This window comes from Cryobacterium adonitolivorans (assembly GCF_004402695.1).
Taxonomy (GTDB): Bacteria; Actinomycetota; Actinomycetes; order Actinomycetales; family Microbacteriaceae; genus Cryobacterium; species Cryobacterium adonitolivorans.
Window position 1 is genome coordinate 1 of record NZ_SOFL01000024.1, and the last position, 57,671, is coordinate 57,671.

A 57,671-nucleotide genomic window follows, 5' to 3' on the forward strand; every position below is an offset into this window, starting at 1 on the left:
ACCGTGGGACCGAAAACCCGGAAGCGGTTAGCCGCCGACACCCACCTGATGCCTCGGCATCGGCCGACCCGGCATCCGACACCACCGGTACCCGACAACCCGCCGTTCTGACGCCGGTCCCGCTATCGCAGGCCGGCCCACCGGTCTACTTCGACAGGCTCAGCAGATGTCGACCAGCTCGACCAATGAGAGTCTGGCTAGGTGAGGCAGTAGGGGCCCAGGAGGCTCTTCAGTTCGCCGAAAAGGTCGGCGGTGACGGTAACCCGGCTGGGCAGTTCGAAGACTCGGGCAGTGTCCCCCTTGATGAGCTTCAGGCGCACCTCCGAGGTGCCGCCGTGTCGCTTGAGGACCTCGCCAAGCTGCGTGACGGTGTCCGTGGTGGCCCGCGCCTCGAAAAGCGTGATCGACAGGGTGCCGTGGTCGGACGCCTGACCGAGCTCGGGCGCGAAGATGCTGTACGCGTGCAGGTTCATGCCGTCGTCGCGCATACTCACCCGGCCACGCACCACCACGACGGAGTCGCTGACGAGGTCCAGGGAGAACTCCTGGTACGCCTTGCCCATGAACATTACGTCGATCTCGCCGCCGAAGTCCTCGACCGAGATGATGCCGTACTGGTTACCGGACTTCTTGGCGATGCGGTGCTGCACGTTCGTGATGAGACCGGCCACGGTGACGGTGTCGGCATCCAGGGTGTGCTCAGAACTGATCAGATCGGTGATCGTGGTGCTGGCGTGCTTGGCCAGCGGAATCTCGAGTCCGGCGAGCGGGTGGTCCGAAACGTAGAGCCCGAGCATGTCGCGCTCCAGCGCCAGCTTCTCCTTCTTGCTCCACTCCGGCCGGTCCGGCACCTGATCGGTCTCCTGCGGGTTATCGAAGAGGCCGTCGAAGTCGAAACCGACCATGCCGTGCGACTCGTCGCGCTTGATCTTGACGGCGGAGTCGACCGCGCCTTCATGGATCTCGAACATCGCCCGGCGGGTGGCACCGAGCGAGTCGAACGCCCCGGACTTGATCAGCGATTCGACAGTGCGCTTGTTCGTGACCTGCAGCGGCACCTTGCGCAGGAAGTCGTGGAACGACTCGAAGTCGCCCTTCTCGGTGCGGGCGGATCGGATGGCTTCGACCACGTTGAAGCCGACGTTCCGCACCGCGCCCAGGCCGAAGCGGATGTCGGTACCGACGGCGGCGAAGAAGCCGATCGACTCGTTCACGTCCGGCGGCAGCACCTGGATGCCCATGCGCCGGCACTCGTTGAGGTAGAGCGCGAGCTTGTCGCGTGCGTCGCCGACGCTGGTCAGCAGGGCCGCCATATACTCGGCGGGGTAGTGCGCCTTGAGGTAGGCCGTCCAGTAGGACAGCACACCATAGGCGGCGGAGTGGGCCTTGTTGAAGGCGTAGTCGGAGAACGGTAGAAGGATGTTCCACACGGTGGTAACGGCTTCCATCGAGTAGCCGTTGGCCATCATTCCGCCGGAGAAGCCCTCGAACTGCTTGTCCAGCTCAGACTTCTTCTTCTTACCCATCGCGCGACGCAGCAGGTCGGCCTGGCCGAGGGAGAAGCCGGCCAGCTTCTGCGCGATCGACATCACCTGCTCCTGGTACACGATGAGCCCGTAGGTACCGCCGATGATGTCCTTGAGGGGCTCCTCGAGCTCCTTGTGGATCGGGATGATCTCCTGCTGGCCGGTTTTGCGCAGGGCGTAATTGGTGTGCGAGTTCGCGCCCATGGGGCCGGGCCGGTAGAGCGCGATGACGGCGGAGATGTCTTCGAAGTTGTCGGGCTTCATGCTGCGCAGCAGCGAGCGCATCGGCCCGCCGTCGAGCTGGAACACCCCGAGGGTGTCGCCGCGGGCGAGCAGTTCGTACGCGAGGACGTCATCGAGGTCGAGGTCTTCGAGCACCGGACGGTGGCCGCGGTTGGCGTGGATGTTGTCAAGGGTGTCGTCGATGATGGTGAGGTTGCGCAGCCCCAGGAAGTCCATCTTGATCAGGCCCAGGCTCTCGCAGGCCGGGTAGTCGAACTGGGTGACGATCTGGCCGTCGGCCTCACGGCGCATGATCGGGATGATGTCGATCAGCGGGTCCGACGACATGATCACGCCGGCCGCGTGCACACCCCACTGGCGCTTGAGGTTCTCGATGCCCAGCGCGGTGTCGAAGACCGTGCGCGCTTCGGCATCCGTTTCGATGACGGCGCGGAAGTCACCTGCCTCGCGGTAGCGGGGGTGGTCCTTGTCGAACATGCCCGTGAGCGGCATGTCCTTGCCCATGATGGGCTGTGGCATGGCCTTGGTGAGCTTGTCACCCATGCCGAACGGGAAGCCGAGCACCCGGCTGGAGTCCTTCAGCGCCTGCTTGGCCTTGATGGTGCCGTAGGTGACGATCTGCGCGACGCGCTCGGAGCCGTACTTCTCGGTGACGTAGTGAATGACCTCGCCGCGGCGACGATCGTCGAAGTCGACGTCGAAGTCGGGCATGGAAACGCGGTCGGGGTTGAGGAACCGCTCGAAGATCAGCCCGTGCACGAGCGGGTCGAGGTCGGTGATGCCCATGGCATACGCGACCATCGAGCCGGCGCCGGAGCCACGGCCGGGTCCGACCCGGATGCCGTTTTCCTTGGACCAGTTGATGAAGTCGGCGACCACCAGGAAGTAGCCGGGGAAACCCATCTGGGTGATGACGCCGACCTCGTAGTCGGCTTGCTTGCGCACCGCCGCTGAGATGCCGTTCGGGTAGCGCCGGAGGAGACCGAGCTCGGTCTCCTTGATGAACCAGCTTTCCTCGTTCTCACCGTCCGGCGTGGGGAACCGGGGCATGTAGTTGGCCTGGGTGTTGAACTTGACCTCGCACCGCTCGGCGATGAGCAGGGTGTTGTCGCACGCCTCGGGGTTGTCCCTGAACAGGTGCCGCATCTCGGCGGCGGTCTTGAGGTAGAACTCGTTGGAGTCGAACTTGAACCGGTTGGGGTCGTCCAGGGTGGATGCCGACTGCACGCAGAGCAGCGCGGCGTGCGCGGTGGCGTCGTGGGCGTGTGTGTAGTGCAGGTCGTTGGTGGCCACCAGCGGCAGGTCGAGTTCCTTGGCCAGCTTGAGCAGGTCGGTCATGGTGCGGCGCTCGATGTCGATGCCGTGGTCCATGATCTCGCAGAAGAAGTTGTCCTTGCCGAAGATGTCGCGAAGCTCCCCCGCGGCCTGGCGGGCCTCGTCATACTGGCCCAGCCGCAACCGGGTCTGCACCTCGCCACCGACGCATCCCGTCGTGCCGATCAGCCCCGTGGAATAGGTGCTGAGCAGTTCGCGGTCCATTCTTGGCTTGAAGTAGTACCCCTCCAGCGACGCCAGCGACGAGAGCCTGAACAGGTTGTGCATTCCCTCGGTGTTCTCCGAGAGCAGGGTCATGTGCGTGTACGCGCCGCTACCACCGACGTCGTCGCGGTTCTGGGCGTTGGTGCCCCAGCGCACGCGGGTCTTGTCACGGCGGTCGGTGCCCGGTGTGATGTAGGCCTCGGTGCCGATGATCGGCTTGATGCCCGCATCGGTGGCGGTCTTCCAGAAGTCGAAGGCGCCGAAGACGTTGCCGTGGTCGGTGACCGCGATTGCGGGCATGCCCTGCTCGGCCGCGGCGGCGATCAGCGGTTTGACCCGCGCGGCGCCGTCGAGCATGGAGTACTCGCTGTGCACATGGAGGTGGACGAACGAATCATTCTGCGGCGACACGACTGCTCCAGCTGCTCTGGGGTTTATCTGATGAAGAAGAAGGGGTGCTGGTCTTCCAGCCTAAGCGCCAGGCGGCGACCCGCACTGATCAACGCGGCCTAATCGCCGCGCAGAATGCGCAGGGCGTTGGCCAGGTCGTCCGGGTACTCGGCGTTGAATGTGACCCACTCGCCGCTGGACGGGTGATCGAACGAGAGCTGCTTGGCCACCAGCCACTGCCGGGTGAGACCGAGCCTGGCCGTGATCTTCGCGTCGGCGCCGTACATGGCATCACCCACACAGGGATGCCGCTGGGCAGCCATGTGCACGCGGATCTGGTGGGTACGACCGGTCTCGAGATGGACCTCGAGCAGCGACGCGGACGGAAAGGCCTCGAGGGTCTCGTAGTGCGTGACGGAGTCCTTGCCCCCGGCAATCACGGCGAACTTCCAGTCCGAGCGCGGGTGGCGCCCGATCGGTGCGTCGATGGTGCCGCTCGATGGGTCGGGGTGGCCCTGCACGACGGCGTGGTAGATCTTGTCGACCTCGCGGTCATGGAAGGCCCGCTTGAGGTGCGTGTACGCGTTCTCGGACTTGGCCACGACCATGAGGCCGCTGGTACCGACGTCGAGGCGGTGCACGATGCCGGCCCGTTCGGACGCACCGGATGTGGCGATGCGGTAGCCCGCGGCGGCGAGGGCGCCGAGCACCGTCGGACCGGTCCAGCCCACGCTGGGGTGCGCGGCGACACCGGACGGCTTGTTGACGACGACGATGTCGTCGTCGTCGTGCACGATCGTCAGATCGGGCACCGCGATGGGAACGATGACGAGGTCCAGCTTGGGCGCCCAGCTCACGTCGAGCCAGGCCCCGGCACGCAACTTGTCCGACTTGCCGACCACGACACCGTCCTGGGTGACCCCGTCGGACTCGGCGATTTCGGCCGCGAAGCTGCGGGAGAAGCCGAACAGCTTGGCGATGCCCGCGTCGACGCGTACACCGTCCAGGCCATCGGGTAGGGGCAGTGCTCGGTTTTCCATGATGCCGTTCAGTTGGAGGTGGTGAGATGAGCCGGGCCGTCGACGGGCGCGCTTCTTGCGGGCGCGCTGCTTGCGGGCGCGGTGCTGAGGGCCGGCTGGACATCCTGGTCGGATGCCGGGGTGCGACGGCCGTCGAGGCCGATGCCGCGCAGGGTGAGCAGCATGAAGAGCACCATGCTCACCACGATGCAGGAGTCCGCGATGTTGTAGATCGCCGGCATCATCCAGGGAGTGTAGATGAAATCGACGACGTGACCGAGGCCGAAACTCGGCTCACGGAACAGTCGGTCGGTCAGGTTGCCGAGCACACCGCCGAGCAGGAGACCGAAGACGATCGCCCACAGGCTCGAGCGGATGCGCGGGGCGAACCACACGACAAACACAACGACACCGGCCGCAATGAGTGAGAACACCCAGGTGAGGCCGGTGGCGAAGGAGAATGCCGCGCCGGGGTTCCGGATGAAGTGCAGTTGAAGCACATCACCCAGAACCCGGGCGGTCTCACCCTCGGTCATCGCGCGGACGACGAGGGCCTTGCTGATCTGGTCAAGCGCGTACCCGCCCACGGCCACGAGGGCCAGGACGAGCAGTGCGCGGTAACTGACCTTCGTCGGGTTGTTACGCGCCAAAGCCCTGGAAGCTCGCCTTCGGCGAGTTGCCCGAGTCCTTGCCCGCACCCGCGCCGACGGGCGACGTGGAGTCGAGGTCGCGCAGCTGGCCCTCGATGTAGCTCTTCAGCTTCTGGCGGTATTCGCGCTCGAAGGTACGCAGTTCCTCGATCTTGTTCTCGAGGACAGCACGCTCCTTGTCGAGGACGTTGATCTGCGCGCGCTGCTTGGCTTCGGACTCCGCGATCACGCGGGCTGCCGTGGCGTGGCCCTCAGCGATCAGGGCGTCGCGCTTCTCGGCGCCTTCCTTGACGTGCTCCTCGTGCAGGCGGCGGGCCAGCTGCAACAGGTTCGTCGTGCCGGCTGTCTCGTCGACCGGCTCGGCAACCGGCGCCGCGGCGACGGGTGCTGCTGCGACGGGCTCGGGCACGACGGCAGCGACGGGCTCTGCGACGGGCTCAGGAGTGTTGACGGGCTCAGCGACCTTGGCCGGAGCTGCACTGACCGGAGCCGCACTGGCAGGTGCGCCCTCGCCACCGGAGAGACGGGCCTTGAGGTCCTCGTTCTCCTGGGTCAGGCGTCGCAGCTCGACAACGACCTCGTCGAGGAAGTCGTCAACCTCGTCCTGGTCATATCCCTCGCGGAACTTGGTCGACTGGAACCTCTTGTTGACTACATCTTCCGGAGTTAGCGCCATGGCTTTCCACCTCAAAACTTAATTGCGAACAGTTGTATTGCGAACGGTTGTGCGAACACGTGCTTACGACCAACTGGCACTCGGTGTTGTACCGGGCCGGTTGGCCGTCATCGATCAAGAATACATGCCGAGGACCTGATGAGGCTGCGGGTCAGAACCGAATCGCCGTAATCCACATTCCGATGATGCAGCAGAGCATGGTCAGGCTCCAGCCGAAGTCGAACGCGATCGGGCCGATGCGGAGCGGCGGGAAGATGCGACGGAAGAAATTGATCGGCGGATCGGTGACCGTGTAGACGAGCTCGATCAGGACCAGGACGAACCCGTGCGGCCGCCACGACCTGTTGATTCCCCGAACGAGGTCGACGATGAATCGGCCCCACATCACGAAGAAGTACAGGAGCAGGAGGTAGTACGCGATCCCCAGGACCAGGTTGACTACGGACACGTCGGGTTATGACTGGGCGAAGAAGGAGGAATCGGCGTCCCCCTCCTCAACGGCGTTGTCGCCGGAGATGACGACGTGCGACGGTGACAGCAGGAAGACCTTGGCCGTGACCCGCTCAATCTTGCCGTAGAGGCCCTGGGACAGGCCGCTGGCGAAGTCGATGAGACGGCGAGCATCGGCGTCGCTCATCTGGGAGAGGTTGATAATGACCGGAATGCCATCACGGAAGGACTCGGCGATCACCTGAGCATCGCGGTACTGGCGCGGGTGGACGGTAAGGATCTCGTTCATTTCAGACACGACAACATTCTTGGGGGTGGAGGTCTTGTGCAACGGCGTGACCGGTGCGCGGCCGGACGAGTGTGATCCGTTCGCCGCGGTGGCGTGGGACGACGCGACATGGGCTGACTGGGTGGGGAGAGTGGAGACGGGTGCCGCTGCGGGCGCCTCATATTCCAGCTCTTCGTCTGCCAGACCCAGGTAGACCATGGTTTTCTTGAGCGGGTTGGACATCTCGACCTCCGTGTTGGTATTACGACGTTTTCAGATTAACCGCTGCCGGGCGATTCCCGGTGATTGCGGTGCCAATTCGCAGGTGTGTCGCGCCTTCGGCGATGGCGGCCGCGTAGTCCTGGGACATTCCCATCGAGAGGTATCTGGCGCCGGGGGCGATGCCGCGCATCTGGGCACCCAGCTCGCTGACCAGGGCGAACGATCGCTTCGGGTCTGCGCCGAGCGGCGCGACGGCCATGAGCCCGAGCAACCTGAGGCCCGGGGCCGACAGGACCCGCTCCACCAGCGGCGCGAGGTCGGGAATCGACACCCCGCCCCTGGCCGGGTCCTCGGTGAGATTGACCTGCACGAAGCAGTCCACCTCGGCGCCGGCCTCGTCGGCGCCGGGCTGGTCCGGCACCGGCGTGGCGAGGCTGGTCACGAGCGACTCCCGGTCCACCGAGTGGATGACCGACGAGTACGCACGCACCTGGCGAGCCTTCTTGCCCTGCACCTGGCCCACGAAGTGCCACCGGATGCCGGTTCCCGCCAGTTCGGCGGCCTTCCCCTGTGCCTCCTGGTGCCGGCTCTCGCCGAAATCGCGCACCCCGAGCTCGAGGAGTTCGCGCACCAGCGACGCCGGCTGGAACTTGGTCACCACCACTGTGGTGATGTCGTCCACCGAGCGGCCGGCGAGACGTGCGGCGTCGGCAATGCCGCCGCGCACGTTCGCCAGCCGTTGGGAGAGGTCCGGGTCGGTCATTACTTCAGGAAGTCGGGGATGTCCAGGTCGTCTGAATCGTCCTCGAACGCCGGGTCGGCGACCGGGGTGCTCGCCGCGGGATCGGTCGACCAGACCGAGCCGGCGGGCTCGGCAATGGGGGCGCTGTCGGCTGCGGCCGAGGCACCGGCAATGGCACCGGCGGCGCCACCGGAGACTCCCGCGGCCACACCGGCCGCCACGAGGTCGGAACGACGAACCTCGGCAACCTTGGCACCGGGCTCACCGCCGTCGAAACCGGCGGCGATGACGGTGACGCGCACCTCGTCGCCGAGGGTGTCGTCGATGACGGCACCGAAGATGATATTGGCTTCGGGGTGCACGGCCTCCTGCACCAGGCGCGCGGCGTCGTTGATCTCGAAGATGCCGAGGTTCGAGCCACCCTGGATGGAGAGCAGGACGCCGTGGGCGCCGTCGATCGACGCCTCGAGCAGAGGAGAGGCCACGGCGAGTTCCGCCGCCTTGATGGCCCGGTCCGCTCCGCGCGAGGAACCGATGCCCATGAGGGCGGAACCGGCACCCTGCATGACCGACTTCACGTCGGCGAAGTCGAGGTTGATCAGGCCTGGCGTGGTGATCAGGTCGGTGATGCCCTGCACACCGGCAAGGAGCACCTGGTCGGCAGTGGCGAACGCCTCGAGCATGCTGATGCCGCGGTCGCTGATCTCCAGCAGGCGGTCGTTCGGCACGACGATGAGGGTGTCGACCTCGTTCTTGAGCGAGGCGACGCCGGTTTCGGCCTGCGCCTGACGGCGCTTGCCCTCGAAGCCGAACGGCTTGGTGACGACACCGATGGTCAAGGCGCCGATGGACTTGGCGATCCGGGCGACGACGGGAGCGCCACCGGTACCGGTGCCACCGCCCTCGCCGGCGGTGACGAAGACCATGTCGGCTCCGGCCAGCGCTTCTTCGATTTCCTCGGCGTGGTCCTCGGCGGCGCGACGGCCGACCTCGGGGTCCGCTCCGGCGCCGAGACCTCTGGTGAGGTCGCGGCCGACGTCGAGCTTGACGTCTGCATCGCTCATCAGGAGTGCCTGGGCATCCGTATTGATGGCGATGAATTCGACCCCTCGGAGGCCGAGCTCGATCATGCGGTTGACGGCGTTCACGCCGCCGCCGCCAATTCCAACAACCTTGATGACTGCTAGGTAGTTCTGATTAGTTGACACGTCCGGCCTCCGGTGGAACCCTAAACCTCTAGTCGAGGCTTAAAGTTATTCTGAGTATGCAATTCTAAATTCGAAGTTAGGTGCCACCGGGGGCGGCTTGGGGAGGCGCGCCCGCGTGTCGGAAATACTCCGTTGGATCTCAGCGGACAACGGCGCTGTCCGGCGACGAGACGTCGTATTCGGTGACGCTGCCGACGGGGTGACTCACGATCAGCGCACCGAGGACGATGGCCTTGTACTCGCTGCGATCCGCGTTACCCCAGACCACGCGCGCTCCCCCGCCCATGGTGAGCGTGACGTCGTCCTTGGTGGCGGCGGTCACGGTGTCGAGCTGGCCGCGGATGCCCTCGGGAAGCGCCCGGACCACGGCGACCGCGGCCTGGAAGCCGGGGCCGCTGGCACCACCGGTGGCGTCGATGAGGGGGTATCCCTGCGGCCGGTCCGGCCCGCTCTGGATGACCACTCCGGCGGCGTCGACGAGGTCGAAGCCGGCGGTGGACGTGATCGCGCCGACGGGGTCCCGTTCGACGATGCGCACCACGAGGGTGTCGGGCGGCCGGCTCTCAGTGACGTAGCTGCGGATCAGGCTGAACTCGCTCAGTTGCCCCTTCACCTCGGCGAGGTCGAGCAACGGCAACGGGGTCCCCAGTTGCCCCTCGAGGGCCTGGGCCACGTCGGCCGCCGGGATGCGGTTTGTTCCGGTGATTTCGATGGTGCGCAGCGCCATCAGCGGGGAGAACACCCCGACGAGGACGAAGGCCACGAGGGCCACCAGGGTGCCGGCGGCAGCGATCCAGAGATTGCGGCGGCGGCGGGAACGGGACGTGAAGCGCCGGACCTCGCTGCGTTCGTACTGCTTGCGGGCGCGCCGTGCGGCCCGCAGCCGGCCGCGGGCGGCACGAGCGGTCAGCGGGGCGTCCGGCGTCTTCGCGGTCTCCGGAGTGTCCCGGGCGGCGGCCTTGGCGCCCCGTTTCGGCAGGCTGAAGCTGCCAGGGCGGCGGCGCGGTGTGTGGGTGTCAGATGAGGGTGTGCCTGACGTCGAGCTGCCCGGGGCGGTGGCGGTCCCGCCGGCGCCGGCCGGCAACACGATCGGCTCGGTCAGCGCCTCAGGCTCGGCAGCACGGGAACCGGTGCCGTTCCGGCCGGCGGCCGGCCGTTTGGACCCGCGGGCTGGTTCCCGTCGCGGCTCAGCCGCACGCGGCGGGGTCGGCCCAGTGGAGTTCGGTGCGGGGGCCTTCGGTGCCGCCGGTCGCGCCGCGGGACCTGCGGGGCGCTTCACGGGCGAGCGCCCGGACGGTGACTCATCCGCGCGCTCCCGCCGCCGACTCCTCGGCGAGAGACTCGAGCAGCTGCGGAACGATGCGGTACACGTCGCCACAGCCGAGGGTCACGACGAAGTCGCCGTCCCTGGCGATGGTGCCGAGGTAGTCCGCGGCGTCCTGCCATTCGGGGATGTAGGCGACGTGATCAGGGTTTTGGAAGCGTTCGGAGACCAGGGCACCGGTCACGCCGGGTTCCGGGTCTTCGCGGGCGCCGTAGACCGCGAGCACAATGGTCTCGTCGGCGTACTTCTCCAGGGTGTCGGCGAACTCCTGGGCGAACAGCCGGGTGCGGCTGTACAGGTGCGGCTGGTGCACGGCGATGATCCGGCCGGAGCCGACCACCGTGCGTGCGGCGGACAGCGCCGCGGCGACCTCGGTGGGGTGGTGTGCGTAGTCGTCGTAGACGCTCACACCGCGCACGGTGCCGTGCAGTTCGAACCGGCGTTCGGTGCCGCCGAACGCCGAGATCGCCTCGAGGGTGGCGGCCGGTTCGAAGCCGAGTCCCACGAGCACGGCGAAGGCGCCCGCCGCGTTGATGGCGTTGTGGCGGCCAGGGATGCGCAGGGTGGCGGAATAGTCGACGCCGTCCCAGCTCACGGTGAAGCTCACGGGGCCGCTGGTGCCGATGGAGTGCACGCGCGCCGTGGCTCCGTCGGCCTCGCCGAAGGTGATGATGCGCTTGTCGGTGAGCTGCCGGGTGACGTGCACGGCACCCGGGTCGTCTGAGGAGACCACGACGAATTCGTCGGCGTTCCTGGCGAATTCGACGAAGGCGGCCTCGAAGGCCTCGAGCGAGCCGTAGTGGTCGAGGTGGTCCGGATCGACGTTGGTGATCAGCGCGACGCCGGTGTTGTAGAGCAGGAACGAGCCGTCGGACTCGTCGGCCTCCACCACGAAGAGGTCGTCGGCTCCGCTGCCGGCACTGACGCCGAGGGATTCGATCACCCCGCCGTTGACGAAGCTGGGGTCTTGGCCGAGGCCGAGGAGGCCGGTGACGATCATGCCGGTGGACGTGGTCTTGCCGTGCGCGCCGGCGACCGAGACGAGCCGGTGCGAGCGGATCAGCCAGGCCAGCGCCTGCGACCTGTGCAGCACAGGGAGGCCGCGTTCGGTGGCGAGGACGTACTCGGGGTTGTCCTGCCAGAGGGCGCCGGTGACGACGAGGCTGTCGGCGTCGCCGACGTTGGCCGCGTCGTGACCGATGGCGATGGTCGCGCCCAGGTCGCGGAGCGCCTGCACATTGTCGGAGTCGCGCGAGTCGGAGCCGGTCACGGTGTGGCCCGCGGCCAGGAACAGACGGGCGATGCCGCTCATTCCCGAGCCGCCGATGCCCACGAAGTGCACAGTGCCGAGGTCTTCGGGAACTATCAGGGTCAGGTCAGGCTTGATCACGTGAACGTCTTTCTGGCTGGCGGTGCGCGGGTGGTGCGGGTGACGCGGGTCTGGGTTAACGTTACGCGGAGTGCGGTGCGGTCGCACCCGCCGCCTCATCGATGAGCTCGATCGTGCGGGCGGTGCCATCGAGCACACCCGCGGACAGGGCGGCGACGCTCATGTCGTGGATACGCTGGGGCTCGGCGAGGACCGGCAGCAACGCGGACCGCACCCAGCCGGGCAGGAAGTCGGCGTCGTCGACGAGGATGCCACCGCCGGCGGCCACGACGTCGGCGGCGTTGAAACGCTGCTCGCCGTTGCCGACCGGGTACGGCACGAACACGGCGGGGATCCCAAGGGCGCTCAGTTCGCAGACGGTGGCGGCTCCGGCACGGGAAACTGCGAAGTCGGCGACGGAGAGGGCCAGGTCCATCCGGTCGCAGTAGGCGATCATCCGGTAGCCGGGCAGGTCAGGATCGTCGACCTCCGCGGCGTTGCCGGTGATGTGGAGTACCTGCCAGCCTGCTTCGGTGAGGGACGCGGCGGAATCGACGACGGTGCGGTTGATGCGGCGGGCGCCGAGCGAGCCGCCGGTGACGAGCAGGGTCGGCAGGCCGGCGTCGAGGCCGAAGAACGCCAGGGCGGCCGTACGGGAGCCGGCCCGGTCGAGGGTCTCGATTTCCCGGCGCAGCGGCATGCCGACGACCCGGGCGTGCCGCAGCCGGGTGCCGGCGAAGGCAACCCCGACCGAACGGGTCAGCGCGGCGCCGACGCGGTTGGCCAGCCCGGGCCTGGCGTTGGCCTCGTGGATGGCGATCGGCACGCCGGCCCGGCGCGCGGCGAGGTAGGCCGGCGTGGCGACGTAACCGCCGAAGCCGACGACGACATCGACGCGGCGGTCGCGCAGGACGGCGGCCACATCGTTGATCGCACGATTGAACTTGGGCGGGAAGCCCAGCGCGGCGCGGTTCGGTCGGCGGGGAAAGGGCAGCCGCGGGACGATCAGCAGTTCGTAGCCGCGTTCGGGGACCAGCCGGGCCTCGAGGCCCTCGGCGGTGCCGAGGACGAGGACCGTGGCGTCGGCCTCGCGCAGGCGGAGCGCGTCGGCGACGGCGAGCAGCGGGTTGACGTGGCCGGCGGTGCCGCCCCCGGCCAGCAGGTACGTGGTCATCGGGTGGTTCCTCGTTTCGGTGCGGCGCCGACGGGAGCCGGGCGTGCGGGTGCGGCCGCGGCAGTGCGGGTCTTGGCGTCCTCGCCCAGGTTGTGGTCGCTTCGAGCGAAGGACAACACCACCCCGATCGCGGCCAGGGTGGTGAGCAGGGCCGTGCCACCGGCGGAGATCAGCGGCAGTGGCACCCCGAGGACCGGGAGGACGCCCAGGACCACGCCGATGTTCACGAGGGCCTGGCCGATGATCCAGACCATGACGGCCGCGGTGGTGACCTTGATCTGCATATTGGCGGTGCCGCGCATGATGCGGATGAATGCGAAGGCCAGCAGGACGAACATCAGCAGAACGACGATGGAGCCGATCAACCCCAGTTCTTCGCCGATGATGGCGAAGATGTAGTCGTTGTCGGCGGCGGGCAGCCAGGACCACTTGGCCTTGGAGTTGCCCAGCCCCACGCCGAACACCCCCCCGTTGGCCAGCGCCCAGGTGCCGTGCAGGGGCTGCCAGCACGCGGCGGAGATGGTGCCCTTCAGTTCGTCGCAGCCCTCGGAGGCAAAGCTGAGGATACGGGTCATCCGGTTCTCACTGCTGATGGCGAGCAGCACGCCGGCCGCCGCACCGAGGACCAGGGGCACGGCGAGCATCCGCAGCCGCAACCCGGCGAAGAACAGCGCGCCGAACAGGATGCCGGCCATGATGATCACGGTTCCGAGGTCACCGCCGATCATCACGAGCATGACCGCCCCGCCGCCGACGCCGAACACGGGGATGTACACGTGTCGCCAGTCGTCGAGCTTGTCCTTCTTCTGCGCGAGGATCACGCCGAGCCAGATCACCAGGGCGACCTTGATACCTTCGGAGGGCTGGAACTGCACCCCGGCGATCGAGAGCCAGTTCGTGTTTCCGGCGACGGTGACACCGAGCGGGGTGAAGATCACGAGGCACTGCAGCGCGCAGGTCACGCCGAGGGCCCACCAGGCGATGCGCTTCCAGAAGGTCACGGGCAGCCGGCTGATCACGAGCATCAACGGAATTCCGAGCAGCGCGAAGATGCCCTGCCTGAAGAGACCACCGTAGAAACCGGCGTCCTCGAGATACGAGTCCACCGACGAGGACGACAGCACCATGACCAGGCCGAAGATGACCAGGAAGAGCGTGGTGCCCAGCAGGAGCAGGTAGTTCGTTGATTCGGCCCGGAACACCCGGCCGAGGTTGATCCGTGTCAGGGCGCTGCCGCGGTCCTGGGAACTGTGGTTCTCGACGCGCTCAGGCACCCGGGTACGAGGACGAGTCTTCATGCGACCCACCTCCCAAATAATCGTGTACGGCCTGGGCGAACTTCGCCCCGCGTTCCGCATAGCTCGCGAACTGGTCCATGGATGCCGCCGCCGGCGCCAGCAGGACCACGTCCCCGGCGGAGGCGAGGGACGCGGCCAGGACGACCGCGGACGGCATGACCTCCCCAGTGTCATCCGAGTCGATCTCGAAGACCCGCAGGGCGGGGGCGTGTCGCCTAAATGCCGCCAGGACTTCCTTCCGCTCGACACCGATCACGACGGCGCCGCGCAGCCGGCCGGCGTGCCGGGCCACGAGGTCACCGATGTCGACGCCCTTCAGCAGTCCGCCCACCAGCCAGACCACGGAGTCGAAGGCGGCCAGCGAGGCATCCGCCGCGTGCGGATTCGTCGCCTTGGAGTCGTCGATCCAGCTGATGCCGTCGCGGATCGCCACGACCTCGATGCGGTGCGCGTCGAGCGTGAACGTTGCCAGGGCTGCCCGGATGGCGTCCGGTGACACGTCGAAGGACCTGGCCAGGGCCGCGGCGGCCAGGATGTTGGCCACCACATGCGGGGCGGCCAGCCCGACGGCGGCGAGGTCGCTGATCGTGGTGAGCTCGATGGCGCTGTCGAACCGGTCCTCGAGGAATGCCCGGTCGCAGAGGATGCCGTCGACGATACCCAGGTCGCTGGGCCCCGGCACTCCCAGGCCGAAGCCGATGGCTCTGGCGCCGTCGCCGACGTCGGCGTCTTCGACCATCCGCATCGTGGCGAGATCGGCCTTGTTGTACACGCAGGCGACGGTGGTGTTCGAGTAGACCTTGGCCTTCGCGTCGCGGTATGCGCTCGCGGAACCGTGCCAGTCGATGTGGTCGTCGGCGATGTTGAGGCAGACGCTGGAGACGGGGATGAGCGCGCCGGGACCGGTCAGCGGCAGGTGGTGCAGTTGGTAGCTGGAGAGCTCGACCACGAGCACGTCCCAGCCCTGGGGGTCGCGGATGGCGTCGAGCACGGGCACGCCGATGTTGCCGCAGGGGGCGACCCGGTGGCCGCCGGCCGCGAGCATCGTCGCGGCGATCTGCACGGTCGTGGTCTTGCCATTGGTGCCGGTCACGAGGATCCAGGGCGCAGCGGGCCCGACCTTGTCGCGCAGGCGCCAGGCCAGTTCGATGTCGCCCCAGACCGGGATGGCCTGTTCAGCGGCCCACTGGAGCAAGGGGTGGTCCGGGTGGAATCCCGGCGACACGATGATCAGCTCGGCGTTGTGCTCGACCAGGGCCGGAGGCGCGGCGTCAAGGTCGGCGGTGACCAGGGGGACGCCCAGGACCTCGAGCAGGCGAGCCCGCTCGTCGGGGGCGCGGCCGGCGACGACGAGGACCTCTGCGCCGAGCTCGGCCAGGGTGTCCGCCGCGGCGAATCCGGTCATCCCGAGGCCGAGAACGGCCACGCGCAGGCCGGACCAGTCTGAGTGCCAGCTGGTCAGGGCATCGAGCCGGTCGGGGCCGCTGCCGGGGCGGGGGTCTGTGCCTGGAGCATCGAAGGAGTGGGAGCCCATCAACGGGCCAGCCACTCGAGGTAGAACGTTCCGACGCCGGCGGCCACCAGCAGCCCGCCGATGATCCAGAAACGCACCACGACGGTGACCTCTGCCCAGCCCTTGAGTTCGAAGTGGTGATGGATGGGGCTCATCAGGAAGATCCGTTTGCCGCGGGTGACCTTGAAGTACGCGCGCTGCACGATGACCGAACCGGCCTCGATCACGAAGAGGCCGCCGATGAGCACCAGCAGCAGCTCGGTGCGGCTGAGGATCGCCAGCGCGGCAAGGGCCCCACCGAGTCCGAGCGAGCCGGTGTCGCCGAGGAAGATCTTCGCCGGTGAGGTGTTCCACCAGAGGAAGCCGATGAGGCCGCCGACGATCGCAGCGGCCACGATGGCCAGGTCGAAGGAATCCGGTCCGGCGTAACACTTGTACATGTCGGCGATGTCGGACCCGCCGGTGTTGCAGGACTGGTTCGACTGCCAAAAGCCGATGATGATGTACGAGCCGATCGCGAAGACCAGCGAGCCCGTGGCGAGGCCGTCGAGGCCGTCGGTGACGTTGACGCCGTTGGAGGTAGCGGCAACGATCAGGCAGATCCAGATGATGAACGCGGCGATGCCGATGAAGGTGCCGAGCTTCATGAAGTCCAGCGGCAGGTCCCGGATGAAGGAGATGTGTGTGGACGCCGGGGTCTGGCCGTTCTTGTCGGGGAACTGCAGGGCCATCCAGCCGAACGCACCGGCGACGACGACCTGGCCGGCGACCTTCTGCCAGCCGCCAAGGCCAAGGCTGCGCTGGTTGCGGGTCTTGAGGTAGTCGTCGAGGAAACCGACCAGGCCCAGGCCCACCATCATGAACAACACGAGCAGGGGCGACGCCGTCAGCGGCCGCTGTTGCAGCCACATCGCAAGGAAGTAGCTGACCAGGACGCCGACGATGATGATGATGCCGCCCATGGTGGCCGTGCCGCGTTTGGCGTGGTGGCTCTTGGGTCCGTCATCGCGGATGAACTGGCCCCAGCCGAGCTTGTGGAACAGCCTGATGAACAGCGGGGTGAGCAGCAGGGTGAAGACGAGGGACATCGCTCCGGCCAGTAAGAGGGCAATCACGAGTACAACTTTCCCAGTCGGTCACCGAGGAAACGGAGTCCGGCTGAATTTGATGATTTGACGAGCACGGTGTCTCCGGGCTTGACGGTGTCGCTCAGCAGGTCGAAGGCCTCGTCAGCGGTGTCGACGTAGGCCGATTCCCCGTCCCAGGAGCCCTCGTTGATGGTGCTGATGTGCATGCGACGGGCGGCGCGGCCGACCACGATGAGTTGGGAGATATTGAGGCGCACCGCCAGGAGCCCGATCCTGTCGTGTTCCTCACCGGAGAGTTCCCCGAGCTCGCTCATTTCGCCCAGCACCGCGATCGTGCGTCCCTCGGGATTCCGGATCTGGGCGAGGGTCTTCAGGGCCGCGGTCATCGAATCGGGGCTGGCGTTGTAGGCGTCGTTGATGACGGTGACGTCGTCCCGCCCGCCCATAACCTCCATGCGCCAGCGTTCGGCTAGGGTGACGGATTCGAGCGCGGCGACGATGTCGTCGATGGGCACCCCGAGGGCGTCGGCGGCGGCGGCGGCGGCCAGGGCGTTCATCACGTGGTGCTCACCGAGGACCCTGAACGACACCGGGCGGCTGGCGCCATCGGGCAGGTGCAGGGTAAAGGTCGTTCCGGTTCGGCTGCCGTGGATGTCGGAGGCGCGCACCATGGCGCGCTCACCCTCGCCGAACCAGACCACCCTCGCGGCGGTGAGGTCCGCCATGCCGGCGACCCGGTGGTCGTCGACGTTCAGCACAGCGATGTCGTCGGGTCCGAGGTCGGTGACCATCTCGGACTTGGTCCGCACGGTGGTCTCGATGCCGCCGAATCCGCCGGCATGGGCCAGGCCCACGCTCAGGACGATGCCGATGTCGGGCCGGGCCATCCGCACGAGGCGCTTGATCTCGCCTTCGGCGCTCGCACCCATCTCGGCGACGAGGAACTCGGTCCGGGGGGTGACCTCGAGCATGGTCAGCGGCGCGCCGACCTCGTTGTTGAAGGACGCGCGGGCGGCGACGGTGGGCCCGACACGTTCGAGGATTGCGCGCAACAGGTTCTTGGTGGTGGTCTTGCCGTTGGACCCGGTCACGCCGATGACTTTGAGGGAGCCGATCGAGCGTGCCCGGCCGATCACCACGGTGGCGAGGTCGCCGAGGGCGGTGACAGCGTCGCCGACCACGATCTGGGCGACCGGAAGGTCGAGGAGTCGTTCGACGATGACCACAGCGGCTCCGTTGGCGACGGCGGCCGGTGCGAAGAGGTGACCGTCGGTCTCCTCCCCCGGCTTGGCGACGAAGATGTCCCCGGCGGCGACCTCGCGGGAGTCGGTGTGAACGGCACCGTCGACGACGGACTCTGCCGTCACCGGAGAGTTCGTGGAGTCGAGGTGCAGTGTGCCGTTCATGGCTGCGGCGATCTCCGCCAGGCTCAGGGCGATCATTACAGCCACCCGGCTTCCTGCAGAGCGAGTCGGGCGTCGTCCCTGGCTGAATACGGGAGTTTCACTCCGGCTACCTCCTGGTAGTTCTCGTGGCCGGGCCCTGCGTAGAGCACGACATCGCCCTCCGCGGCCAACGATAGCGCGCGGCGGAAGGCTGTGGCGGGGTCGGGGACCTCGTAGAGATCCCCGTCTGGCACGGCCTCGCGTGCCGCAGCGAGCAGGGTGGCCCTGATGGTGGCCGGGTCTTCGAATCGCGGATGGAAATCGGTGATGACGACCGCATCCGCACCGCGGGCGGCGATGGCGCCCATGGCGGCGCGCTTGGTCTTGTCGCGGTCGCCGTCGGCCCCGAAGACCATGATGATGCGCCCGGTGGTGGAGTCGCGGATCGCCCCGAGGGTGTTGAGGAAGGCATCCGGGCTGTGGCCGTAGTCGATGTAGACCAGTGGGCCCCGGTCTCCGGAGATCAGTTCGGCACGGCCGGGGATGTAGGCGTTGATGCCGCCGTCGCGGGTGAGCGCATGCTCGATGGCGGCCAGGTCGAAGCCGCTCTCCACCAGGATCACGATGGCCAGGGCCGCGTTGGCGGCCATGTACCAGCCGAGGAGTGGCACCCGCGTCTGCAGCCGGCGGCCATCGGGTCCGTCGAGGGTGAATTCGGTGGAGCGGGCACCGGTCTGCACGACGTTCATGCGCCAGTCCGCTTCGACCGGACTGCGGTCGGCGTCAGCCGACCCGACCACTGGGTTGTTGGCGAGGGTAGTGACCGGGATCCGGCTCTCCGCCGCGATGCGGCGGCCCCACTCGGAGTCCACCGTGACTACTCCCCGGCGGGAACGGTCGGGCTGGAAGAGCTGCAGCTTGGACTGGAAGTACTCCTCCATCGACGCGTAGTCGTCGAGGTGGTCGTGGGAGAGGTTCGTGAAGCCGGAGACGTCGAAGACCAGGCCGTCGACCCGGTGGCGGCTGATGGCCTGGGCCGATACCTCGATGCCGACGGCCCGCACCTCGGCTTCGCGCATCCGGGCCAGCAGGGCGTGGAGTTCGCTGGCCTCCGGCGTGGTCAGGGCGCTGGTCACGGCGACGTCGCCGATCCGGCGCTCCGCCGTTGAGGTGAGCCCTGCGACGACGCCGAGCTGGCTGAGGATGGCGAAAAGCAGGTAGACGACGCTGGTCTTGCCGTTGGTGCCGGTGACGGCGAACAGGTCCGCCGGGTTCTCGGCGGTGCGGTGGATCCAGGCGGCGACGGTGCCCAGCGCGGCGCGCACATCGGCCGTGACGAGGATCGGGAGACCGCTATCAGCGGCCAGCAGCGCGCCGGCCTCGTCGGTCAGCACGGCAACGGCCCCGGCTTCGCGCGCCGCCTTGGCGTGGGACGCCCCGTGGATCATCCGGCCGGGCACGCCGACGAACAGGTCGCCGGGCTGTACGGTGCGCGAACTGAGGCTCACGCCGGTCAGTTCACGGTTCATGGTGTCTCCGCGAACGTCAAGCTCAAATTCATCGACCAGTCCGGACAACGATCGCGGGACCGGATGTTGAGGACGGAGAGCCGAGGGCGCCAAATCGGTCACGAGGCTCACTTTCTTACCAGGTATCGGGGAGATCAGGCGCGGCGGCGCCCGAGGGAACTGCCCGGTACTTTTTCAGCACCTGACTCATGACCTCTTGAAAGACCGGAGCGGACGCTGCTGACGAATTCATGTTAACAGGATCGGCCAGACTCACCGAAACGACGTACTGCGGATCGTCGGCCGGAGCGAAGCCGGACACCGACACCAGGTAGCCCTTGGAGTAGCCGCCGTTGCCGTCGGGCATCTGGGCGGTACCGGTTTTGGCGGCAGCGCGGTAGCCCGGGATTTCCCAGGTATCGGCCAGCCAGGCCTTCTGATAAACCATTTCGAGGATGTCCGCCGTGTCGCGCGCCGCTTCGGCCGATACGACCTGGGTGCCCTCGGCCGCGGGAACGTCGGTGAGGGTGCCGTTTGCCGCGCGGCAGCCGGATACCAGCTGCACGGGCATCCGGACGCCGCCGTTGGCGATGGTCTGGTAGATGCTCGACACCTGCAGGGCCGTCGTGGTCAGACCCTGGCCGAACATCGTCGCGTACTCGGTCTGGTTGTCCCACTTGTCGGCCGGGTGCAGGATCCCGGGGTCTTCGCCCGGGAAGCCGCTCTCGGTTTCGGTGCCGACCCCGAACTTGGTCATGTAGTCGTAGCGCTGCTGGTCGGTCAGACGCTCGCCGAACTGCGATGTGCCGGTGTTGGACGACTCGATCAGCACCCCGGTGAGGGTGAGGCGCAGGTCGCCGTGCGCCGAGCTGTCATTGATGTTGGCTCCGTTCGCCGGCAGGTAGCGGAACGGGGCGACGACCTCTGATTCGGGGGTCGCCACGCCGGCGTCAAGCACGGATGCGGCCGTGAGGGCCTTGAAGGTGGAGCCCGGCTCGTAGGAGGCCGTGAACGCGCGTGAGCCGCGGTCGTCGGGGTTGGTGGTGGCGCTGACGTCGTTGGGGTCGACACTCGGATAGTCGGCCACGGCGACGAGCTTGCCGGTCTTGACCTCCTGCACGACGACGTTGCCCCAGGCTGCCCCGGTCTTCTGGGCCTGCTCGGCGAGCACCTGCTGCACGAAGAACTGGAGGTCGGAGTCGATGGTGGTGATGACGTCGCTGCCGTCGACGGGGGGCTCGGTGGTGACCGTGCTCTCCGGCAGCCGCACGCCGTCGGCGCCGCGCTCATAGGTCTCCGAGCCGTTGCTGCTGGCGAGGCAGGAATCCTGGCCCACCTCGAGGCCGGCCTGCGCCTCGCCCGCCGACGAAACGAACCCGACGAGGTTGCCTGCGACGGCGCCGTTGGGGTAGACCCGGCCGGGGTTCTGCTGGAAGGTGAGCCACGGAATGTCGAGCGCGGACAGGGCGCGGAACGCGTCAACGCCGACCTGCCTCGCGACGAGCGCGTAGTCGGACTTGGGATTGTCGGCAAGGGACTCGGAGATGAGGGCCTGGACCTTCTCGGTAGGCAGACCGACGACAGCGGCGATCTCCGCCACGGACTGGGCCAGGGGGATGGAGGTTTCGACTCCGTCGACGGTGCGGGTGAACGGCGAGGCGTTCTTAGGCGAGAGCGCCACGTCGTAGCGCATCACGGTTCCGGCTAGCACCACGCCGTTGGCGTCGAGGATCTCGCCTCGCGAGCCGTACACGGTTCTCTCGACCGACCGATTGCCGAGGGAGTCGGCGCTGAGTGTGTCGGCGCGCACCACCTGGATGTCGACGAGGCGAACCACGAACACGCCGATGATGGCGACGAGGACGACGACCGTCGCCGCGATCCTGCGCTTGCTGGACATGTTGGTTCTCGCCACGTGGTGGACCTCTCGTATCGGACTGTACCGGCGTCTATCGTGTGGTCGGCGACGGCAGGCCGTCGGCTACCCTAACCGCCGCGGTGGCAGTTCCGGCGGCAGGCGCGCCGGACGCGACGCTGGTTCCCTGGCCGCCGGCGGGCAGCTGGGTGACGAGGGGAACCCCGGTGAGCAGGGAGTTGGGAACGAGGTCGGCGGCACCGGCCTGGGTGCCGCTGGCCGAGGTCGGCGCGCCGAGGACGGCGCCGTCGGACAGACGCAGGTAGGCCGGGGTGGAGTTGCTGACCATGCCGAGTGCTTCGGCATTGGCGGCGAGGTTCTGCGGTGAGGAGACGCGGATGAGGTCTTCGCTCACGCTGTCGGCGGTGCGGCCAAGCTCGACCTGGCTGGCGCGCAGTGCCGAGATCTCGTAGGCACCCTGGGAGATTCCCACGCTCAGCAACAGCTGCGCCACGATGACGGCACCGACGCAGGCCACCGCCGACAGCGCGTAGACGACGCGGGGACGCGTGTGAGTGCTGGGGCTGACGATCTCGATGTGGCGGCGTTCGTCGGCGCGGCGTTCGTCGGCGCGGCGTTCGTCGAATTCGGGGCGCAGCGTCTCTGTAGTCAGCACCCGGGCCAGGTTGTCGCTCATTCGGCTCTCCTCAGTCGTTCGGCGGCACGCAGGCGAACCGATGTTGCACGGGGGTTGATGGCTTTTTCCTCGTCGGACGCCAGTTCGGCACCCCGGATCAGCAGGGTGAATAGCGGTTTGTGCTCCGGGAGCTCGACGGGGAGTCCGGCCGGGGCGCTCGACTGCGACGCGGCGGCGAACATCCGCTTGACGATGCGGTCTTCGAGCGACTGGTAGGCCATCGAGACGATGCGGCCGCCGACGGCCACGGCCTCCATCGCGGCGGGGATGGCACGCTCGAGGACGGCCAGTTCCTGGTTGACCTCGATGCGGAGCGCCTGGAAGACCCGTTTGGCGGGGTGCCCCATCCGCTGCACGGCAACCGGGGTGACCTTGGTGATGACCTCGACAAGCTGGGCGGAGCGCACGAAGGGGGTCGTCGCCCTGGCTTCCACGATCGCCTTGGCATACCGGCCGGCGAGTTTTTCTTCGCCGTACTCCTGGAAGATCCGCCGCAGGTCTGCCTCACTGTAGTCGGCGAGGATCCGATCGGCGGTGAGCGGCGACGTGCTGTCCATGCGCATGTCCAGCGGCGCATCCTTGGAGTAGGAGAAGCCGCGCTCGACCTGGTCGAGCTGCATGCTGGAAACGCCGAGGTCGAAGAGGATTCCCTGCACCTCACTGATGCCGAGGCCGGCCAGCGCCTCGAGGATGCCGTCATAGACGGTATGCACGAGGTGGATGCGGTCACGAAACGGCTTGAGGCGTTCCTCGGCGATGGCCAGGGCGGCCAGATCGCGGTCCAGGCCCACCAGGGTCAGACCGGGGAACCGCGTCAGCATGGCTTCGGCGTGGCCGCCCATGCCGAGCGTGGCGTCCACGAGGATCGCTCCGGGCGCGGCCAGAACCGGGCCGAGCAGCTCGATGCTGCGCTCGAGCAGCACCGGGGTGTGGATCTCGCTCAGCTGCGGCCGCTCGGCCGAGCCGTCGGGGGTCTTGTCGCTGTTCATCTGGTTGTTCGTCGTGTTCTTGTCGTTGTTCTCGTTGTTGTTCATAGCTACCGGGGCCGGATCCTGGGGCCTGATCCCCATCCGTTCCGCCTGGCACCGGGGAAGTGTGTCAGGAGGGCAACGGCTGGGAGTCGGGCACCAGGAGCTAGAAGAGTCCCGGAATCACCTCCTCCGTGATGTTGGCGAACGAGGCTTCCTGCTCGATGAGGTAGGCGTCCCAGACCTCGGTGTCCCAGATCTCCACGCGGTTGCCCACGCCGATGACCGTGAGATCGCGGCCCAGGCCCGCATAGGCCCTCAAGTTGGCGGGGATGGTCACCCGGTTCTGCTTATCGGGGGTTTCGGCGCTGGCTCCGGACAGGAAGACCCGGAAGAAGTCGCGCCCCTCCTTGCTCGTGATGGGCGCCTGACGGATCTTTTCGTGCACCTCGTCGAAATCACGCGAGGTGAAGACGTACAGGCACCGTTCCTGGCCGCGCGTCATAACGATGCCGGTCGAGAGGTCCTCGCGGAACTTGGCCGGCAGAATGACGCGCCCTTTTTCGTCGAGCTTGGGGGCATAGGTCCCGAGGAACATTCATCACCCCTCTCTTCCGGCCAAGGTCAGGTGTTGCTCCACTTTACTCCACTATCAACCACCGTGTCTGGAAAATGCGGCATATTGCTGCGAATCTGCCCAATTATTCCCCGAAAACACGCTGAATCACTGGGTGGAGGAAAATCCCAGAATTTGGGGGCCTGTGGGGACGTTTGGGGCGCAAAAAAGGACCGGCGTGGTGGCCGGTCCTGCGGGGTGCGACGATGTGGATGAAAAGGGAGGGTCAGGGGTGGCGGGAGAGCGAGCGGCTGGGGAAATGCAGAACGCCCGCCGTCTGGTTCACGGCGGGCGATACTGGCTATTGGTGTGCGATTACTGCTGGCCGTCCTGTCGACGGTCCCAGCGGTCATTGAGCTTGTCCATGAAGCCCTGCTGACTGCGGGCCTGAGCGGGACGACGGGACTGGTTGGACGACGGCCTCGTCGCCCTGGCCGTGCGGCCCGGCGTGATGGCCAGCAGCACGCCCCCGAACATGATGATGAATCCGACGATGCCCAGCCAGAGCTGCTGCACCGCGACACCGGCGACAAGAGTCGCTATCCCGACGACGCCGGCGAGTACCCCCAGCACAATGGAACGGTAATTGGGGCGGAGGCGGGTGCCTCCCACGCTCGCCACGAATTCGGCATCGTTGTGATAGAGGCTGCGCTCCATCTCTTCGAGGAGTCGCTGCTCTTGTTCTGAAAGCGGCATCTCATTCCTCCAATTGGGGATCGAGCGGATTAGACCCTAATTCTAGTCCCGCCGAGATGGCTAGGCTAGGCGGGTGACCGAAAGCACTCGACTGGTCGATCTGGTTCATTCTCGCATCGACGAATTCATCAATACGCGTGAGTCAATTGTGACGACCATCAGTGGGGACCTGGCTGTGCTGGTCGACTTCTCACGGCAGTTTCTCAGCGGCGGAAAGCGCTTTCGGGCCCAGTTTGCCTACCTCGGCTGGCAGAGCGTTCCGGCCCCCTCCAGACACCCCGCAGCGGGTGCTTCCGCCGGTGTGCTCGGCGAGACCGCCGGCATCGTGGCCATCGCCTCGGCGTTGGAGGTTTTCCACGCCGCGGCGCTTGTGCACGATGACATCATCGACAATTCCGACACCCGCCGCGGTGCGCCATCCGCTCACCGTCGTTTCGAGAGCCTGCACGGCGCTGAAGGGTGGGCCGGAAGCCCGGCCGATTTCGGCCGGGCGTCGGCGATCCTGCTCGGCGACCTCTTGTTGGGCTGGAGCGACGAGCTTCTCGACGAGGGACTCGACGACGCCCCCGATCGGGCCAGCGCCCGCCGGGCCCGCCGTGAGTTCAACCTCATGCGCACCGAGGTCACGGCCGGCCAGTACCTCGACATCCTCGAGGAACGGGCCTGGCTCACCCAGCCTGAGGCCGAATTGCTCGACCGTGCCGTTCGCGTCATCGTCTTCAAGTCGGCCAAGTACAGCGTTCAGGCCCCCCTCGTGATCGGCGCCGCCCTCGCGGGAGCCACCGACGATCAGCTCGACACCCTGCGCGCCTTCGGCCTCCCGCTCGGCATCGCCTATCAGCTGCGGGACGACCTGCTCGGCGTCTTCGGGGACGCCGCCGTGACCGGCAAGCCCAGCGGGGACGACCTTCGGGAGGGGAAGCGTACCGTGTTGATCGCGTTGGCCAGGGAAGGCCTGGACACGGCCTCCCGGCACACCGTCGACCGGCTGCTCGGCCGGCCCGACCTGACGCCGGATCAGATTTCGTCGTTGCAGCAGATCATCGTGGACAGCGGAGCCGTCGACAGAGTGGAGACCCTCATCCAGCAGAACGTAGCCCAGGCCCTGGCGGCATTGGACGGTTCAGATGTGGTGGCCGGGGTCGGGGCAGAGCTGACCGACTTCGCCGGGACCGTGACGCGACGCGTCTTCTAGCGACGCGCCGCACGGTCGGGGCGGGAGCCGGCTGAAGCCGGTACGGCCGTGCCGGCTAGGCCGTGCTGGTCAGGCCGTGCCGGTTAGGCCGTGCTGGTTAGGCCAGAGCCTGGGCGACGCGGCGCACCTCGGCCTTGCGGCCGGCCAGCAGCGCATCGATCGGGGGAACTCCGAGGCTGTCGTCCACCTCGAGCAGCCACTCCATGGCCTGGTCGTCGGTGAAGCCATCGTCGGCGAGCACGATCAGGGTGCCGCGAAGCTCGCCGACCGGCGCGCCATTGCGGATGAAGGACGCCGGCACGCTGACCTTGCCGTCGCGGCGAACCGCAAGCAGGTGCTTGTCCTCGATGAGCTGCCGAACCCGGCTGTGGCTGATGCCGAGGACCTCGACCAGTTCGGGAATGGCGAGCCAGTCTGAGTCGGACGCGGATGTTTGTACTGAAGACGAATCGGTCACTCTTCAAGCTTCCCATGATTCGCCATCGCCGACAAACCCCCGTCTCGGCCCGCCGGCACGGCACCTTGCACGGACGGCCGGCCGGGCTGAGCGGCCTTTTTCGCCGATTCGGAAGACTTCCTGGGGTGTACCCGCGTGGTTAATTGACTCGGCATACCATCTGTGTCAGCGTTGAGAACACGTCAGCTCTCACGGAGATAGTTGTCGACCAGCAGTCAACGAGCGGAGCGTCATGTCGGTTAGAGCCAGCAAGATCGAAACGGGGACGGTCCGACCGGACTCCCCCGTCGAGACGACAGGCTCACCGGCCACGGGTTCGTCGTCGAACGCTGCCAAGCACCGTCCGGCACCGACCGGCATGCGGCGCTCCATCGGCGCCTTCGCCAGCATCCCCCTTGTTGTGGTGAGCACCCTCGCGATCGTGCTCAACCTGGCGTCACCGGCCCAGGCGGCCACCGCCCTCAGGAAGCCGCTGAAGAGCCGCACCACGCTGCCGCAGGTCGCGGTCAAGCCGGTGCAAGCCGTTCAGCCCACTGCGGCGACGCCCGCGCCCAGCCAGTACACCGTCGTCGACGGTGACACCATCAGCGCCATCGCCGGCAGATTCGGCCTGTCGACCGCCTCGGTCCTGGCCCTGAACGGCCTCGGCTGGTCCGCAGTGATCTTCCCCGGCCAGGTTCTCACCCTGTCGACGGCCCCGGTCGCCGTCGCCGCGACCCCGGCCTCTGTCGCAACCGAACTCACCCGGTACACCATCCAGTCCGGCGACACGCTCAGCGGCGTCGCGGCCGCACACGGGGTGCCCACCGACGCCCTGTTCAGCGTGAACGGCCTCGGCCGCAACAGCATCATCTTCCCCGGCCAGGTCATCGTCCTGCCGGCCGCGGGCTCGGCCGCCGCTCCCGCTGTCGCTCCGGTCGCGGCGACAACGGTCACGACCCCGACGCCCGGCAGCCACACCGTGGTCGCCGGCGACACCGTGGACAAGGTCGCCACCGGCGCCGGCGTCTCGGTGCAGTCGATCCTGGAAGCCAACGGCCTGGGCTACTCGAGCATCATCTACCCCGGCCAGGTGCTGACCATTCCCAACTCCCCGGCCGCAAGCTCCGCACCGGCAAGCTCGGCGCCGGTCCTGAACGCGGTCCCCGCCGTGGTGATCACTCCGGCGGCCGCCCCGACGCCCGCTCCGGCGCGGGGAACCGTGACCCCGCTCACCGCGGACATGGCCGCGAACGCCCGCCTCATCATCACCGTCGGCCGGGCCGCCGGCGCGAGCGACGCCGCCCTGGTCGTGGCTCTCGCCGCCGCCGCCCAGGAATCGGGCATGCGCAACATCGACTACGGCGACCGCGATTCGCTCGGCCTGTTCCAGCAGCGCCCCAGTTCCGGCTGGGGCAACGAGGCGCAGGTCATGGACGCGGAAAGGGCCATCCGGGCCTTCTTCGGCGGACCGGTGAACCCGAACCCCGGCGTCACCCGTGGACTGCTGGACATCCCGGGCTGGGAGGCCATGACGGTGACACAGGCGGCACAGGCCGTCCAGCTGTCCGGGCACCCCGACCTCTACGCCAACTGGGAGGCATCCGCCCGCAGTTGGCTCGCCGACCTCGGCTGAAACGCGCGATTTCGGCATCAGTGACCGAATCGTGTCCCGGCGCGCTGGGGGCCGTTCAGAGGAACGCCCGACTTTTCCGTAGACTCGTCGGGTGACCGAAAGCCCCACAGACCCCATGATCGGCCGCCTCATCGACGGCCGCTATCAGGTGCGCTCCCGGATCGCCCGCGGCGGTATGGCCACCGTGTACCTCGCCACCGACCTGCGCCTCGAGCGCCGGGTGGCCATCAAGATCATGCACGGTCACCTGGCCGACGACAATGCCTTCCGCAGCCGCTTCATCCAGGAGGCCCGCTCGGCCGCCCGGCTGGCCCACCCCAACGTGGTCAACGTGTTCGACCAGGGCCAGGACGCCGACATCGCCTACCTGGTGATGGAGCACCTGCCCGGCATCACCCTGCGGGACCTGCTCAAGGACTACGGCCGGCTCACGCCCGAACAGACCATGGACATCCTCGAGGCCGTACTCTCCGGTCTCGCGGCCGCGCACAAGGCCGGGATCGTGCACCGCGATGTGAAGCCCGAGAACGTGCTGCTCGCCGACGACGGTCGCATCAAGATCGGTGACTTCGGGCTCGCCCGCGCCGTGAACAACAACACCGCCACCGGTCAGGCCCTGCTCGGCACCGTGGCGTACCTCTCCCCCGAACTCGTCACCCGCGGCGTCGCCGACGCCCGCAGCGACATTTACGCGTTGGGCATCATGACCTACGAGATGCTCACCGGTGAGCAGCCGTACGTGGGCGAGGCCCCCATGCAGGTGGCCTACCAGCACGCCAATGACACCGTGCCGATGCCCAGCCTGGTCGCGCACGGCGTTCCCACCGAGCTCGACGAACTCGTGCTCTGGGCCACGGCTCGTGATCCGGAGGAGCGTCCCCGCGACGCCAGAGTAATGCTCGACCAGCTGCTCGACGTTGAAAAACTCGTGCGGCCCCGCGACGACACCGCGATGCAGGCGACCATGGTGCTCCCCCGGGGCCTTGCGGCGGCATCGGCTGACGCCGAAACCCAGATCCTCGGCCGGCGCCCGCTGGCCGTGGCCCCCGCTTCCGCACCCCTGCCGGCCGACGACGACGACGAACCTGACAACACCGCGCAGCTCGCGGGCAGCGCCACGAAACGCCGCCGCCGGGGCTACTGGTTGTTCGGCCTGATCGTGCTGCTCGCCGCCCTGGCCGGTGGAGCCGGCTGGTACTTCGGTGTCGGCCCCGGTTCGGAGATCCAGGTTCCCTCCCTGGTGTCGGCCAGCCCGGAGGAGGCGACGGCGACGCTTGAAGAGCTCGGCCTCGTCGCCGCGCAGGGCACCGAATACAGCACCACGATTCCGGCAGGGCTGATCGTCAGCACCGATCCGGGCGACGGCGCCCGGGTTTCCAAGGGCAGCACGGTCACCCTCAACGTGTCGCAGGGGCCCACGCCGATCACGCTGCCGGCTCTGGCCGGTCTCAGCGCGGATGACGCCGCCATGGCCATCGCCGAGGCCAAGGCCGTCCCTGGGAACGTCGACGAGATGTTCCGCGACGACGTCGAGGAAGGCCTGGTGATCTCGGCCAGCCGGGAGAGCGACGGCGGCGATGTGTCGCAGGGCGGCGACTACTTCGAGGGACTCAACGTCAACCTCGTAGTGTCGCTCGGGCCACTCCCCGACGTCACCGGGGAGGCGGTCGACGACGCCATCGGTATCCTCGAAGACAAGGGCCTCGTCGCCACAGCGGGTGAGGAAATCTACAGCGACACCATCGCGGAGGGCGACGTCATCTCGGTCGCCGCCGCCGAGGAGGGCCCGATCCGGGAAGGCTCCACGCTCATTCTCTCGGTGTCCCGCGGCCCCGAGCCTGTGGAGATCCCCAATGTGGTGGGCATGTCCTGGAGTGAGGGCAAGCAGGTCCTCACCGACCTCGGTTTCGAACTCAAATATCAACTCGGTGCTGACCAGATTGCCGTCCTGTTGAAAATCGAATCGACTGACCCAGCCGCGGGAACGTCCGTTGCCAAAGGAAGCACCATTACCCTCAAACCCACCAACCCGTTCGGGTAGTCTCCGCCGGCCGCTGGTTGTCGGGGGCGTGGAACGCGAGATGCCCCGCTGCGGACGAGGTGCCCCGGTTAAGGGGAGCAGCTCGTCCGGAACGGGGCAACTGGGTGGTGCGGTGCGCCGGTGGCGCCGGCCGGTCAGCGGACGGCGAGCTCCTCGGCCACCAGGAACGCGAGTTCGAGCGACTGCATGTGGTTGAGCCGCGGGTCGCAGAGCGACTCGTAGCGGGTCGCCAGGGCGGCCTCGTCGATGTGCTCAGAGCCGCCGAGGCACTCGGTGACGTCGTCGCCGGTGAGCTCCACGTGGATGCCGCCGGGGTGCGTCCCCACGGCACGGTGCGCCTCGAAGAAGCCCTTGACCTCGTCGACGACGTCGTCGAAACGACGCGTCTTGTAGCCGGTGGGCGTGGTGACACCGTTGCCGTGCATCGGGTCGGTGACCCAGAGCGGCATGGCGTCGCTGGCCTTGATCGCCTCGAGCAGCGGCGGCAGGGCGTCGCGGATCTTACCGGCACCCATCCGGGTGATGAAGGTCAGCCGGCCGGGCTCGCGGTTCGGGTCGAGCTTGTCGATCAGGCGCAGCATGTCGTCGATCGAGGTGCTCGGGCCGAGCTTGACGCCGATCGGGTTGCGCACGCGAGACAGGAAGTCCACGTGGGCGCCGTCGATCTCGCGGGTGCGTTCGCCGATCCAGACGAAGTGCGCCGAGGTGTTGTACGGCGTACCGGTGCGGGAGTCGATGCGCGTCATGGGGCGCTCGTAGTCCATCAGCAGGCCCTCGTGGCTGGTGTAGAACTCCGTGCGGCGCATGGCCTCGAAGTCGGCCCCGCAGGCGATCATGAACTTGATGGCGCGATCGATGTCCTTGGCCAGGCCCTCGTAGCGCTGATTGGCGGGGTTCTTGGCGAAGCCCTGGTTCCAGCTGTGCACCTGGCGCAGGTCGGCGAAGCCGCCCTGGGTGAACGCACGGATGAGATTGAGGGTGGATGCCGACGTGTGGTACGCCTTGACCAGCCGGTCGGGGTCGGCCTCGCGGGACTCAGGGGTGAAGTCGTAACCGTTGACGATGTCACCGCGGTAAGCCGGCAGGGTGACGCCGCCGCGGGTCTCGAAGTCGCTGGAGCGGGGCTTGGCGAACTGACCAGCCATGCGGCCCATCTTCACGACGGGCATCGAGGCGCCGTAGGTGAGGACGACGGCCATCTGCAGCACGGTCTTCACGCGGTTGCGGATCTGCTCCGCGGTCGCGCCGCTGAAGGTCTCGGCGCAATCGCCGCCCTGCAGCAGGAAGGCCTCACCGCGGGCGGCCTCAGCCAGGCGGTCGCGCAGGATGTCGACCTCGCCGGCGAAGACCAGCGGCGGCTGGGTGGCCAGCTCGGCGGACGCGGCCGCGACGGCATCGGCATCGGGCCAGGCCGGCTGCTGCTTGATGGGGAGGGTGCGCCAATAGTCCAGTCCGGCGATCACAGATTTGTCTGCCATTACAACCGGTTCGGTGGGGTCTACCACGGGACTGAGCCTGTTTTCTCTAATGCGGCCCGCACGAGCGCGAGTCTGGGATGAACGGTATTCGAGCCTAGCGTGAAAGGCTGGCGCGCTTTTCTTTAACACTGGTGGCGTACACGTCGACGTACTCCTGCGTGCTGAGGCGGCGCAGCTCGTACATCAGCTCGTCCGTCACGGAGCGCAACACGAATCTGTCGCCCTCCATTCCCTCGAACCGGCTGAAGTCCAGCGGCTCCCCGATGACGATGCCGATTCGGCGCACCTTGGGGATGCGGGTGCCGGTGGGCATGGCCTTCTCCGTGTCGATCATGGCCACGGGAACGACGGGTACGCCGGCTTCCAGCACCATGCGGGCCACGCCCGTGCGGCCCCGGTACATGCGGGCGTCCGGGCTGCGGGTGCCCTCGGGATAGATGCCGAGGGCCCCCCCGCCGTTCAGCACGGCGAGGCCGGTGTTCAGGGAGTCCTCCGACGCCTTGCCGCCCGAGCGGTCGATGGGCAGCTGGCCGGTGGCCTTGAAGAACTGCCGGGTCGCCCAGCCCTTGAGGCCGGTGCCGGTGAAGTACTCGCTTTTGGCGAGGAACACCACCCGGCGCGGCACGACCAGCGGCAGGAACACCGAGTCGATGAATGACAGGTGGTTGCTCGCCAGGACGACGCCGCCCTCCTTGGGAATGTTGTCGAGCCCGATCACCCAGGGCCGGAAGAGGCCGAGCAGGAGAGGGCCGGCCACAATATTCTTCATGAACCAGTAGAACATCGGTGTCCTTAAGTGAGCGGATGCCGGCCGGCGGGGGGCAGCGCTGTCGTACGCAGCACAGCCAGCCTACTCACCGGTGACGTGTCGGCGGGCGAGGTCGGCGGCGCCGACGACCCCGGCGTCGTTGACGAGTTCCGCGATCGCGAACTCGGCCTCCGGGTGGTACCCGCGGGCGGGCAGGTTGGCGAGGTAGGCGGTGCGGATCGGCTCCAGGAGCTGTTCGCCGGCCGCGGCGACGCCGCCGCCGAACACGAACACCTGCGGGTCGAGAACCGCGGCAAGGCTCGCGCAGGCCTGGCCGAGCGAGGCGCCCAACTGGCGCAGCGCAGCGAGGGCGCCGGGGTCGCCGTCCTGGATCAGCCGGCCGATGTCCTTGCCGGTGAGCTTGCCGCGCTTGGAGCGAGCGGCCGCCAGGCCCAGGCCGATGCCACCGGCGTCCGCGAACTCGTTGGCGATGCGGGCCAGTGCCCGCCCCGAGCCGTACTGTTCGATGCAGCCATACGCGCCGCAGCCGCAGGGCAGGCCGTCGGGCACGACACGCATGTGCCCCAGCTCGGCGCCCACGCCGAAGCCGCCGCGGAACAGGCGGTCGTTGGACACGATGGCGCCGCCGACACCGGTGCCGATGGTGAGGGTGACCATGTCGCTGTACAGGCGGCCGGCGCCGAAGCAGAATTCGGCCCATCCGGCGGCATTGGCGTCGTTCTCGACAATGATCGGCAGCGACAGGCGCGACTCGAGCTTCTCGCGCAGTGGTTCGTTGCGCCAGTTGATGTTGGGGGCGTAGTACACGGTCGACTGGGCGGCGTCGATGAACCCGGCGGCGGCGACGCCGGCGGCGATGACCTCGTGGCCCGCGGAGAGGTCTTTGATCATCTCCACGACGGCGTCTTCGATCTGACGCGGGTCCGCGGCGTCGGTCGGTCGACGATCCGACGCGATTATGGTTCCGAATTCGTCGACGAGGGCACCGGCGATCTTGGTCCCGCCGATGTCAATCCCAATGGCGTGCACGACTGACACCTTTCGTTGGTGGAGCAAGAGTGAGTTCTTCAGGTCGGCTCAAAAACGGCACGGGGCACGCAGCAACCTGATCGACCACTCAAGGCACCCCCTAGAGTGTAGTAAATCAGCACGCCGCCGGGAGAATCGCAGATTCAGGTCGAATCAGCGGATAGAGTGGTCGCACTTACCCGCCCGGTGCCAAAGGAGCTACCGTGAAACAGTTCGATGAGCCCGCCGTCGTCCCCGCCGACCCGAACGCGAACGTCACCGACCTGTTGGTCGACCGTCTCGCTCAGACTCCACAGCTGGTGCTGTTCTCACGGCCGGACAACGGCGCCTGGCTTCCGGTCACCACCGCCGAGTTCCACGCGGAGGTCATCGCCCTGGCCAAGGGCTTCGTCGCCGCCGGCGTGCAGCCCGGCGACAAGATCGGCCTGACCTGCAAGACCCGCTACGAGTGGACGCTGATCGACTTCGCCGTCTGGTTCGCCGGCGCAGTGCTCGTGCCGGTCTACGAGACGAGTTCGCCCAGCCAGGTGCAGTGGATCCTCAGCGACTCCGGAGCGACCGCGTTGATCGTGGAAACCGCAGACCACTTCGCCCGCTTCGACGAGGTCCACCCCGACCTGCCCGATGTCGAGACGGTCTGGCAGATCGACCTGGGCGACCTGGACAAGCTCGCCGCCCGTGGCGTCGACGTTCCGGATGCCGAGATCGAGCGTCGCCGCCGCCTGGCCGTCGGCTCAGACATGGCCACCCTGATCTACACCTCAGGCTCCACCGGGCGGCCCAAGGGCTGCGTGCTCAGCCACTCCAACTTCGTCGAGACCAGCCGCAACGCCGGGATCGCCCTCAAGCCTGTTCTCACCGACGAGAAAGGCGCATCCACCCTGTTGTTCATCACGACGGCGCACGTGTTCGCTCGCTTCATCGCGGTGCTCTGCGTGCACGGCGGAGTTCGGGTGGGACACCAGCCGGACACCCGTCAGCTGCTCCCGTCGCTGGGCAGTTTCAAGCCGACCTTCCTGCTCGCGGTCCCCCGGGTCTTCGAGAAGGTCTACAACTCTGCCGAGCAGAAGGCCGAGGCCGGTGGCAAGGGCAAGATCTTCGAGGCCGCCTCAGAGGTCGCCGTCGCGCATTCCAAGCTGATCGAGGCCGGCGAGCGGATTCCGGTGGGCATGAAGGTCAAGTTCGCCCTGTTCGACAGGCTCGTCTACAGCAAGCTGCGCGCCGCGATGGGCGGCAACGTCAAGTTCGCCGTCTCCGGCTCCGCCCCGCTCGGCGCGCACCTGGGCCATTTCTTCCACAGCCTGGGCATCGTGATCCTCGAGGGCTACGGCCTGACCGAGACCACGGCTCCCGCGACGGTGAACCTGGCCACCAAGGCCAAGATCGGCAGTGTCGGCCCGGCGCTGCCCGGCGTCTCGGTGCGGGTGATGGACGACGGTGAGATCGAGGTGAAGGGTGTCAACGTCTTCACCGAGTACTGGAAGAACCCCGAGGCCACCGCCGCCGCCTTCGACGACGGCTGGCTGAAGACCGGTGACATCGGTGCCCTCGACAACGACGGGTTCCTCTCGATCACCGGGCGCAAGAAGGAGATCATCGTGACCGCCGGCGGCAAGAACGTCGCGCCGGCGGCCCTCGAAGACCCGATCCGGTCCAACCCGCTGGTCGGCCAGGTTGTCGTGGTCGGTGACAAGAAGCCGTTCATCGCCGCGCTGGTCACCCTCGACCCCGAGATGCTGCCGGTCTGGCTGAACAACAACCACGAGGACGCCGGGATGTCCCTCATCGACGCGTCGGTGCACCCCAAGGTCCTTGCCGAGGTGCAGCGGGCTATCGACCACGCCAACGAGACGGTGTCCAGGGCGGAATCCATCCGCAAGTTCGTGGTGCTGCCGATCGAGCTCACCGAGGCCGCCGGCTACCTCACCCCGAAGATGAGCATCAAGCGCGACGTGATCCTCCGGGACTTCGCGGCCGAGATCCAGAACCTCTACGGGGCCAATCCGATGACGGCGGCCGTGCCGGTACGGGAGACCGCGCGGGACTAGGACCGCGCAGGACTAGGACCGCGCAGGACTAGGACCGCGCAGGACTTGGAACGCGCACAGACGAACGAGCTGCCCGGCACCAGCGGGGCAGCTCGTTCGTTTGTCCGCAGGCTAGAACCAGTCGGACTCGCGTACTTCCTTCATCGCCGCCCGGCGGCTCTCCTTGTCGAGCCGGTCCAGGTAGAGCAGCCCGTCGAGGTGATCGGTCTCGTGCTGTAGCGCCTGGGCCATCAGCCCCTCACCGGAGACCGCGACGGGGTTGCCGTCCAGGTCGATTCCGGTGACCCTGGCGAACGGATAGCGCTTTGTCGGGTACCACAGGCCGGGTACCGACAGGCAGCCCTCGTCGACCAGTTCCGGCTCCCCCGCCAGCTCGACCAGAACCGGGTTGAGGATGTAACCGATGTCCCCGTCGATGTTGTAACTGAAGGCGCGCAGGTTCACGCCGATCTGAGCGGCGGCCACGCCGGCCCGGCCCGGCAGCTTCACGCTGTCCACGAGGTCGTCGACGAGGCTGCGCACCCGGGCGTCGATGGGCCCGATCGGCTCTGAGCGGGTCTTGAGGACGGGATCGCCCAGCAGGCGGATCTGGCGTTCGGGCACGGGTGGCTCTCTTTAGGATGATACGGACGAAACGGATGCGGAGTGCGGAGGGCCTCAGGCGCGGCGCTCGGCCGGCAGCCCTTCGACGACGAGGGCCGCGAGGGTCCGCGCGGCCAGCCGGGTGATCGGCTTGAGGTCCTTGAAGGACACCACGCTGCCGGCCGCCAGCTGCGGGTCGTACGGGATCCGCACGATCTCGCGAACCCGGGACCGGAAGTGCGACTCGATCTCCTCGAGTTTGACCAGGTTGGTGCCCTGGGTCGCCGTGTTGAGGGCGACGATGGCGTTGCGCACAAGCTCGCCGTAGCCGTTGGCCTCGAGCCAGGTCAGCGTTTCGGAGGCCAACCGCGCCTCGTCGACACTGCCGCCGGACACGATCACGATGGAATCGGCGCGCTGAAGGGTGGCCCGCATGACCGAGTGCACGATCCCGGTGCCGCAGTCGGTCAACACGATCGAGTAGAACCGCGCCGCGAGGTCGGCGACGACGTTGTAGTCGTTCTCGTCGAACGCCTCGGACAGGAGCGGGTCGGTGTCGCTCGCGAGGATGTCGAGCCGGGTTTCGTCCCTGGACACCAGCGCCGAGAAGTCGGTGAAGCCGCCGATGGAGGCCGCCTTGGTCACGACGTCGCGCACCGTCGACCTGGTCTGCTTGGAGACCCGTTCACTCAGGGTGCCACGGTCGGGGTTGGCGTCGACGGCGATGATCCGGTCTTCCCTGGCATCGGCCATGGCCATACCGAGCAGCGCGGTGACGGTGGTCTTGCCGACGCCGCCCTTGCGGGTGAGGATCGGGACGAACCTGGCCCCGCCTTCGAACTGTTTGCGGATGCGTTCGTCCATGGCCTGGTGCGCTCGCACGGCGGCCGAGTCGCCCAGGTTGACGACGTGGAAGGTGGCGGTGTAGACGAAGCGGTTCCAGCCGCCGTTCGGCGCGCGCCTCGTCTTGCGGTTGATCTCGAGCAGACGGTCGGAGGTGAGCATCGACGCGGATTCCGGGGCGACGGCATCAGAGCGGGTGCGGGCACGCCGGCTGGCGGTGGCGGCGCTCGTGGGACCGGTGCTGCGCGAAAGCGCCGCCGCGGCGGTGCCGCTCGCGCCGAGCGGAGCCGCGGTTTCGCGCGCCGGTTGCGGGGTGACGATCTCGATGGTGTGCGTGCCGGGGTGGGCGCCCGTGGCCGCCCGGTCGGCCGGCCGGGTGCCGTCCGGCGTTGAGCCCGCCGCGACCGCGGACCTGGGCAGGCCGGCACCGCCGAGCGAGACGAAGCTCTCCGGCAGTGCGGCGGCCAGGTTGTCGAAGGTGTGCGGTGGGAGTTCGCTGTGGTACTCGTCGCCCGGTCGCACCCTGGCGGCCGAGGGCACCGGCGTCCCGGCCCCTTCCGGGGCCGGGTTCAGCTGGCCGTCACCCTCGTCGCGCGGTTGGGCATCGTCTGTCCGTCGATCTGTCACAGCAGACTCCTCGTTCTTTCGCGGGCCACGAATGGGGCCCCAAATCAGGCCTCAGCCTAGCGTGGCCGCACCACTACGAGCAGGTCGCCCGCGTCCACCTGCTGGGTGGCGGGGATCGCGACCCGTTCGACGACGCCGGCGATGGGTGAGGTGATGGCCGCTTCCATCTTCATGGCCTCGATCGAGGCGACGCTCTGGCCGGCCACCACGTGGTCGCCGTCGGCGACCTGCAGGGTGACCACGCCGGAGAACGGCGCGGCGACCTGGCCGGGCTGGTTGGCGTCGGCCTTCTCGGCCGCCTTGGTGACCACGGCGATGCTGCGGTCACGCACGAAGACCGGCCGCAGCTGTCCGTTGAGGATGGTCATGACGGTGCGCATGCCCTTGTCGTCGGCCTCGCCGATCGCTTCGAGCCCGACGTAGAGTCGCACGCCCTTGTCGATCTCGACCGAGTGCTCGGTTCCCTGGCGCAGGCCGTAGAGGTAGTCGACGGTGTCGACCACTGACAGGTCGCCGAAGAGTTCCCGGATCTGCTGGAAGTGCCGGTTGGGGGCGGGGAAGAGCAGCTGGTTGAGCATGGCGCGCCGAGTGGGGCTGTCGGCGTCGAGGGCGCCTCTCTCCTCGTCGGTCAGCTCGGTCGTGCTCACCCGGATGCTGCGGCCCTCGAGCACCTTGCTGCGGAAGGGTTCAGGCCAGCCGCCGGGCAGGTCGCCCAGTTCGCCGGCCATGAATCCCACGACCGAGTCCGGCACGTCGTACTTGGCCGGGTTGGCCTCGAAGTCCGCCGGGTCGGCGTTGACGGCCGCCAGGTAGAGCGCGAGGTCACCGACGACCTTGGACGACGGTGTGACCTTGGGCACGCGGCCCAGGATGCGGTTCGCTGCCGCGTACATGTCTTCGATGAGCTCGAAGTCGTCGGCCAGGCCCAGCGCGACGGCCTGGGTGCGCAGGTTGGAGAGCTGCCCGCCCGGGATCTCGTGCTTGTAGACCCGTCCGGTGGGAGCGCGGAGGCCGGATTCGAAGGGGTGGTAGACCCGGCGCACGTCTTCCCAGTACGGCTCGAGGTCGCAAACGTTCTGCAGGGAGATGCCGGTGTCCCGCTCTGTGTGAGCGAGCGCGGCCACGAGGGAGGACGCCGACGGCTGGCTGGTGGTGCCGCCCATCGGGGCGCTGGCCACGTCGACGGCGTCCGCGCCGGCCCTGGAGGCCGCCAGGAGCGTGGCGAGCTGGCCGCCGGGGGTGTCGTGCGTGTGCACGTGCACCGGCAGGTCGAAACGCTCACGGAACGCGGTGACGAGCTTCTCGGCCGCGGCGGGCCGCAGCAGGCCGGCCATGTCCTTGATGGCGAGGATGTGCGCGCCGGAGGCCACGATCTGGTCGGCGAGCCGCAGGTAGTAGTCGAGCGTGTAGAGGCCTTCTGCGGGGTCGAGCAGGTCGCCGGTGTAGCAGAGCGCCACCTCGGCGACGCTGTTGCCGGTGTTCAGCACGGCGTCGATGGCCGGGCGCATCTGGTTGACGTCGTTGAGGGCGTCGAAGATGCGGAAGATGTCGACACCGGAATCGCTGGCTTCGCGGACGAAGGCATCCGTCACCTCGGTGGGGTACGGGGTGTAGCCCACGGTGTTGCGGCCGCGCAGCAGCATCTGGATGTTGATGTTGGGCAGGGCCTCGCGCAGGGCGCCGAGGCGATCCCACGGGTCTTCGCCGAGGAAACGCAACGCGACATCGTAGGTGGCGCCTCCCCAGGCCTCGACCGAGAGCAGTTCGGGGGTGAGCCTGGCCACGTACGGGGCCACGGCCACGAGGTCCTTGGTGCGCACCCGGGTGGCCAGCAGCGACTGGTGGGCGTCACGGAAGGTCGTGTCGGTGACGGCAAGCGCGGTCTGGGCGCGCAAGGCGCTCGCGAAGCCGACCGGGCCGAGCAGCTGCAGCTTCTGCCGCGAACCCTCCGGCGCCGGAACGGACAGGTCGAGCTTGGGCAGCTTCTCTGCAGGGTTCAGCAGTGTCAGGGGCACACCGTTGGGCTGGTTGACGGTGACGTCGGCCAGCCAGTTGAGGATCTTGGTGCCGCGGTCCTTCGAGGCCCGGCCGCGCAGCAGCTGCGGACGTTCGTCGATGAACGAGGTGCTCAGGTCGCCGTTGGCGAAGTCGGGGTCTTCGAGCACGGCCTGCAGGAACGCGATGTTCGTGGAGACGCCGCGGATGCGGAACTCGGCCAGGGCGCGCTTGGAGCGGGTGACCGCCGAGGCGTAGTCGCGGCCGCGGCAGGTGAGCTTGGCTAGCATCGAGTCGAAGTGCGGGCTGATCTGCGCGCCGGGGTTGATGGTTCCGCCGTCCAGGCGGATGCCGGCGCCTCCGGGTGAGCGGTAGGTCGTGATCTTGCCGGTGTCGGGGCGGAACCCCGCGGTGGGGTCCTCCGTGGTGATGCGGCATTGCAGGGCGAAGCCGCGCAGCTTGATCGAGTCCTGGCTCAGGCCGAGGTCGGCGAGGGTCTCCCCCGCGGCGATGCGGATCTGGGACTGCACGAGGTCGACGTCGGTGACCTCTTCGGTCACGGTGTGCTCAACCTGGATGCGCGGGTTCATCTCGATGAACACGTGCTGGCCGGCGCGTTCGCCGACGGTGTCGAGCAGGAATTCGACGGTGCCGGCGTTGACGTAACCGATCGACCTGGCGAAAGCCACGGCGTCGGCGTGCAGGCGCTGGCGGATTTCCTCCGGCAGGTTGGGGGCCGGGGCGATCTCGATGACCTTCTGGTGGCGGCGCTGCACTGAGCAGTCCCGCTCGAAGAGGTGCACGGTCTCGCCGGTGGCATCCGCGAGGATCTGCACCTCGATGTGGCGGGGCCGCAGCACCGCCTGCTCGAGGAACATGGTGGGGTCACCGAAGGCGCTGTTGGCCTCGCGCATGGCCTCTTCGAGGGAGCCGCGCAGGTCGGCCATGGTGGCGACCCGGCGCATGCCGCGTCCGCCGCCGCCGGCGACGGCCTTGGCGAAGATCGGGAAGCCGATCTCTTCGGCGGCAGCGATGAGTTCCTCGACGTCGCGAGACGGTGCACTGGACTTGAGGACGGGCACGCCGGCAGCGATGGCGTGTTCCTTGGCGGTGACCTTGTTGCCGGCCATCTCGAGCACGTGCGAGCCCGGCCCGATGAACGTGATGCCGGCGACCTTGGCCGCTTCGGCGAGCTCGGGGTTCTCGGAGAGGAATCCGTAGCCGGGGTAGATGGCGTCTGCGCCGCTCTCCCTAGCCACCCGGATGATCTCGGACACATCGAGGTAGGCGCGGACCGGGTGACCCGGCTCGCCGATCTCGTAGGCCTCGTCGGCCTTCAGTCGGTGCAGCGAATTGCGGTCCTCGAACGGGAAGACGGCGACGGTTTTCGCGCCCAGTTCATAGGCGGCGCGGAACGCGCGGATTGCTATCTCTCCACGGTTGGCGACGAGGATTTTGGTGAACATAGAGACCTTTCGATCCGGGAGCGGCACACAGCTGACGGTTAGGTTCTCTAAGACTAGTGAAGGTAACGTATCTACTTGTGCACGTACTTAGCGTTAGCTCCCTCAAGGGAGGGGTAGGCAAGACCACGGTAACCCTTGGTCTGGCTTCTGCCGCCTTCGCCCGCGGTGTTCGGACCCTCGTGGTCGACCTCGATCCGCAATCTGATGTCTCAACCGGGCTCGACATCCAGCTCGCCGGCCACCTCAACGTCGCCGACGTGCTGGCTTCGCCGAAGGAGAAAGTCGTTCGTGCCGCCATCGCGCCCAGCGGCTGGACCCGCGGTCGCCCCGGCACGATCGACGTCATGATCGGCAGCCCCTCCGCCATCAATTTCGACGGCCCGCACCCCAGCATCCGGGACATCTGGAAGCTCGAGGAGGCCCTCTCCACCGTGGAGAAGGACTACGACCTCGTTCTGATCGACTGCGCCCCCTCGCTGAACGCGCTCACCCGCACCGCCTGGGCCGCCAGCGACCGGGTTGCCGTGGTCACCGAGCCCGGCCTGTTCTCGGTCGCCGCCGCCGACCGCGCCCTGCGCGCGATCGAGGAGATCCGTCGTGGCCTCAGCCCCCGGCTGCAGCCGCTGGGCATCATCGTCAACCGGGCCCGCACCGCGTCGCTCGAGCACCAGTTCCGGATCAAGGAACTGCGCGACATGTTCGGCCCGCTGGTGCTCAGCCCGCAGCTGCCGGAGCGCACCAGCCTGCAGCAGGCCCAGGGCGCCGCGAAGCCCCTGCACACCTGGCCGGGCGACAGCGCCCAGGAGATGGCGCACTACTTCGACCAGCTTCTGGACCGCGTTCTGCGCACCGCGCGCATCGGCGAGTACGCCGAGTCCGGCGCACGCTAGCGCAACGCCCGCTGACACTCGCTCGAGCTGTGAGAAAAGCCCCGAAACGCTCGCGTTTTCGGGGCTTTTCTCACGGTTCGCGGGGCTAAGAGACCTTGCGGGAGACGCGACGGGCGGCGAGCTCGTCGGACGGGTCGCTGGCCTGGGTGTCGAGTTCGACGAGGGTGGTTTCGACCTCACGCAGTACCTTGCCGACGGCGATGCCGAAGACACCCTGGCCGCGGCTGACGAGGTCGATGACCTCGTCGTTGGAAGTGCAGAGGTAGACGCTGGCGCCGTCGCTCATGAGAGTGGTCTGGGCAAGGTCGTTCACGCCCGATTCGCGCAGCTGGTTGACCGCGGTGCGGATCTGCTGCAGGGAGATCCCGGTGTCGAGCAGGCGCTTGACGAGCTTGAGCACGAGGATGTCGCGGAAGCCGTAGAGGCGCTGGGAGCCGGAGCCGGCCGCGCCGCGAACCGTGGGCTCCACGAGTTCGGTGCGGGCCCAGTAGTCGAGTTGGCGGTAGCTGATGCCCGCGGCACGGGCCGCAACGGCCCCCCGGTAGCCTGAGTTCTCGTTGAGCTCAGGCATGCCGTCGGTGAAGAGCAGCCCCTGACCGTACCGAGACGAATCGTCTCGGGGATTGAGTTCACTCATACGGTCGCCTCTCGGGGGTGGATGCGAACCTTCAGCCCGCACTTCAACGTTAGCGAGACCGACGGTCCGAATCGATGACATCCGCCCGAACGTGTCGGCGTGTCGAGAGAACGTGGTTCTCGGTGCGTTGAACTTTCAGTCTACGACTTATTTGGTCAGCCGGCCCAGGGCCGAGCGGATCAGACTGCCGCGGATGACCTCGAGCTGACCGGCGATCTCCACGGCCATCTCGGCCGCCTTCGCGCGGCTGGAAGCGTCCTTGCGGCGGGCCAGGGGCACCAGGGCGCTTTCGATCAGGCCGAGCTCGCGTTCGGCCGCACCGCGGAAGCCGCGCAGGTGCCGGGGTTCAATTCCGCTGCGCTGCAGGTCGACCAGGGCGCGGAGTACCCTGAGAGCGTCGTCGCCGTAGTGTTCGGCGGGCACGATGATCGACGCGGTGACGGCGTCGTGCAGAAGTGTCGAGGATGCGCCGGACTCGCGCAGCAGGTCCTCCCTGGTGAAGCGGCGGGCGATCACGAGCATGCTCGGGCCGGGCGCCCCGCCGCCGGGAAGCACGGGCGACAGGCCGGCGTCGAGATCGTCGAGGTAGGCGCGGATGACCTTTAGCGGCAGATAGTGGTCGCGCTGCATAGACAGGATGAGGCGCAGCCTGTCGAGGTCGCCGCCATTGAACTTGCGGTAGCCGGATTCCGTGCGTGCCGGGGAGACAAGACCCTGTTCCTCAAGGAACCGCAGTTTGGACGGGGTCAGGTCCGGGAATTCCGGTGTCATCCGGGCCAGGACCTGGCCGATACTCAAGAGTGACGTCGCGCCCGGCAGTCTGGCCTGGGCGGAGGACGCCGACACTAGTCGCTCGCCAGGTGTACGAGGTCGAGCCGCGAGGCGTAGAACGTGAGGCGGAATTTGCCGACCTGCACTTCGGATCCGTCGGTGAGGACGGCCAGGTCGATGCGTTCGCCATCGAAATACGTGCCGTTGAGCGATCCCAGGTCTTTCACCTGGAAGATACGGCCATTGCGCAGGAATTCGGCGTGGCGGCGGGACACCGTGACGTCATCGAGGAAGATGTCGGCATTCGGGTGTCGTCCCACCGTGGTGAGATCGGCATCCAGCAGGAAACGCGCACCCGAATTGGGACCGCGGCGCACCACCAGGAGGGCTGAGCCTGAGGGCAGTGCCGCAATGGCTTCCTGCTCCTCGACCGTGACGTTGGCGTCGAGCGCGGCCAACGACGCCGCGAACTCCTGGCTGAACGTCATTGTCGTATCGACGTTGCCCGTGGCATTCTCGGGCGCCACCCTACGCTCGGGTTCTTTCTTCTCGTCGGAATCGACCACCGTGCACCTCCTACTGGGTAAATCGTATCGGATGGAACGGGCCTTCAAGCGCGCGGCAGCCGAATCACCCGAACCGTTTCAATCGCGTAGATGACCCCGGCCCACCAGTACAGGTACGCTCCCCACAGGCCGAACGCCCAGCCGACAGGTTGTGACCACCAGGACAGCTCGGGGAACGCCTGGCCGAGCATGATCATCGGGAGGGCGTAGAAGAGGCAGAACGTGGCCACTTTGCCCAGCTGATGCACAGGAAGCGGGCCGAAACCGTGGTTGGCCAGCACAACACCCAACCCGAGCAGGAACACGTCCCGGCCGACGACGACGGCCACGATCCACCACGGCACGAGGTCGCGCCAGGCGAGCCCAACGAGCGCAGCGAAGATGTAGAGCCGGTCCGCGGCCGGGTCGAGCAACTGGCCCAGCCTGGTGATCTGGTTGAACCGGCGCGCGATCGCGCCATCGAGGAAGTCCGTGAGGCTGGCCACCGCGAGGACCAGGAGCGCCCAGGCATCCTCGCCGTTCACGAGCAGCCCGAGGAAGACCGGGACGAGCGCCAGCCGCAGGAAACTGAGCAGATTCGGCACCGTCAGCACCCTGGAGCTGATGTCGGTAGGAACGGGCCCAGTCACGACACGAGTCTACCGAGGAGCCGGCGGGAGGGGCTCAGGCTTCGCGGCGGACTTCCGTGGTCTCGTCCGGCGGGGCGGTGGGCGTCTTCTTCGTCTTCTTCCTGGCGGGCTCCGCATCCGCCTTGGCCGTGGTTTTCTTCTTCGAAGCGGCGGTCTTGGCGGCGGGTTTGGTTGCGGCCTGTTTGGAGGCGGCAGTCTTGGAGCCTGCGGTCTTGGAGCCTGCGGTCTTGGCCGACGCGCCGCCGGAGCGGCTGCGGTCGACGCTGCGGCGCAGTGCCTCCATCAGGTCGAGCACCTCTCCCCCGCCGGCCTCCTCGTCGGTTTTGCCGAAGGTGGCCTCGGTGTCGATCGCGTCGCCCTTCTCGAGTTTCTCCTCGATGAGGCGGCGCAGTTGCGCCTGGTATTCGTCGGTGTAGTCGCCCGGCGTGAAGTCGGCGGCGAAGGAGTCCACGAGTGCCGCGGAGAGGTCCAGCTCCCGGTCGGAGATCTTCACGGTCTGCTCGAGGGCCGGGAACTCGGCCACGCGTACCTCGTCGTCCCAGAGCAGGGTCTGCAGCATGAGCACACCGTCGCGCACCCGGAGCGCGGCGAGCCGGGTCTTCTGCCGCAACGCGAAGTGCACGATGGCGGTGCGGTCGGTCTGTTCCAGGGTGCGGCGCAGCAGCACATAGGCCTTGGGCGAGGATCCGTCGGGCTCGAGGAAGTAGCTGCGGTCGAACATGATCGGGTCGAGCTGGTCACTCGGCACGAATTCGACGACGTCTATCTCGCGGCTGCGTTCCTCCGGCAGGGACTTGAGGTCGGCATCGGTGATCACGACGGTCTTATCGCCGTCGGTGAAGGCCTTGTCGATGTGCGCGTAATCGACGACGTTTCCGCAGACCTCACAGCGGCGCTGGTAGCGGATGCGGCCGCCATCCGCGTCGTGCACCTGGTGCAGTTCGACGTCGTGGTCCTCGGTAGCGCTGTACACCTTGACCGGCACGTTGACCAGCCCGAACGTGATGGCGCCCTTCCAGATTGATCGCATCGTTCGTCCTCCCGACCCCAGTACACACCCGTCCTATGGGCTGAGGCTAGACCGGCAGCCGGGCGTGGAGCAAGCTGGGCACATGGCTACTGGTGCGGTTGCTGCGGGCAATTCGGCTGTGGGCACCGATGGCGCCCAGCGGGAGGTCGTGACGGTGGGCGGCCGGCGGGTCACCCTCACCCATCTCGACAAGGTGATGTACCCGGAAACCGGCACCACCAAGGCCGACATCCTGGGCTACTACGCGGCGGTCGCTGATGCGCTCATCCGGCATGCGCGCGACCGGCCGGCGACCCGGAAGCGCTGGGTGCACGGCGTGGGCACGCCGGAGGAGCCCGGGCAGGTGTTCTTCCAGAAGAACCTGGCCGAGGGCACGCCCGAGTGGGTGGAGCGCCGGGAACTGGCGCACAAGGCGCACGCCACCGTGTATCCGCTGGTGAACGACCTGGCCACCCTCACCTGGCTCGCCCAGATCGGCACCCTGGAGATCCACGTGCCGCAGTGGCGGTTCGACTCGGCGGGCACCCCTGCCCGCCCCGACCGGCTGGTGCTGGACCTGGACCCCGGCGAGGGCGTCGGCCTCACCGAGTGCGCTGAGGTGGCCCGCTGGGCCAGGGCACTGCTGCTGGACATGGGCCTGGACACCCTGCCGGTGACCAGCGGCAGCAAGGGCATTCACCTGTATGCGGCGCTAGACGGCAGCCACACCTCGGAGCAGGTGGGCCAGGTGGCGCATGAACTCGCGAGGGCGCTGGAAGCGGACCACCCCGGCGAGGTGCTCAGTGCGATGACCCGGTCGCTGCGGACAGGCAAGGTCTTCGTGGACTGGAGCCAGAACAGCGCGAACAAAACGACCATCGCGCCATACAGCCTGCGCGGACTACTGCGACCGCTGGTGGCGGCGCCGCGCAGCTGGCGGGAGCTGGAGTCGCCGGGGCTGGAGCAGCTGGACTACCGGCAGGTGCTCAAGCGCCTGGACCGACGCCCGGACCTGCTGGGCCCGGTGGCGGACGCCATCGACGCCGGCGCCGCTTCGGCCTCACGCGCCGACGCGGACCGCCTGCACCAGTACCGCAGCAAGCGCGACGCCCGGCGCACCCCTGAACCCGTTCCGACGGCAACACAGACGGCTACCGCCGGCGGCGGGGCATCGTTCGTGATCCAGGAACACCACGCCAGGGCGCTGCACTTCGACCTGCGCCTGGAACGTGACGGCGTCCTGGTGTCGTGGGCGCTGCCGAAGGGCGTGCCCGTCGACCCCACCCGCAACCATCTGGCCGTGCACACCGAGGACCATCCGCTGGAGTATCTCGAGTTCCAGGGCGATATTCCGGCGGGAGAATACGGCGCCGGCTCCATGACGATCTGGGATTCCGGCACCTATTCGCTGGAGAAATGGCGGGACGACGAGGTGATCGTCACCCTGCGCGGCAGGCCGGACGGCGGCCTGGCCGGCGCCGAACACGAGTTCGCCCTTATCCGCACCGGCGGGGCGGAGTCGCGCAACTGGCTGATCCACCTGATGAAACCGAAACGGCCGGTCCCGGCCCGCCAAGCCTCGGCCATAGCGACGGGCGGGGCGACGGGCGGAGCGGGCGCCCTCTACGCCCCTATGCTCGCCCGGCCGGGCAACCTGCGCGAGCTGTCGGCAGAGACCGACTGGGCGTACGAGATGAAGTGGGACGGCATCCGGATGCTGGCCTACCTCGACGGCGGCGCCGACGGGAATGTACGTTTCCTCACCCGTAACGGCAACGACGTGACGGCGTCGTTCCCCGAGCTCGTCGACGACCTGCGTGCGGCCGTGGGGGCGGGCGGCGCCGTGCTCGACGGGGAAGTCGTGGCCCTCGACACGAAGAACCGGCCCGACTTCTCGCTGCTGCAGAGCAGGCTCGGACTCACCGATGAGGGTGATGTGCGTCGGGCGCAGCGGCGGGCGCCGGTGCACTATTTCGTCTTCGACCTGCTCGAGGACGACGGTGCAGCCCTGGTCGACCAGTCGTACTCCAGGCGCCGTGCGGCGTTGGAGGGCCTCGTGACGGCCGCGGGCACCGTGCAGGTGCCGCCGTCCTTCACCGGCGACGCCGCCACCGTGCTGGCCACCAGCCTGCAACTCGGCCTCGAGGGACTGATTGCCAAGGAGACCGGCAGCCCCTACGCGAGCGGACGCCGCACCAATCAATGGGTGAAGATCAAGCACGTCAAGGCGCAGGAGATCGTGATCGGCGGCTGGCGCCCGGGAAACGGGCACCGCGGCGGCACATTCGGCTCGCTGCTGGTGGGTGTGCCGACGGCGGGACCCCCGGGCGAGGCGAGCGCTTCAGCCGGCCTGCGTTACGCCGGGCGGATCGGCACCGGCTTTCGCGACCGCGACCTCACGAGACTGCGCCGCCGGCTCGACGAACTGCCGACGGCGGACAACCCCTTCGATGACGTGCCGCCGGAGGATGCGGCCGACGCCGTGTGGGTTCAGCCGGTGCTCGTGGGCGAGGTGGAATTCGCCGGGTGGACGCCGGGTGGCCGGCTGCGGCACCCGAGCTGGCGGGGCCTCCGCCCCGACAAGGCGCCCACCGACGTGGTGCAGGACGATGCCGTGTCGGAGGACACAGTGCCGGACGATGCCGCGGGCTGTTCAGATTCTCCCGGCATCCGAATTACTTCTGCGAGATCGTCCAGTGGTGGGTGATCGCCGGCTTCGGCGCCATCGCCGCCGGCACCCGGCTGCACGCTGGCGTGCTGGGCGCGGTGGTGCTGACGCTGCTTTTCGCGGGTTCCATCGCCTTCACCGAGAGCACCTCGGTCTCACGGCATCCCGGCCATCTGGCCTATCGACGCGGGATATCCGCCCTGGTGCCGTGGCCCACACGTCGGCCTGCGACCAGCCCGAAGGGCACGCCCGCCGCTGACGCCCCGGTCAGGACAGGCGGTCCCTGAGCGCGGGCCAGGAGGCCGCGAAGCCCGGATGCAGCGGCAGTAGTTCCACTTCCGCCGGCGCCACCCAGCGCAGGGCGATGCTCTCGGTATCGCTGATCACCGGGTCGAACGCCTCCAGCGCCCGAACGACCACCGTGGTGTACGACCAGAATCCGAGGTCGACCACCGAACTGAAGCTCAGCCTGAGCAGGTGCGCGGGAACGCCGGCCTCTTCGCCAGCCTCCCGGAGCGCGGCGTCGAAGGCGCTCTCGTTCTCGTGCCTGGCTCCGCCGGGGACTCCCCAGGTGTCGCCCTGGTGGCTCCAGAGGGCACGATGCTGCAGGAGAACGCCGAGGTCTGGATGGTGCACGAGCAGACCGGCCGCCCCATAGCGGCCCCAGAATCTGGCGCCATCCGGGCCGAAGACCCACGCATCACCGCTGCCGCTCATCGACCACTGCCGCTCATCGCTTAAGCATGCCGCACCCGCCAGGGAACGTCATCCGCACCCCGAGTAAGATCGAGCCCGGCGGACACCTCACCGCCCCTCCCAAAGGACATACGAGCATGACGTCTTCCACACCCACCACCGAACTCGACGCCGCCGGCCTTGCCCGCTACATCGACCACACCCTGCTCAAGCCCGAGGCCACCCAGGCCGACGTGGCCGCCCTCATCGCCGAGGCCGTGGAACTGGGCGTCTATTCGGTCTGCGTGTCGCCGTCGATGTTGCCGCTGACCCTTCCCGTGGATACCGACCTCAAGGTCGCCGTGGTCTGCGGGTTCCCGAGCGGCAAGCACGCCAGCTCGATCAAGGCCGCCGAGGCCGCCCTGTCCGTGTCGCAGGGTACCGACGAGGTGGATATGGTCATCGACATCGGTGCGGCCAAGGCCGGCCGGTTCGATCTCATCGAAGCCGACATCAGCGCCGTGCGCGCCGAGATCCCCGCTCCCCTGATCCTCAAGGTGATCATCGAGTCCGCCGCACTCACCGACGACGAGATCGTGGGCGCGTGCCACGCCGCGGTGGCCGCCGGCGCCGACTTCGTCAAGACCTCGACCGGGTTCCACCCGGCCGGCGGCGCGAGCGTGCACGCTGTCCGCCTGATGTCGCAGACCGTGGCAGGGGCGCTCGGCGTCAAGGCCTCCGGCGGAGTGCGCAGCCACGCCGACGCGCTCGCCATGATCGAGGCCGGCGCGACCCGCCTCGGCGTGTCCGGCAGCAAGGCCGTGCTCTCCGGAGCACCGGTCGAGCCCTCCGCCAACCCGGCCGCCTACTAACGACCCGGGCGCCACGAACGTCACGGCGCAGGTTAGGCCCCGCGTGCCACGGGAAACACCCTGCGCCGCGGGCAGTTGGTCTGCGGCTAGACCGAGACGATGGTGTGCACTGGCACGTCCCCGATGCGGCTGCGCCCGTCGAGCTCGGCCAGTTCGAGCACCACGCCGACACCGACCGTCAGGTAGCCAGCCCGTTCGACCAGGCGCGCGGTCGCCGCGACGGTGCCGCCGGTGGCTAGCACATCGTCGACGATGAGCACCCTGGAGCCGGCGGGCAGCTGCCCGACCTCCAGCTCGAGGCGCGCAGAGCCGTACTCCAGGTCGTATTCCTCCGTGAGCACGGTGCCGGGGAGTTTGCCGCCCTTCCGCACAGCAAGCACCGCGCACCGGGCGGCATAGCCGATCCCGGCCGCGAGCAGGAAGCCGCGCGCCTCGATGCCGGCCACGGCATCGAACTGGCCCCGGTAGCGCTCACTCAGGTCGTCGATGATCGCGCGGAATGCGACGGCGTCGGCGAAGACCGGGTTGAGGTCACGGAACACGATCCCGGGTTGGGGGAAGTCCGGGTACGAGGCGAGGAGGGCGTGCACGTGCTGGGCGGCGGGAATAATCACGTACTCAAGGGTACCGCCCGGCTTCCCCGCCCCTCGGCCGGCGGGTCAGGGTGCGGCGGGGATGGCGGCTGCGGGCGACTCGTCCGGTTCGATGGGCTTGATGGGCTCGTCCATCGCGCCGCTGAGCTCGTCGAGGAAACGCACCACGGCGAGCTGTTCCGGCGGGGTGAGCTTCTGGGCGGCGGCCAGCATCCGCTGGTGCGCCGCTCCCAGCGCGCGCCGGATCTCGTCGTGAGCGTGCCGGGTGGCGTGCAGAACCTGCGCCCGCCGGTCGCTCGGGTGCGGCTCGCGGCGCAGCCGGCCGGCCGCCTCCAGCCGCGAGAGGAGCTTGGCCGTTGCGGCCGAGGTGATGCCGAGGAACACGCTCAGGTCCTTCGGGCCGATCGGCTCCGAGCGCTCCTCCGCTGAGATCAGGTGCCGCAGGGCGACCATGTCGGAGTCGTTCATGTCCATGTCGGAGCGCGCCCGAATGCGCATGGCCACATCGGCCGCGCGGAACCGGCGCACCGCGCGGAGAACCTCGACCGCGGTGACCGGCGGCGCGCCGGACCCGGCGGCGCTGTCCAGGTACCAGTACGCGCCAAGATCGCGTCGACTCGGATCGGCGGCGGGTTCGACGTCGGAGGGCATAGGCACCATGCTAGCCTCTAATATCGCTAACTCGGTTAGGTGCTTTTTCGGGTATCTTGGCTGCACGAGAGGGAGTCCCGTGATGCACACAGCAGAACACACTATCGAATTCGACACCACCGGACCCCGGCACGCCTCTCATGCCGACGACTGGGTTGTTCTGCTCGACGAGGATGGACGTGAGATCGGCACCGCAGCCAAGAGCAGCGTGCACGGCGCCGACACCCCCCTGCACCTGGCGTTTTCCTGCTACGTCTTCAACGATCACGGCGAGGTGCTCGTCACCCGGCGGGCGCTGACCAAGAAGACCTGGCCCGGTGTCTGGACCAACTCCTTCTGCGGCCACCCGGCCCCGGCCGAGAATCTCCCCGACGCCGTGCACCGGCGCGCCGAATTCGAACTCGGCCTCGACATCCGCAGCCTCGACCTCGCCCTGCCCCTGTTTCGCTACCGCGCCACCGACAGCAGCGGCATTGTCGAGAACGAGGTGTGCCCGGTGTACCTGGCGCGGGCGTCGGAGGATCCGGTTCCCAACCCCGACGAGGTGATGGAATTCAGCTGGACCGAGCCCGAGGCCCTCCGGCGTTCCGTGCTGGCCAGCCCGTTCGCCTTCAGTCCGTGGATGGTGTTGCAGATGCGCGAACTGGAGACCTTCCGTGCATGAGATCGCGACGCTGGGCGTCGAAACCGAACTGCACAGATTCTTCGCCGCGGCCCGGCTCCGCGCCAGCGACTACGGCGACCACTACGTCGCACTCTGGGACGCCCTAGACCAGGCCAGCCGCGGCGGCAAGCGGGTGCGTCCTGCCCTGGTGTTGGCCGCCTATGACGGCTTCGGCGGCACCGACCGCGCCCTGTCGACGCCCGTCGCGGTGAGCTTCGAGCTGCTGCACACGGCGTTCCTGATCCACGACGACGTGATCGACCGCGACCTGTCGCGCCGCGGCATGGTCAACATCGCCGGCCGGTTCACCGAACGTGCCATCGCGCACGGTGCGGCAACCGGGCAGGCCGAGGCCTGGGCCGCGACAGCCGCCATCCTCGCCGGCGACCTGGCCCTGAGCGAGGCACATCGCGCGCTGGCCCTGCTCCCGGTGCCCGCCGAACTGCGCGGCCGGCTGCTGGACCTGCTCGACCGGGCCGTGTTCGTCTCCGCGGCCGGTGAACTGGCGGATGTGACCAACACCGTCAGCCGGGACCCGCTCACGATCGACCAGGTCATTTCGACGCTCGAGCATAAAACGGCGATCTACTCCTTCGAGGCACCCCTGCAGGCCGGTGCGGTCCTCGCCGGCGCTCCGGAGGAGGCCATCGACGCGCTCGGCAGGTTCGGCCGACTGATCGGTGTCGCGTTCCAGCTCACGGACGACCTGCTGGGCGTATTCGGCGATCCCGCCAGGACCGGCAAGAGCGTTCTCGCCGACCTGCGCGAGGGCAAGCAGACCGCACTGATCGCGCACGCCGGCGCCACCGACCGCTGGTCCCTGATCGCGCCGTTCCTGGGCAAGAGCGACCTCACCGAGGCCGAGGCCGAGCTGGTGCGCGGGCACCTGCGGGACTGCGGCGCCCCTGACACCGCGGACGCGCTCGCCCGCGAGTACGCGAGCCGCGCGGTTCAGGCCCTGCAGGGCCCGCTCATGCCCGACGACCTGCGCGCCACCCTCACCCAGCTCGCCCTCAGCGCCGTGACGCGGACCAAATGAGCCGCGACACGGCTGGCCCCCTGGTCGGTCCCGGGATCACGGGCCTGGACAGCTACAACGCGGCCGCACTGGCCAGCGCCACGACGGTGATCGCCCAGTACTCCACCTCGTTCGGCCTGGCCGCCCGCCTCCTCGCGCCCGGGCTGCGCGACGAGGTGCGCAGCATTTACGCGCTCGTGCGCATCGCCGACGAGATCGTCGACGGCGCCGCCGCCGGCGCGGGCATCGATCTGGCCGGACAACGCGAGCTTCTCGACGACCTCGAGCATGAAACCGAGCGCGCGATGACCCGCGGCTTCAGCACCAACCTCGTGGTGCACGCGTTCGCCGTCACCGCGCGACGGGTGGGCATCGACCCCATCCTCACCCGGCCGTTCTACGCATCGATGCGTCGAGACCTCGACCCGGCCCCGTTCACCCCGGCGAGCGTCGCCGAATACATCTACGGGTCTGCGGAGGTCGTCGGGCTGATGTGCCTGCGCAGCTTCCTGCACGAGTCCCCCCGGTCGCCCCGCAACCAGGCCGTGCTGGAACACGGCGCGCGCAGCCTCGGCGCCGCGTTCCAGAAGGTGAACTTCCTGCGCGACCTGGCTGCCGACCGGGATGCGCTGGGTCGCAACTACTTCCCCGGCGTCGACCTGGCCCGCCTCACCGACGGGCAGAAGAACCTGCTGCTCGACAACGTGGACGCCGACCTCGAGGCCGCCGCGCGGGTGCTGCCGATGTTGCCGTCCGGCAGCCGGCGCGCCGTCACCGCCGCCCACCGGCTGTTCGCCCGGTTGTCTGCGAAACTGCGGGAGACCCCCGCCCAGAGCTTGATGAGCACCCGCGTGCGGGTGCCGGATCCGGAGAAACTGATGATCGCCCTCTCGTCCTCGCTCGGCCCGCAGGCGTGGCGCCGGTGAGCGGCGCGGCCGGACAGACGCCAACCACCCCGACCCGAACCGTTGTGATCGGCGGCGGCATCGCGGGCCTGGCCAGCGCGGCACTCCTGGCCAGGGAGGGCCACCAGGTCACCCTCCTGGAGGCCCACGACACCCTCGGGGGCCGGGCCGGCTTCTGGGAATCCGACGGTTTCCGCTTCGAAACCGGTCCGTCCTGGTACCTCATGCCCGAGGTTTTCGAGCACTTCTACCGACTGCTGGGCACGAGCGCGGCAGAACAGCTTGAGCTGACCCGCCTCGACCCCGGCTACCGGGTGTTTTTCGAGTCCGATGCCGAGCCGGTCGACGTGCGCGCCGACCGGGCCGACAACATCCGCCTGTTCGAAAGCCTCGAACCCGGCGCCGGCGCCCGACTCGAGGCATACCTGGCCAGCGCCAGGGACACCTACGACATGGCCGTTGACAGGTTCCTCTACACGAGCTTCGCCTCGTTCAAGCCCCTGCTGGTGCGCGACGTTCTCTCCCGGACGGGCCGGCTCGGCCGCCTGCTGCTGCAGCCCTTGGACCGGTTCGTGGCCGGCTATTTCCGCGATCCGCGGATCCGCCAGATCCTCGGCTACCCGGCCGTGTTCCTGGGCTCCTCCCCCGACCGCACCCCGTCGATGTACCACCTGATGAGCCACCTCGACCTGGCCGACGGCGTGCTCTACCCGCAGGGCGGATTCACCCGGCTCATCCAGAGCATCGTGGACCTGGCCCGCGCTGAGGGGGTCACCATCGAAACCGGCGCCACCGTGCAGGCCATCAGAAGCGGGCCCACTCCCGCCCACCGGAGCGCGAAGGCCGCCGTCGAGGGTGTCAGCTACACGAATGCGGCCGGGAAGACCGTGCGGCTGGATGCCGATATCGTCGTCTCGGCCGCCGACCTGCACCACACCGAAACCGCGCTGGTCGAACCCGCCAAGCAGACCTACCCCGAGCGCTGGTGGCAGAAGCGAACCTCGGGCCCCGGCGCCGTGCTGGTGCTGCTCGGGGTGACCGGCGAGCTGCCCGCGCTCGCCCACCACACCCTGTTCTTCACCGCGGACTGGGCCGACAACTTCGACCGTATCTTCGGCACGCAGACCTCGGTGCCCGACCCGGCGTCGTTCTACGCCTGCCTGCCCAGCGCCACCGACCCGAGCGTGGCCCCGGACGGCGCCAGCAACCTGTTCCTGCTCATCCCGGTGCCCGCCGACACCGGCATCGGACACGGTGGCGTCGACGGAGCCGGTTCGGCCGGTGTCGAGGGCATCGCCGATGCCGCGATCGGCCAGCTCGCCGAGTGGGCCGGCATCCCCGACCTCGCCGAGCGCATCGTGGTGCGGCGCACCATCGGCCCGGCCGACTTCGCCGACGACCTCAACTCGTGGAAGGGCGGGGCCCTGGGACCGGCGCACACGCTCCGGCAGAGCGCGTTCTTCCGCGGCGCCAATGCGTCCGCGCGCATCGACGGGCTCTACTACGCCGGGGGCACCACGATTCCCGGAATCGGCCTGCCGATGTGCCTGATCAGCGCCGAGATTCTCCTCAAGCGGATTCGCGGCGACGTCAGCACCGGCCCGCTACCCGAGCCCCTGCCCGCCGTTCTGCGGTGACCTGAGCGATGCTGGGTTTCGCGTACCTGCTCGCCCTGTTGGTGTCGCTGACCGGGATGGTCGTGCTGGATCGCCGGTTCGGCCTGTTCTTCTGGCGCGCCCCGCCCGCCGCGGCGGTCGTGCTCGCGGTGGGGGTGCTGTTCTTTCTGGCCTGGGACCTGATCGGGATTTCTGCGGGCATCTTCTACCGGGGTGAGACCGGGTTCATGACGGGGCTACAGATCACCGCAGAGCTGCCGGTCGAGGAGGTCTTCTTCCTGACCTTCCTCTGCTACCTCTTCATGAACGCCCTGCAGGGCGCCAGGATGCTGCTGGAGCGGAGACGCCCCTCGTGAGCTACCTCGCACTGAACGCCGTCTTCCTCGGCGTCGCGGCGCTGGCGGCCGCCGTGGCGCTGTGGCGGCGGCCGGCCTCGAGACGGCTCTACGCCGCATCCGGACTCGCCCTGGTCGTCGTGCTGATGCTCACCGCGGTTTTCGATAACATCATGATCGGGGTGGGACTCGTCGCGTACGACCCGGCCCTGATCTCCGGACTGTTCGTGGGGATCGCGCCCGTGGAGGACTTCGGATATCCGGTGGCCGCGGCCCTGTTGCTGCCGGCCGTCTGGTCTTTGCTCGGCGGCGATATCCGGCAGGGCGCCGCGCGAGAGGGCTCACCTCACCCCGCACGACCCGCAGAAGGACAGGACGAATGACCGAGTCGGTTCACCCCAACGGACGCGCGGCGACCGGAGTCGGCCATACCGTCCGGCAGGTGTTGCTCTCGTCCCGCCCGCTGAGCTGGATCAATACGGCCTTTCCGTTCGCCGCCGCCTACGTCGTCACGACCGGCAGGGTCGACGCCCTGCTCGTGGTGGGCACCCTGTTCTTCCTGATTCCGTACAACCTGCTGATGTACGGCATCAACGACGTGTTCGACTACGAATCCGACCTGCGCAACCCGCGCAAGGGCGGCGCCGAGGGCGCCATGCTCGACCCCAGCCTGCACCGGACCGTGCTGGTCTCCGGCGTCGCGACGGCCGTCCCGGTGCTGCTGTTGATGCTCGTGCTCGCCGGCGCGAACCCCTGGTCGTGGGTGGTGCTGGCGATCAGCCTCTTCGCCGTGGTCGCGTACTCGGCACCCGGGCTGCGCTTCAAGGAACGGCCGGTGCTGGACTCGGTGACGTCAAGCATCCACTTCGTGAGCCCGGCGGTCTACGGCCTCGCCGTGGCTGGCGCCCTGGTCACACCCGACCTCGCGGCGCTGCTGACGGCGTTCTTCTTCTGGGGCGTCGCCAGCCACGCCTTCGGCGCCGTGCAGGATGTCGAACCGGACCGGCAAGGCGGCATCAGCTCGATCGCGACGGCGTTCGGTGCCGCGCAGACCGTGCGCCTCGCCATCGGCTTCTGGCTGCTGGCGGGGCTGCTGATGCTCGTCACCGACTGGCCGGGGCCGCTCGCCGCGCTCCTGGTGATCCCGTACATTCTCGCCGCCTGGCCGTACCGGTCGATCAGCGACGCCGATTCCGAACGGGCCAACAAGGGCTGGAAGCGGTTCCTGCGGCTGAACTTCTTCACAGGGTTCCTGGTGACCATGCTGCTCATCCTCTGGGTGGTGCTGCGCTGACCCCTCGTCCGGGCCCGCGTAGAGTCGAGGCATGGAATTGCTGAGCGCGCGGGTGGACAGCTGGACCTGGGCGGTGCGGATGTACAAGACCCGGTCGCAGGCCACGGCGGCCTGCCGGGCCGGGCACGTGCGGGTGAATGGTGAACGGGCCAAGTCCGCCCAGTCCATCAAGCCCGGCGACGAGGTGCGGATCAGGGCCAACGGTTTCGACAGGGTGCTCGTGGTGTCGCGAATCATCGTCAAGCGGGTGGGGCCGAGTGCGGCCGCCGAGTGCTTCGTGGACAACACCCCGCCCCCGCCGCCCCGCGAGGAGGTCGCCCTGGTGCCGATGCGTGACCGCGGTGCCGGCCGGCCCACCAAACGTGAGCGCCGCGAGATCGAGGAGCTGCGCGGGCATTGAGCGGCAACCCAGGGGTGCCAGGGCAGGGCAGCCGTGCAGGGCCTCCAGGTCAGGGCCTCCAGGTCAGTCCGTGGCACGGGTTTCGGTTTCGGCCGGCAGCCTCACCGGCGGCACCAGGGTGCCCACCTCCGTGCGCACCCACCAGACGTGCTCGGACCGGCGTTCGGCCGGGGTGCTGAACCGGTAGAGGAACACCCGGGCACGCACATAGCGCGGCGGCCCCGCGGCAAACGGGTTGTGCGCGAGCATGCGCAGGGTGGCACGGTCGCCCTGCAACAAGCGGGCCAGGAACACCTCGAACCACCTGGACTCGCGTGACCCCAGGGCCAGGAACCACATCAGCCAATCCAGCCGCAGGTGGTACGGCGCGAACTGCCCAGGCAGCCTGGCCACGTCACCGGGCTTGCCGCGAAACTCATACGCCCGCCAGGCCGTCGGGTCGCGCGGGTCGGCGGAGTCACTGCCCTCGACTACCACCTCTAAACGGTCCTTCGTGACGGTGCCGAACGCACCGTAGGCGTTCACCAGGTGGAACGGGTTGAAGCTCGCGTTCATGAGCTGCCGGCGGCGCAGCAGGTTGCGGGCCGGCCAGTAACTGAGCACCAGCAGGCCGAGGGTCACGGCGAGCACCACGACCACGAACCAGGGCGGCTGCTCCCCCGCCGCGGCCGCCGACGCGCCAGCCTGCGGCGCGCGCAGGGCCGGCATGAACAGCCCGCCGACCCACCGGAAGGCAGGGTCATCGACCGCCGAGGCGGCCAGCACGATGGTGATCCAGTTCAACCAGGCGAAATTGCCGGTGAGCACCAGCCACAGCTGGCTGAGCACGATGACGCCGGCCGCAACCGACGCCACGGGCTGCGGAGCGAAAATGAGGAACGGGGCGATGATCTGCACGGCGTGGTTGGC

The 57,671-nt window shown here is 68.2% G+C and carries 53 protein-coding genes (1 of these 53 running past the window's edge); 16 read left to right on the forward strand and 37 right to left on the reverse strand.

Annotation, left to right across the window (positions count from 1 at the left end; translation table 11 throughout):
* Positions 1-197: 197 nt before the first annotated feature.
* From dnaE to E3O42_RS07475, 21 genes are all read right to left on the reverse strand, one after another.
* Positions 198-3,665, reverse strand: a complete 3,468-nt coding sequence (dnaE, locus tag E3O42_RS07375) for a DNA polymerase III subunit alpha (RefSeq protein ID WP_241984711.1) — start codon at positions 3,663-3,665, stop codon at positions 198-200.
* A 152-nt stretch (positions 3,666-3,817) separates the two neighbouring features.
* Entirely contained in the window at positions 3,818-4,738 is a 921-nt protein-coding gene (locus tag E3O42_RS07380) for an RluA family pseudouridine synthase (protein WP_134453333.1), read from the reverse strand.
* A gap of 8 nt (positions 4,739-4,746) precedes the next feature.
* A complete protein-coding gene (gene lspA / locus E3O42_RS07385) occupies positions 4,747-5,367 on the reverse strand; it encodes a signal peptidase II (protein WP_241984704.1) in 621 nt (206 codons plus the stop codon).
* The gene (locus E3O42_RS07390; RefSeq protein ID WP_134453334.1) at positions 5,357-6,043 is read right to left on the reverse strand and encodes a DivIVA domain-containing protein; all 687 of its coding nucleotides are present in this window, start codon (positions 6,041-6,043) and stop codon (positions 5,357-5,359) included. Before E3O42_RS07390 ends, lspA begins: the two co-directional genes overlap by 11 nt.
* A gap of 151 nt (positions 6,044-6,194) precedes the next feature.
* The gene (locus E3O42_RS07395; RefSeq protein ID WP_134453335.1) at positions 6,195-6,491 is read right to left on the reverse strand and encodes a YggT family protein; all 297 of its coding nucleotides are present in this window, start codon (positions 6,489-6,491) and stop codon (positions 6,195-6,197) included.
* 6 nt (positions 6,492-6,497) lie between these two features.
* A complete protein-coding gene (locus E3O42_RS07400; RefSeq protein ID WP_134453336.1) occupies positions 6,498-7,004 on the reverse strand; it encodes a cell division protein SepF in 507 nt (168 codons plus the stop codon).
* A gap of 19 nt (positions 7,005-7,023) precedes the next feature.
* A complete protein-coding gene (locus tag E3O42_RS07405; protein WP_134453337.1) occupies positions 7,024-7,746 on the reverse strand; it encodes a YggS family pyridoxal phosphate-dependent enzyme in 723 nt (240 codons plus the stop codon).
* Positions 7,746-8,933 carry a cell division protein FtsZ gene (gene ftsZ, locus E3O42_RS07410; protein ID WP_134453338.1) on the reverse strand — a complete coding sequence of 396 codons (1,188 nt, stop codon included), beginning with the start codon at positions 8,931-8,933 and terminating at the stop codon, positions 7,746-7,748. The genes E3O42_RS07405 and ftsZ overlap by 1 nt, the downstream gene beginning before the upstream one ends.
* A gap of 139 nt (positions 8,934-9,072) precedes the next feature.
* Positions 9,073-10,020, reverse strand: coding sequence for a cell division protein FtsQ/DivIB (locus E3O42_RS07415; RefSeq protein ID WP_166787923.1), 948 nt, complete (start codon positions 10,018-10,020; stop codon positions 9,073-9,075).
* Positions 10,021-10,234: 214 nt separating this feature from the next.
* Entirely contained in the window at positions 10,235-11,647 is a 1,413-nt protein-coding gene (murC, locus tag E3O42_RS07420) for a UDP-N-acetylmuramate--L-alanine ligase (protein WP_174844231.1), read from the reverse strand.
* A 61-nt stretch (positions 11,648-11,708) separates the two neighbouring features.
* Complete coding sequence (locus E3O42_RS07425) at positions 11,709-12,800, reverse strand: UDP-N-acetylglucosamine--N-acetylmuramyl-(pentapeptide) pyrophosphoryl-undecaprenol N-acetylglucosamine transferase (RefSeq protein ID WP_134453341.1); 1,092 nt, start codon at positions 12,798-12,800, stop codon at positions 11,709-11,711.
* Positions 12,797-14,098 (reverse strand): putative lipid II flippase FtsW, encoded by a 1,302-nt coding sequence (ftsW, locus tag E3O42_RS07430; protein WP_134453342.1) that lies wholly within the window; start codon positions 14,096-14,098, stop codon positions 12,797-12,799. The genes E3O42_RS07425 and ftsW overlap by 4 nt, the downstream gene beginning before the upstream one ends.
* Positions 14,067-15,632, reverse strand: coding sequence for a UDP-N-acetylmuramoyl-L-alanine--D-glutamate ligase (murD, locus tag E3O42_RS07435; protein ID WP_134453389.1), 1,566 nt, complete (start codon positions 15,630-15,632; stop codon positions 14,067-14,069). Before murD ends, ftsW begins: the two co-directional genes overlap by 32 nt.
* The gene (mraY, locus tag E3O42_RS07440; protein WP_134453343.1) at positions 15,632-16,726 is read right to left on the reverse strand and encodes a phospho-N-acetylmuramoyl-pentapeptide-transferase; all 1,095 of its coding nucleotides are present in this window, start codon (positions 16,724-16,726) and stop codon (positions 15,632-15,634) included. The genes murD and mraY overlap by 1 nt, the downstream gene beginning before the upstream one ends.
* Positions 16,723-18,141 (reverse strand): UDP-N-acetylmuramoyl-tripeptide--D-alanyl-D-alanine ligase, encoded by a 1,419-nt coding sequence (locus E3O42_RS07445; RefSeq protein ID WP_134453390.1) that lies wholly within the window; start codon positions 18,139-18,141, stop codon positions 16,723-16,725. The genes mraY and E3O42_RS07445 overlap by 4 nt, the downstream gene beginning before the upstream one ends.
* Positions 18,141-19,715 carry a Mur ligase family protein gene (locus E3O42_RS07450; protein WP_134453344.1) on the reverse strand — a complete coding sequence of 525 codons (1,575 nt, stop codon included), beginning with the start codon at positions 19,713-19,715 and terminating at the stop codon, positions 18,141-18,143. Before E3O42_RS07450 ends, E3O42_RS07445 begins: the two co-directional genes overlap by 1 nt.
* 13 nt (positions 19,716-19,728) lie before the next feature.
* Positions 19,729-21,507, reverse strand: coding sequence for a peptidoglycan D,D-transpeptidase FtsI family protein (locus tag E3O42_RS07455; protein ID WP_241984705.1), 1,779 nt, complete (start codon positions 21,505-21,507; stop codon positions 19,729-19,731).
* Positions 21,508-21,541: 34 nt separating this feature from the next.
* Complete coding sequence (gene ftsL, locus E3O42_RS07460) at positions 21,542-22,144, reverse strand: cell division protein FtsL (protein WP_134453345.1); 603 nt, start codon at positions 22,142-22,144, stop codon at positions 21,542-21,544.
* The gene (gene rsmH / locus E3O42_RS07465; protein WP_198414091.1) at positions 22,141-23,133 is read right to left on the reverse strand and encodes a 16S rRNA (cytosine(1402)-N(4))-methyltransferase RsmH; all 993 of its coding nucleotides are present in this window, start codon (positions 23,131-23,133) and stop codon (positions 22,141-22,143) included. The genes ftsL and rsmH overlap by 4 nt, the downstream gene beginning before the upstream one ends.
* A gap of 145 nt (positions 23,134-23,278) precedes the next feature.
* Complete coding sequence (gene mraZ / locus E3O42_RS07470) at positions 23,279-23,710, reverse strand: division/cell wall cluster transcriptional repressor MraZ (protein ID WP_134453347.1); 432 nt, start codon at positions 23,708-23,710, stop codon at positions 23,279-23,281.
* A gap of 333 nt (positions 23,711-24,043) precedes the next feature.
* On the reverse strand, positions 24,044-24,424 hold the full coding sequence (locus E3O42_RS07475; RefSeq protein WP_134453348.1) for a DUF3040 domain-containing protein: 381 nt from the start codon (positions 24,422-24,424) through the stop codon (positions 24,044-24,046).
* A 73-nt stretch (positions 24,425-24,497) separates the two neighbouring features.
* Here E3O42_RS07475 and E3O42_RS07480 point away from each other — a divergent pair, with 73 nt between their 5' ends.
* Positions 24,498-25,619: a polyprenyl synthetase family protein gene (locus E3O42_RS07480; RefSeq protein ID WP_134453349.1), complete on the forward strand. Its 1,122-nt coding sequence runs from the start codon at positions 24,498-24,500 to the stop codon at positions 25,617-25,619.
* A 97-nt stretch (positions 25,620-25,716) separates the two neighbouring features.
* Here E3O42_RS07480 and E3O42_RS07485 read toward each other — a convergent pair whose 3' ends face one another.
* A complete protein-coding gene (locus E3O42_RS07485; protein WP_134453350.1) occupies positions 25,717-26,076 on the reverse strand; it encodes an Rv2175c family DNA-binding protein in 360 nt (119 codons plus the stop codon).
* A 232-nt stretch (positions 26,077-26,308) separates the two neighbouring features.
* On the opposite strand from E3O42_RS07485, the gene E3O42_RS07490 reads away from it, so the two are divergent.
* Positions 26,309-27,691, forward strand: coding sequence for a LysM peptidoglycan-binding domain-containing protein (locus E3O42_RS07490; protein ID WP_241984706.1), 1,383 nt, complete (start codon positions 26,309-26,311; stop codon positions 27,689-27,691).
* A gap of 91 nt (positions 27,692-27,782) precedes the next feature.
* Positions 27,783-29,732, forward strand: a complete 1,950-nt coding sequence (pknB, locus tag E3O42_RS07495; RefSeq protein ID WP_134453351.1) for a Stk1 family PASTA domain-containing Ser/Thr kinase — start codon at positions 27,783-27,785, stop codon at positions 29,730-29,732.
* Between the two features lie 134 nt (positions 29,733-29,866).
* Here pknB and E3O42_RS07500 read toward each other — a convergent pair whose 3' ends face one another.
* From E3O42_RS07500 to E3O42_RS07510, 3 genes are all read right to left on the reverse strand, one after another.
* Positions 29,867-31,210, reverse strand: coding sequence for a class II 3-deoxy-7-phosphoheptulonate synthase (locus E3O42_RS07500; protein WP_134453352.1), 1,344 nt, complete (start codon positions 31,208-31,210; stop codon positions 29,867-29,869).
* A 94-nt stretch (positions 31,211-31,304) separates the two neighbouring features.
* Complete coding sequence (locus E3O42_RS07505; RefSeq protein ID WP_104164623.1) at positions 31,305-31,994, reverse strand: lysophospholipid acyltransferase family protein; 690 nt, start codon at positions 31,992-31,994, stop codon at positions 31,305-31,307.
* 66 nt (positions 31,995-32,060) lie between these two features.
* Positions 32,061-33,008: an ROK family glucokinase gene (locus E3O42_RS07510; protein ID WP_134453353.1), complete on the reverse strand. Its 948-nt coding sequence runs from the start codon at positions 33,006-33,008 to the stop codon at positions 32,061-32,063.
* A 203-nt stretch (positions 33,009-33,211) separates the two neighbouring features.
* Between E3O42_RS07510 and E3O42_RS07515 the strand changes: the two genes are divergently transcribed.
* The gene (locus E3O42_RS07515) at positions 33,212-35,056 is read left to right on the forward strand and encodes an AMP-dependent synthetase/ligase (RefSeq protein ID WP_134453354.1); all 1,845 of its coding nucleotides are present in this window, start codon (positions 33,212-33,214) and stop codon (positions 35,054-35,056) included.
* Between the two features lie 111 nt (positions 35,057-35,167).
* Here the strand turns inward: E3O42_RS07515 and E3O42_RS07520 are convergent, their stop codons facing one another.
* The 3 genes from E3O42_RS07520 to E3O42_RS07530 are packed head-to-tail and all read right to left on the reverse strand — an operon-like array spanning position 35,168 to position 40,569.
* On the reverse strand, positions 35,168-35,659 hold the full coding sequence (locus E3O42_RS07520; RefSeq protein ID WP_134453355.1) for a peptide deformylase: 492 nt from the start codon (positions 35,657-35,659) through the stop codon (positions 35,168-35,170).
* A gap of 54 nt (positions 35,660-35,713) precedes the next feature.
* Positions 35,714-37,108, reverse strand: coding sequence for a MinD/ParA family ATP-binding protein (locus E3O42_RS07525; protein WP_241984707.1), 1,395 nt, complete (start codon positions 37,106-37,108; stop codon positions 35,714-35,716).
* Positions 37,109-37,164: 56 nt separating this feature from the next.
* A complete protein-coding gene (locus E3O42_RS07530; RefSeq protein WP_134453356.1) occupies positions 37,165-40,569 on the reverse strand; it encodes a pyruvate carboxylase in 3,405 nt (1,134 codons plus the stop codon).
* A gap of 77 nt (positions 40,570-40,646) precedes the next feature.
* Here E3O42_RS07530 and E3O42_RS07535 point away from each other — a divergent pair, with 77 nt between their 5' ends.
* Positions 40,647-41,459, forward strand: a complete 813-nt coding sequence (locus E3O42_RS07535) for a ParA family protein (RefSeq protein WP_134453357.1) — start codon at positions 40,647-40,649, stop codon at positions 41,457-41,459.
* Positions 41,460-41,544: 85 nt separating this feature from the next.
* On the opposite strand, the gene E3O42_RS07540 is transcribed toward E3O42_RS07535, so the two are convergent.
* From E3O42_RS07540 to ku, 5 genes are all read right to left on the reverse strand, one after another.
* Positions 41,545-42,096, reverse strand: coding sequence for a MerR family transcriptional regulator (locus E3O42_RS07540; protein ID WP_134453358.1), 552 nt, complete (start codon positions 42,094-42,096; stop codon positions 41,545-41,547).
* Between the two features lie 147 nt (positions 42,097-42,243).
* Positions 42,244-42,942 carry a transcriptional regulator FtsR gene (gene ftsR, locus E3O42_RS07545; protein WP_134453359.1) on the reverse strand — a complete coding sequence of 233 codons (699 nt, stop codon included), beginning with the start codon at positions 42,940-42,942 and terminating at the stop codon, positions 42,244-42,246.
* Positions 42,942-43,355 (reverse strand): FHA domain-containing protein, encoded by a 414-nt coding sequence (locus tag E3O42_RS07550; protein WP_134453394.1) that lies wholly within the window; start codon positions 43,353-43,355, stop codon positions 42,942-42,944. Before E3O42_RS07550 ends, ftsR begins: the two co-directional genes overlap by 1 nt.
* Positions 43,356-43,477: 122 nt before the next feature.
* Positions 43,478-44,062, reverse strand: a complete 585-nt coding sequence (locus E3O42_RS07555; protein WP_241984708.1) for a CDP-alcohol phosphatidyltransferase family protein — start codon at positions 44,060-44,062, stop codon at positions 43,478-43,480.
* 34 nt (positions 44,063-44,096) lie between these two features.
* Positions 44,097-45,092 (reverse strand): non-homologous end joining protein Ku, encoded by a 996-nt coding sequence (ku, locus tag E3O42_RS07560; RefSeq protein WP_134453360.1) that lies wholly within the window; start codon positions 45,090-45,092, stop codon positions 44,097-44,099.
* Between the two features lie 82 nt (positions 45,093-45,174).
* Here ku and E3O42_RS07565 point away from each other — a divergent pair, with 82 nt between their 5' ends.
* Together E3O42_RS07565 and E3O42_RS17955 are read left to right on the forward strand one after the other, a co-directional pair.
* Positions 45,175-47,778, forward strand: a complete 2,604-nt coding sequence (locus E3O42_RS07565; protein WP_134453361.1) for an ATP-dependent DNA ligase — start codon at positions 45,175-45,177, stop codon at positions 47,776-47,778.
* Positions 47,775-48,026 carry a hypothetical protein gene (locus tag E3O42_RS17955; RefSeq protein ID WP_166787922.1) on the forward strand — a complete coding sequence of 84 codons (252 nt, stop codon included), beginning with the start codon at positions 47,775-47,777 and terminating at the stop codon, positions 48,024-48,026. Before E3O42_RS07565 ends, E3O42_RS17955 begins: the two co-directional genes overlap by 4 nt.
* On the opposite strand, the gene E3O42_RS07575 is transcribed toward E3O42_RS17955, so the two are convergent.
* Positions 48,007-48,456 carry an NUDIX domain-containing protein gene (locus E3O42_RS07575; protein WP_134453362.1) on the reverse strand — a complete coding sequence of 150 codons (450 nt, stop codon included), beginning with the start codon at positions 48,454-48,456 and terminating at the stop codon, positions 48,007-48,009. The genes E3O42_RS17955 and E3O42_RS07575 overlap by 20 nt on opposite strands.
* Positions 48,457-48,572: 116 nt before the next feature.
* Between E3O42_RS07575 and deoC the strand changes: the two genes are divergently transcribed.
* Complete coding sequence (gene deoC, locus E3O42_RS07580) at positions 48,573-49,286, forward strand: deoxyribose-phosphate aldolase (protein ID WP_134453363.1); 714 nt, start codon at positions 48,573-48,575, stop codon at positions 49,284-49,286.
* Between the two features lie 86 nt (positions 49,287-49,372).
* On the opposite strand, the gene E3O42_RS07585 is transcribed toward deoC, so the two are convergent.
* Together E3O42_RS07585 and E3O42_RS07590 are read right to left on the reverse strand one after the other, a co-directional pair.
* Entirely contained in the window at positions 49,373-49,900 is a 528-nt protein-coding gene (locus E3O42_RS07585; protein WP_134453364.1) for an adenine phosphoribosyltransferase, read from the reverse strand.
* Positions 49,901-49,945: 45 nt separating this feature from the next.
* A complete protein-coding gene (locus E3O42_RS07590; RefSeq protein ID WP_166787924.1) occupies positions 49,946-50,530 on the reverse strand; it encodes a MarR family winged helix-turn-helix transcriptional regulator in 585 nt (194 codons plus the stop codon).
* A gap of 82 nt (positions 50,531-50,612) precedes the next feature.
* Between E3O42_RS07590 and idi the strand changes: the two genes are divergently transcribed.
* Genes idi through E3O42_RS07630 form a run of 8 tightly spaced genes read left to right on the forward strand, consistent with a single transcriptional unit; the run spans position 50,613 to position 56,762 of the window.
* Complete coding sequence (gene idi, locus E3O42_RS07595; protein WP_134453366.1) at positions 50,613-51,194, forward strand: isopentenyl-diphosphate Delta-isomerase; 582 nt, start codon at positions 50,613-50,615, stop codon at positions 51,192-51,194.
* A complete protein-coding gene (locus tag E3O42_RS07600) occupies positions 51,187-52,233 on the forward strand; it encodes a polyprenyl synthetase family protein (protein WP_134453367.1) in 1,047 nt (348 codons plus the stop codon). The genes idi and E3O42_RS07600 overlap by 8 nt, the downstream gene beginning before the upstream one ends.
* Positions 52,230-53,138, forward strand: coding sequence for a phytoene/squalene synthase family protein (locus tag E3O42_RS07605; protein ID WP_134453368.1), 909 nt, complete (start codon positions 52,230-52,232; stop codon positions 53,136-53,138). The genes E3O42_RS07600 and E3O42_RS07605 overlap by 4 nt, the downstream gene beginning before the upstream one ends.
* On the forward strand, positions 53,126-54,754 hold the full coding sequence (gene crtI, locus E3O42_RS07610) for a phytoene desaturase family protein (protein WP_420897869.1): 1,629 nt from the start codon (positions 53,126-53,128) through the stop codon (positions 54,752-54,754). The genes E3O42_RS07605 and crtI overlap by 13 nt, the downstream gene beginning before the upstream one ends.
* A gap of 8 nt (positions 54,755-54,762) precedes the next feature.
* Positions 54,763-55,089 (forward strand): lycopene cyclase domain-containing protein, encoded by a 327-nt coding sequence (locus E3O42_RS07615; protein ID WP_338144936.1) that lies wholly within the window; start codon positions 54,763-54,765, stop codon positions 55,087-55,089.
* Positions 55,086-55,451, forward strand: coding sequence for a lycopene cyclase domain-containing protein (locus E3O42_RS07620; protein ID WP_134453370.1), 366 nt, complete (start codon positions 55,086-55,088; stop codon positions 55,449-55,451). The genes E3O42_RS07615 and E3O42_RS07620 overlap by 4 nt, the downstream gene beginning before the upstream one ends.
* Positions 55,448-56,362: a prenyltransferase gene (locus E3O42_RS07625; protein WP_134453371.1), complete on the forward strand. Its 915-nt coding sequence runs from the start codon at positions 55,448-55,450 to the stop codon at positions 56,360-56,362. Before E3O42_RS07620 ends, E3O42_RS07625 begins: the two co-directional genes overlap by 4 nt.
* Before the next feature lie 31 nt (positions 56,363-56,393).
* Entirely contained in the window at positions 56,394-56,762 is a 369-nt protein-coding gene (locus E3O42_RS07630; RefSeq protein ID WP_134453372.1) for an RNA-binding S4 domain-containing protein, read from the forward strand.
* A 63-nt stretch (positions 56,763-56,825) separates the two neighbouring features.
* Here the strand turns inward: E3O42_RS07630 and E3O42_RS07635 are convergent, their stop codons facing one another.
* On the reverse strand, positions 56,826-57,671 hold the 3' portion of the coding sequence (locus tag E3O42_RS07635; RefSeq protein WP_134453373.1) for a lipase maturation factor family protein. Its footprint extends 636 nt past the window's final position; 846 of the gene's 1,482 nt are visible here — the last part of the coding sequence; its start codon lies off the right edge, out of view; it ends in the stop codon at positions 56,826-56,828.

Bases quoted from the DNA above. Each gene is read 5' to 3' on its own strand.
- E3O42_RS07590 (WP_166787924.1), bottom strand. From the start codon at position 50,530: ATGCCCTCCGACGTCGAACCCGCCGCCGATCCGAGTCGACGCGATCTT.
- mraZ (WP_134453347.1), bottom strand. From the start codon at position 23,710: ATGTTCCTCGGGACCTATGCCCCCAAGCTCGACGAAAAAGGGCGCGTC.
- E3O42_RS07490 (WP_241984706.1), top strand. From the start codon at position 26,309: ATGTCGGTTAGAGCCAGCAAGATCGAAACGGGGACGGTCCGACCGGAC.
- E3O42_RS07445 (WP_134453390.1), bottom strand. From the start codon at position 18,141: ATGATCGCCCTGAGCCTGGCGGAGATCGCCGCAGCCATGAACGGCACA.
- E3O42_RS07540 (WP_134453358.1), bottom strand. From the start codon at position 42,096: ATGAGTGAACTCAATCCCCGAGACGATTCGTCTCGGTACGGTCAGGGG.
- murD (WP_134453389.1), bottom strand. From the start codon at position 15,632: ATGGGCTCCCACTCCTTCGATGCTCCAGGCACAGACCCCCGCCCCGGC.
- E3O42_RS07400 (WP_134453336.1), bottom strand. From the start codon at position 7,004: ATGTCCAACCCGCTCAAGAAAACCATGGTCTACCTGGGTCTGGCAGAC.
- E3O42_RS07475 (WP_134453348.1), bottom strand. From the start codon at position 24,424: ATGCCGCTTTCAGAACAAGAGCAGCGACTCCTCGAAGAGATGGAGCGC.
- ftsW (WP_134453342.1), bottom strand. From the start codon at position 14,098: ATGAAGACTCGTCCTCGTACCCGGGTGCCTGAGCGCGTCGAGAACCAC.
- E3O42_RS07390 (WP_134453334.1), bottom strand. From the start codon at position 6,043: ATGGCGCTAACTCCGGAAGATGTAGTCAACAAGAGGTTCCAGTCGACC.
- E3O42_RS07625 (WP_134453371.1), top strand. From the start codon at position 55,448: ATGACCGAGTCGGTTCACCCCAACGGACGCGCGGCGACCGGAGTCGGC.
- deoC (WP_134453363.1), top strand. From the start codon at position 48,573: ATGACGTCTTCCACACCCACCACCGAACTCGACGCCGCCGGCCTTGCC.
- idi (WP_134453366.1), top strand. From the start codon at position 50,613: ATGCACACAGCAGAACACACTATCGAATTCGACACCACCGGACCCCGG.
- E3O42_RS07505 (WP_104164623.1), bottom strand. From the start codon at position 31,994: ATGTTCTACTGGTTCATGAAGAATATTGTGGCCGGCCCTCTCCTGCTC.
- E3O42_RS07425 (WP_134453341.1), bottom strand. From the start codon at position 12,800: ATGACCACGTACCTGCTGGCCGGGGGCGGCACCGCCGGCCACGTCAAC.
- E3O42_RS07530 (WP_134453356.1), bottom strand. From the start codon at position 40,569: ATGTTCACCAAAATCCTCGTCGCCAACCGTGGAGAGATAGCAATCCGC.
- E3O42_RS07380 (WP_134453333.1), bottom strand. From the start codon at position 4,738: ATGGAAAACCGAGCACTGCCCCTACCCGATGGCCTGGACGGTGTACGC.
- E3O42_RS07565 (WP_134453361.1), top strand. From the start codon at position 45,175: ATGGCTACTGGTGCGGTTGCTGCGGGCAATTCGGCTGTGGGCACCGAT.
- E3O42_RS07405 (WP_134453337.1), bottom strand. From the start codon at position 7,746: ATGACCGACCCGGACCTCTCCCAACGGCTGGCGAACGTGCGCGGCGGC.
- rsmH (WP_198414091.1), bottom strand. From the start codon at position 23,133: ATGAACAGCGACAAGACCCCCGACGGCTCGGCCGAGCGGCCGCAGCTG.
- E3O42_RS07615 (WP_338144936.1), top strand. From the start codon at position 54,763: ATGCTGGGTTTCGCGTACCTGCTCGCCCTGTTGGTGTCGCTGACCGGG.
- E3O42_RS07605 (WP_134453368.1), top strand. From the start codon at position 52,230: ATGAGCCGCGACACGGCTGGCCCCCTGGTCGGTCCCGGGATCACGGGC.
- ku (WP_134453360.1), bottom strand. From the start codon at position 45,092: ATGCGATCAATCTGGAAGGGCGCCATCACGTTCGGGCTGGTCAACGTG.
- E3O42_RS07500 (WP_134453352.1), bottom strand. From the start codon at position 31,210: ATGGCAGACAAATCTGTGATCGCCGGACTGGACTATTGGCGCACCCTC.
- ftsL (WP_134453345.1), bottom strand. From the start codon at position 22,144: ATGAGCGACAACCTGGCCCGGGTGCTGACTACAGAGACGCTGCGCCCC.
- E3O42_RS07575 (WP_134453362.1), bottom strand. From the start codon at position 48,456: ATGAGCGGCAGCGGTGATGCGTGGGTCTTCGGCCCGGATGGCGCCAGA.
- E3O42_RS07550 (WP_134453394.1), bottom strand. From the start codon at position 43,355: ATGACGTTCAGCCAGGAGTTCGCGGCGTCGTTGGCCGCGCTCGACGCC.
- dnaE (WP_241984711.1), bottom strand. From the start codon at position 3,665: ATGCTCGACGGCGCCGCGCGGGTCAAACCGCTGATCGCCGCCGCGGCC.
- E3O42_RS07630 (WP_134453372.1), top strand. From the start codon at position 56,394: ATGGAATTGCTGAGCGCGCGGGTGGACAGCTGGACCTGGGCGGTGCGG.